Origin of the sequence: Paenibacillus sp. 32O-W (assembly GCF_007679495.1) — a bacterium.
Lineage (GTDB): Bacteria > Bacillota > Bacilli > Paenibacillales > NBRC-103111 > Paenibacillus_L > Paenibacillus_L residui.
The window spans coordinates 1-57,671 of record NZ_VEGP01000029.1 but is presented as its reverse complement, the minus strand read 5'-3'; the positions used below and the strand labels follow the sequence as shown (position 1 = coordinate 57,671).

At 46.9% G+C, this 57,671-nt stretch carries 54 protein-coding genes, 1 tRNA gene and 1 pseudogene (1 of these 56 running past the window's edge); 43 read left to right on the top strand and 13 right to left on the bottom strand.

Annotated elements, in window-relative coordinates:
* From gyrB to dnaA, 6 genes are all read right to left on the bottom strand, one after another.
* Window positions 1-1,126, bottom strand: partial view of a DNA topoisomerase (ATP-hydrolyzing) subunit B gene (gene gyrB, locus FS806_RS13295; protein WP_144937141.1) — the 5' portion only. The gene continues 791 nt to the left of window position 1, outside the view; 1,126 of the gene's 1,917 nt are visible here — the first part of the coding sequence; it begins with the start codon at window positions 1,124-1,126; its stop codon lies beyond the left edge, outside the window.
* A gap of 39 nt (window positions 1,127-1,165) precedes the next feature.
* A complete protein-coding gene (gene remB, locus FS806_RS13290) occupies window positions 1,166-1,414 on the bottom strand; it encodes an extracellular matrix regulator RemB (RefSeq protein ID WP_144937138.1) in 249 nt (82 codons plus the stop codon).
* A gap of 41 nt (window positions 1,415-1,455) precedes the next feature.
* The gene (gene recF, locus FS806_RS13285) at window positions 1,456-2,571 is read right to left on the bottom strand and encodes a DNA replication/repair protein RecF (RefSeq protein WP_144937135.1); all 1,116 of its coding nucleotides are present in this window, start codon (window positions 2,569-2,571) and stop codon (window positions 1,456-1,458) included.
* Between the two features lie 188 nt (window positions 2,572-2,759).
* Window positions 2,760-2,975, bottom strand: a complete 216-nt coding sequence (gene yaaA / locus FS806_RS13280; protein WP_144937132.1) for a S4 domain-containing protein YaaA — start codon at window positions 2,973-2,975, stop codon at window positions 2,760-2,762.
* A gap of 17 nt (window positions 2,976-2,992) precedes the next feature.
* Window positions 2,993-4,135, bottom strand: a complete 1,143-nt coding sequence (dnaN, locus tag FS806_RS13275) for a DNA polymerase III subunit beta (RefSeq protein ID WP_144937128.1) — start codon at window positions 4,133-4,135, stop codon at window positions 2,993-2,995.
* A 311-nt stretch (window positions 4,136-4,446) separates the two neighbouring features.
* Window positions 4,447-5,805 carry a chromosomal replication initiator protein DnaA gene (gene dnaA / locus FS806_RS13270; protein WP_144937124.1) on the bottom strand — a complete coding sequence of 453 codons (1,359 nt, stop codon included), beginning with the start codon at window positions 5,803-5,805 and terminating at the stop codon, window positions 4,447-4,449.
* 478 nt (window positions 5,806-6,283) lie between these two features.
* On the opposite strand from dnaA, the gene rpmH reads away from it, so the two are divergent.
* The 12 genes from rpmH to FS806_RS13210 all read left to right on the top strand — a co-directional run bounded on the left by rpmH (window position 6,284) and on the right by FS806_RS13210 (window position 18,214).
* Window positions 6,284-6,418 carry a 50S ribosomal protein L34 gene (gene rpmH / locus FS806_RS13265; RefSeq protein ID WP_144937121.1) on the top strand — a complete coding sequence of 45 codons (135 nt, stop codon included), beginning with the start codon at window positions 6,284-6,286 and terminating at the stop codon, window positions 6,416-6,418.
* A 378-nt stretch (window positions 6,419-6,796) separates the two neighbouring features.
* The gene (gene rnpA, locus FS806_RS13260) at window positions 6,797-7,141 is read left to right on the top strand and encodes a ribonuclease P protein component (protein ID WP_144937118.1); all 345 of its coding nucleotides are present in this window, start codon (window positions 6,797-6,799) and stop codon (window positions 7,139-7,141) included.
* Window positions 7,142-7,603: 462 nt separating this feature from the next.
* The gene (locus FS806_RS13255) at window positions 7,604-8,326 is read left to right on the top strand and encodes a YidC/Oxa1 family membrane protein insertase (RefSeq protein WP_144937115.1); all 723 of its coding nucleotides are present in this window, start codon (window positions 7,604-7,606) and stop codon (window positions 8,324-8,326) included.
* 15 nt (window positions 8,327-8,341) lie between these two features.
* A complete protein-coding gene (gene jag, locus FS806_RS13250) occupies window positions 8,342-8,959 on the top strand; it encodes an RNA-binding cell elongation regulator Jag/EloR (RefSeq protein WP_144937112.1) in 618 nt (205 codons plus the stop codon).
* 87 nt (window positions 8,960-9,046) lie between these two features.
* Complete coding sequence (gene mnmE / locus FS806_RS13245; RefSeq protein ID WP_144937109.1) at window positions 9,047-10,423, top strand: tRNA uridine-5-carboxymethylaminomethyl(34) synthesis GTPase MnmE; 1,377 nt, start codon at window positions 9,047-9,049, stop codon at window positions 10,421-10,423.
* 210 nt (window positions 10,424-10,633) lie between these two features.
* Window positions 10,634-12,526, top strand: coding sequence for a tRNA uridine-5-carboxymethylaminomethyl(34) synthesis enzyme MnmG (mnmG, locus tag FS806_RS13240; protein WP_144937152.1), 1,893 nt, complete (start codon window positions 10,634-10,636; stop codon window positions 12,524-12,526).
* On the top strand, window positions 12,523-13,257 hold the full coding sequence (rsmG, locus tag FS806_RS13235) for a 16S rRNA (guanine(527)-N(7))-methyltransferase RsmG (protein ID WP_144937106.1): 735 nt from the start codon (window positions 12,523-12,525) through the stop codon (window positions 13,255-13,257). Before mnmG ends, rsmG begins: the two co-directional genes overlap by 4 nt.
* 161 nt (window positions 13,258-13,418) lie before the next feature.
* Window positions 13,419-14,234, top strand: coding sequence for a nucleoid occlusion protein (gene noc / locus FS806_RS13230; RefSeq protein WP_144937103.1), 816 nt, complete (start codon window positions 13,419-13,421; stop codon window positions 14,232-14,234).
* Window positions 14,235-14,462: 228 nt separating this feature from the next.
* Window positions 14,463-15,224, top strand: a complete 762-nt coding sequence (locus FS806_RS13225) for a ParA family protein (RefSeq protein ID WP_144937100.1) — start codon at window positions 14,463-14,465, stop codon at window positions 15,222-15,224.
* Window positions 15,217-16,071, top strand: coding sequence for a ParB/RepB/Spo0J family partition protein (locus FS806_RS13220; protein WP_144937097.1), 855 nt, complete (start codon window positions 15,217-15,219; stop codon window positions 16,069-16,071). Before FS806_RS13225 ends, FS806_RS13220 begins: the two co-directional genes overlap by 8 nt.
* Window positions 16,072-16,416: 345 nt before the next feature.
* Complete coding sequence (locus FS806_RS13215) at window positions 16,417-17,595, top strand: aminotransferase class V-fold PLP-dependent enzyme (protein ID WP_144937094.1); 1,179 nt, start codon at window positions 16,417-16,419, stop codon at window positions 17,593-17,595.
* Window positions 17,596-17,692: 97 nt separating this feature from the next.
* Entirely contained in the window at window positions 17,693-18,214 is a 522-nt protein-coding gene (locus FS806_RS13210) for a DUF4446 family protein (protein ID WP_144937091.1), read from the top strand.
* Here the strand turns inward: FS806_RS13210 and yyaC are convergent.
* The gene (gene yyaC / locus FS806_RS13205; RefSeq protein ID WP_144937088.1) at window positions 18,153-18,773 is read right to left on the bottom strand and encodes a spore protease YyaC; all 621 of its coding nucleotides are present in this window, start codon (window positions 18,771-18,773) and stop codon (window positions 18,153-18,155) included. The two genes, FS806_RS13210 and yyaC, sit on opposite strands and share 62 nt — an antisense overlap.
* A 217-nt stretch (window positions 18,774-18,990) precedes the next feature.
* On the opposite strand from yyaC, the gene FS806_RS13200 reads away from it, so the two are divergent.
* The 4 genes from FS806_RS13200 (at window position 18,991) to FS806_RS13185 (ending at window position 20,530) form a co-directional block, all read left to right on the top strand.
* Window positions 18,991-19,251, top strand: coding sequence for a putative Se/S carrier protein (locus FS806_RS13200; protein ID WP_144937085.1), 261 nt, complete (start codon window positions 18,991-18,993; stop codon window positions 19,249-19,251).
* Window positions 19,252-19,271: 20 nt separating this feature from the next.
* Window positions 19,272-20,147: a mechanosensitive ion channel family protein gene (locus FS806_RS13195; RefSeq protein WP_260982075.1), complete on the top strand. Its 876-nt coding sequence runs from the start codon at window positions 19,272-19,274 to the stop codon at window positions 20,145-20,147.
* Window positions 20,148-20,172: 25 nt separating this feature from the next.
* Entirely contained in the window at window positions 20,173-20,397 is a 225-nt protein-coding gene (locus FS806_RS13190) for a DUF951 domain-containing protein (protein ID WP_144937083.1), read from the top strand.
* Between the two features lie 42 nt (window positions 20,398-20,439).
* Window positions 20,440-20,530: transfer RNA gene (locus FS806_RS13185), tRNA-Ser, on the top strand.
* Between the two features lie 503 nt (window positions 20,531-21,033).
* Here the strand turns inward: FS806_RS13185 and FS806_RS13180 are convergent.
* Window positions 21,034-21,279 (bottom strand): hypothetical protein, encoded by a 246-nt coding sequence (locus FS806_RS13180; RefSeq protein WP_144937080.1) that lies wholly within the window; start codon window positions 21,277-21,279, stop codon window positions 21,034-21,036.
* A gap of 13 nt (window positions 21,280-21,292) precedes the next feature.
* On the bottom strand, window positions 21,293-21,475 hold the full coding sequence (locus tag FS806_RS13175; RefSeq protein ID WP_144937078.1) for a YjzC family protein: 183 nt from the start codon (window positions 21,473-21,475) through the stop codon (window positions 21,293-21,295).
* Between the two features lie 268 nt (window positions 21,476-21,743).
* On the opposite strand from FS806_RS13175, the gene rpsF reads away from it, so the two are divergent.
* The 3 genes from rpsF to rpsR all read left to right on the top strand — a co-directional run bounded on the left by rpsF (window position 21,744) and on the right by rpsR (window position 22,858).
* Window positions 21,744-22,031, top strand: coding sequence for a 30S ribosomal protein S6 (gene rpsF / locus FS806_RS13170; protein WP_144937075.1), 288 nt, complete (start codon window positions 21,744-21,746; stop codon window positions 22,029-22,031).
* A 61-nt stretch (window positions 22,032-22,092) separates the two neighbouring features.
* Window positions 22,093-22,551 carry a single-stranded DNA-binding protein gene (gene ssb / locus FS806_RS13165; RefSeq protein ID WP_144937072.1) on the top strand — a complete coding sequence of 153 codons (459 nt, stop codon included), beginning with the start codon at window positions 22,093-22,095 and terminating at the stop codon, window positions 22,549-22,551.
* Window positions 22,552-22,573: 22 nt separating this feature from the next.
* Window positions 22,574-22,858 carry a 30S ribosomal protein S18 gene (rpsR, locus tag FS806_RS13160; RefSeq protein WP_144937069.1) on the top strand — a complete coding sequence of 95 codons (285 nt, stop codon included), beginning with the start codon at window positions 22,574-22,576 and terminating at the stop codon, window positions 22,856-22,858.
* A 286-nt stretch (window positions 22,859-23,144) separates the two neighbouring features.
* On the opposite strand, the gene FS806_RS13155 is transcribed toward rpsR, so the two are convergent.
* From FS806_RS13155 to FS806_RS13145, 3 genes are read right to left on the bottom strand one after another with little or no spacing between them, the layout of a single operon-like run.
* On the bottom strand, window positions 23,145-24,164 hold the full coding sequence (locus FS806_RS13155) for an ABC transporter ATP-binding protein (RefSeq protein ID WP_144937065.1): 1,020 nt from the start codon (window positions 24,162-24,164) through the stop codon (window positions 23,145-23,147).
* Window positions 24,164-24,964: an ABC transporter permease gene (locus FS806_RS13150; protein WP_186328347.1), complete on the bottom strand. Its 801-nt coding sequence runs from the start codon at window positions 24,962-24,964 to the stop codon at window positions 24,164-24,166. Before FS806_RS13150 ends, FS806_RS13155 begins: the two co-directional genes overlap by 1 nt.
* A 5-nt stretch (window positions 24,965-24,969) precedes the next feature.
* Complete coding sequence (locus FS806_RS13145; protein ID WP_144937059.1) at window positions 24,970-25,767, bottom strand: ABC transporter permease; 798 nt, start codon at window positions 25,765-25,767, stop codon at window positions 24,970-24,972.
* Between the two features lie 285 nt (window positions 25,768-26,052).
* Between FS806_RS13145 and FS806_RS13140 the strand changes: the two genes are divergently transcribed.
* From FS806_RS13140 to FS806_RS13070, 15 genes are all read left to right on the top strand, one after another.
* Window positions 26,053-26,682 (top strand): TetR/AcrR family transcriptional regulator, encoded by a 630-nt coding sequence (locus tag FS806_RS13140; RefSeq protein ID WP_144937056.1) that lies wholly within the window; start codon window positions 26,053-26,055, stop codon window positions 26,680-26,682.
* Window position 26,683: 1 nt separating this feature from the next.
* Window positions 26,684-27,346: an MBL fold metallo-hydrolase gene (locus tag FS806_RS13135; RefSeq protein ID WP_144937053.1), complete on the top strand. Its 663-nt coding sequence runs from the start codon at window positions 26,684-26,686 to the stop codon at window positions 27,344-27,346.
* A 101-nt stretch (window positions 27,347-27,447) separates the two neighbouring features.
* On the top strand, window positions 27,448-28,068 hold the full coding sequence (locus FS806_RS13130; protein ID WP_144937050.1) for a SurA N-terminal domain-containing protein: 621 nt from the start codon (window positions 27,448-27,450) through the stop codon (window positions 28,066-28,068).
* A 255-nt stretch (window positions 28,069-28,323) separates the two neighbouring features.
* Window positions 28,324-29,256: a DUF2232 domain-containing protein gene (locus FS806_RS13125; RefSeq protein ID WP_144937047.1), complete on the top strand. Its 933-nt coding sequence runs from the start codon at window positions 28,324-28,326 to the stop codon at window positions 29,254-29,256.
* Window positions 29,257-29,279: 23 nt separating this feature from the next.
* The gene (locus tag FS806_RS13120) at window positions 29,280-31,232 is read left to right on the top strand and encodes a DHH family phosphoesterase (protein ID WP_144937044.1); all 1,953 of its coding nucleotides are present in this window, start codon (window positions 29,280-29,282) and stop codon (window positions 31,230-31,232) included.
* Complete coding sequence (rplI, locus tag FS806_RS13115) at window positions 31,229-31,672, top strand: 50S ribosomal protein L9 (protein ID WP_144937041.1); 444 nt, start codon at window positions 31,229-31,231, stop codon at window positions 31,670-31,672. The genes FS806_RS13120 and rplI overlap by 4 nt, the downstream gene beginning before the upstream one ends.
* Window positions 31,673-31,675: 3 nt before the next feature.
* Window positions 31,676-33,052 (top strand): replicative DNA helicase, encoded by a 1,377-nt coding sequence (gene dnaB / locus FS806_RS13110; protein WP_144937039.1) that lies wholly within the window; start codon window positions 31,676-31,678, stop codon window positions 33,050-33,052.
* Window positions 33,053-33,211: 159 nt separating this feature from the next.
* Entirely contained in the window at window positions 33,212-34,498 is a 1,287-nt protein-coding gene (locus tag FS806_RS13105) for an adenylosuccinate synthase (protein WP_144937036.1), read from the top strand.
* A 763-nt stretch (window positions 34,499-35,261) separates the two neighbouring features.
* A complete protein-coding gene (locus tag FS806_RS13100; RefSeq protein ID WP_144937033.1) occupies window positions 35,262-35,864 on the top strand; it encodes a hypothetical protein in 603 nt (200 codons plus the stop codon).
* Between the two features lie 184 nt (window positions 35,865-36,048).
* On the top strand, window positions 36,049-37,695 hold the full coding sequence (locus tag FS806_RS13095; RefSeq protein ID WP_144937030.1) for a M23 family metallopeptidase: 1,647 nt from the start codon (window positions 36,049-36,051) through the stop codon (window positions 37,693-37,695).
* Window positions 37,696-37,954: 259 nt separating this feature from the next.
* Entirely contained in the window at window positions 37,955-38,671 is a 717-nt protein-coding gene (gene yycF, locus FS806_RS13090) for a response regulator YycF (RefSeq protein ID WP_144937027.1), read from the top strand.
* Entirely contained in the window at window positions 38,672-40,546 is a 1,875-nt protein-coding gene (gene walK, locus FS806_RS13085) for a cell wall metabolism sensor histidine kinase WalK (RefSeq protein ID WP_144937024.1), read from the top strand.
* Window positions 40,530-41,840, top strand: a complete 1,311-nt coding sequence (locus tag FS806_RS13080; protein WP_144937021.1) for a YycH family regulatory protein — start codon at window positions 40,530-40,532, stop codon at window positions 41,838-41,840. The genes walK and FS806_RS13080 overlap by 17 nt, the downstream gene beginning before the upstream one ends.
* A gap of 300 nt (window positions 41,841-42,140) precedes the next feature.
* Window positions 42,141-42,890 carry a two-component system regulatory protein YycI gene (gene yycI, locus FS806_RS13075; protein WP_144937019.1) on the top strand — a complete coding sequence of 250 codons (750 nt, stop codon included), beginning with the start codon at window positions 42,141-42,143 and terminating at the stop codon, window positions 42,888-42,890.
* Between the two features lie 227 nt (window positions 42,891-43,117).
* Window positions 43,118-43,924: an MBL fold metallo-hydrolase gene (locus FS806_RS13070; RefSeq protein ID WP_144937016.1), complete on the top strand. Its 807-nt coding sequence runs from the start codon at window positions 43,118-43,120 to the stop codon at window positions 43,922-43,924.
* On the opposite strand, the gene FS806_RS13065 is transcribed toward FS806_RS13070, so the two are convergent.
* Window positions 43,863-44,090, bottom strand: coding sequence for a hypothetical protein (locus tag FS806_RS13065; RefSeq protein WP_144937013.1), 228 nt, complete (start codon window positions 44,088-44,090; stop codon window positions 43,863-43,865). The genes FS806_RS13070 and FS806_RS13065 overlap by 62 nt on opposite strands.
* Window positions 44,091-44,218: 128 nt before the next feature.
* On the opposite strand from FS806_RS13065, the gene FS806_RS13060 reads away from it, so the two are divergent.
* The 9 genes and pseudogenes from FS806_RS13060 (at window position 44,219) to FS806_RS13025 (ending at window position 57,541) form a co-directional block, all read left to right on the top strand.
* Complete coding sequence (locus FS806_RS13060; RefSeq protein WP_144937011.1) at window positions 44,219-45,391, top strand: S1C family serine protease; 1,173 nt, start codon at window positions 44,219-44,221, stop codon at window positions 45,389-45,391.
* Window positions 45,392-45,424: 33 nt separating this feature from the next.
* Complete coding sequence (locus FS806_RS13055) at window positions 45,425-45,598, top strand: CxxH/CxxC protein (protein WP_144937008.1); 174 nt, start codon at window positions 45,425-45,427, stop codon at window positions 45,596-45,598.
* A gap of 675 nt (window positions 45,599-46,273) precedes the next feature.
* Window positions 46,274-46,753 (top strand): 23S rRNA (pseudouridine(1915)-N(3))-methyltransferase RlmH, encoded by a 480-nt coding sequence (rlmH, locus tag FS806_RS13050; protein WP_144937005.1) that lies wholly within the window; start codon window positions 46,274-46,276, stop codon window positions 46,751-46,753.
* A gap of 85 nt (window positions 46,754-46,838) precedes the next feature.
* Window positions 46,839-47,062: pseudogene (locus FS806_RS26180) on the top strand (hypothetical protein); the annotation flags it as partial.
* A 240-nt stretch (window positions 47,063-47,302) separates the two neighbouring features.
* Complete coding sequence (locus FS806_RS13045; RefSeq protein ID WP_144937002.1) at window positions 47,303-50,557, top strand: helicase-related protein; 3,255 nt, start codon at window positions 47,303-47,305, stop codon at window positions 50,555-50,557.
* Window positions 50,557-51,210 carry a DUF4391 domain-containing protein gene (locus FS806_RS13040; RefSeq protein ID WP_144936999.1) on the top strand — a complete coding sequence of 218 codons (654 nt, stop codon included), beginning with the start codon at window positions 50,557-50,559 and terminating at the stop codon, window positions 51,208-51,210. The genes FS806_RS13045 and FS806_RS13040 overlap by 1 nt, the downstream gene beginning before the upstream one ends.
* Before the next feature lie 19 nt (window positions 51,211-51,229).
* A complete protein-coding gene (locus FS806_RS13035; protein WP_144936996.1) occupies window positions 51,230-53,194 on the top strand; it encodes a site-specific DNA-methyltransferase in 1,965 nt (654 codons plus the stop codon).
* A gap of 15 nt (window positions 53,195-53,209) precedes the next feature.
* Window positions 53,210-56,260, top strand: a complete 3,051-nt coding sequence (locus FS806_RS13030) for a type III restriction-modification system endonuclease (protein ID WP_144936993.1) — start codon at window positions 53,210-53,212, stop codon at window positions 56,258-56,260.
* Window positions 56,261-56,389: 129 nt separating this feature from the next.
* Window positions 56,390-57,541 carry an ImmA/IrrE family metallo-endopeptidase gene (locus FS806_RS13025; protein ID WP_144936990.1) on the top strand — a complete coding sequence of 384 codons (1,152 nt, stop codon included), beginning with the start codon at window positions 56,390-56,392 and terminating at the stop codon, window positions 57,539-57,541.
* Window positions 57,542-57,671: the final 130 nt, after the last annotated feature.

Genomic DNA, 57,671 nt, shown 5'->3' with positions numbered 1-57,671 from the left:
TAATTTTCTTGGATACCGAAGGATGCTCCTCCAGAAATTCCTGCAGCTTCTCGGAGAAGAGGGACTCTACAATCCCGCGCACTTCACTGTTGCCCAGCTTCGTCTTGGTCTGCCCCTCGAATTGCGGTTCAGGAATCTTCACCGAAATAATTGCCGTCAGACCTTCACGGACATCATCTCCGGTAAGATTCGAATCGCTCTCCTTGATGGAATTCGATTTGCGCGCGTAATCGTTCAGAATTCTCGTTAACGCACTCTTGAAGCCGGACTCATGGGTTCCGCCTTCATGGGTGTTTATATTATTGGCGAATGAATAAATGTTTTCGGTATAGCTGTCGTTATACTGCAGAGCGATCTCTACCTGGATGTTATCCTTGGTTCCTTCGGTATAAATCGGCGGGTCATGCAGCACTTCCCGGTTCCGGTTCAAATATTCGACGAATGAAATAATTCCCCCGTCATACTTGAATGTATTGGAGGCATCTGTCCGCTCATCGAACAGATTGATCTCGATCCCTTTATTGAGAAAAGCCAGCTCCCGAAGTCGCGATTGTAATATTTCGTAATCATATTCGACGGTTTCCGTAAAAATTTCCGGATCGGGCAGGAAAGTAATCTTCGTTCCCGTTTCTTCCGTTTCTCCGATCACTTTGAGATCGTATTGAGGAACGCCGCGTTTATATTCCTGCAGATGAATTTTTCCTTTTGTTTTGACCTGAACCGTAAGATGAGTGGACAGGGCATTAACGACCGACACCCCGACTCCGTGCAATCCGCCAGATACTTTATATCCGGAATCTTCCCCGCCGAACTTACCGCCTGCGTGAAGCACCGTCAGCACAACCTCGACTGCGGGCTTCTTCATCTTGGCATGTTCCCCTACAGGAATTCCGCGTCCGTTGTCAGTTACTGAAATGCTGTTGTCTTTATGAACGGTAACATCAATTCGGGTACAGTAACCGGCCAGAGCTTCGTCAATGCTGTTATCGACGACTTCCCATACCAAATGGTGAAGACCTCTGCTGCTGGTGGAACCGATGTACATCCCTGGACGTTTTCTGACCGCCTCCAGACCTTCCAGTACCTGTATCTGATTCTCGTCATAAGTATTTGGATTCAATGACATTACCCTTCACCTACTTTTCAAATTTCCGGACAGATAAGGCTAATGAATTTGCAATTGACTTGCTCTTTTATTCAGTGTTGCAGATGAAATAGGGGAATAATAAACTTTATGGACTGTAACGACGATCGACTTGCTATCCTCTTCGCCTATCACTTCGATTTTTTTATTTTTTAACGCATGGGTAACAAATTGTTTGGAAATTTTCGAATTTTTTTCGATCGAGAGGTCAAATATAGCTACTAACTCGTTAGCGCGAATGATCTTTTCTCCTCCCAAATGAATGAACATAGGCTCAACCCCTATTCGGATAGAAATCGATGGAATAGCCGTCACTTATCCTGTACCGATCCGTTCTTAACGTGATATATAGCTGCATCCGACAGCTTATCCATATTGACACTGTCCAGGGCGGTCGTCGTGATAAAGGTTTGAACCTTGTCCTGAAAGGTCTCGATCAGCTGGGTTTGCCGATACGGGTCCAATTCGGACAAGACATCATCAAGCAAGAGAACAGGGTACTCTCCCAATTCTTCGTGAATCAGCTCGAGCTCGGCCAGCTTCAAGGAAAGTGCGGCCGTCCTCTGCTGGCCTTGGGACCCGTAAACCTGAACTTCTTTGTCATTGATAAAAAACATCATATCATCACGATGAGGCCCGACTAGTGTTGTACCGCGCCTTATTTCCTGATCTTTCATCTGTTTTAACTTTATCATAAATCGCTCAAATAGAATAGTTTCCTCTTCGGGATCACCGGTTTCTATGGAGGGACGGTACTCGACCCGGAGCTTTTCGAGGTCGTTCGTTATGCCCGAATGGATATACTCCGCCCATTTTTGCAGTTTTTTTATAAAGCTTTGCCTTTTTTTGATGATTTTAGAACCATACTGGGCCAACTGCTCGTCCCAAATTTCAAGCATCGGGTCCGTGGCGGCAGGAAAGCCGGGCAATTGCTTCAAGTAATTGTTCCGCTGGTTCAGCACCTTCTGATACTGGGTCATTTCATACAGATAGCCAGGGTGAACCTGGCCGATCTCCATATCAAGGAACCGCCGGCGGATTCCGGGAGCGCCCTTGACAATTTCCAAATCCTCCGGGGCAAACATGACTACATTTAGCGTTCCGATAAAATCACTAAGTTTTTTTTGCTCGAGGCCATTAATTTTAGCCTTTTTGCCCTGGGGAGTAACCGAGAGACTGAGCTTGCACAAGCCGTATTTCTTGTCCACTTCCGCATAGAGCTGGGCATAGGGTTCATTCCAGCGAATTAGCTGCTTATCATGATGCGTACGATGAGATTTGGACAGGGCAAGGACATAGATCGCTTCCAGTAAATTGGTTTTCCCTTGGGCATTAGGACCTATAAAAATGTTGACCTTATGGTCGGTATTCAACTCTATTTCATCATAGTTTCGGTAATTTTTAATAGCCAGCCTATTAAGAAACAAGTGATTTCCTCCTAAGAGCCCGCTTTAACGCAAAGCTCCGCTTCGCAAGGCAAGAGCAATGATTCCACACTTTCATCCATAATGAAAGAAAGGGGTCCTCTTTGTAACATACGACTCCAGTTATCTATTCTATGCGGCACTTTATTCTTTGGAGACAAGCTTGCCGTTTCAACTGCTCGGGCCTTCGTTTAAGAACGCCGGACTTGAAATTCCCCACAGCCGTCCACCTGAATAATATCGCCGGGAACAAGCTTTCGGCCCCGCCGGTTTTCCGGCTCCCCGTTAACGAGAACCTTCGTTTCCTGTAGAAATATTTTGGCGTGTCCGCCGGTGGACACACAGTCAGCCAGCTTGAGAAATTGCCCCAATGCAATATACTCCGTCGAAATTTCGATAGATTTCATTCTTCCTTACTCCTTTATTAGCTGGTAGTCCGGTAGGGAAGGATGAGCTGCAAAATTCTCGTGCCGTCCTCCGGCTGGATAACAATCGGGTTCATCGGTCCGGTAAATCCGATATGCACGAATTCGCTATCGATAACTTTTAAGGCATCGAGCATAAATTTGGAATTGAATGAGATCTGCAGAAGATTTCCGGAATGGCTGCTGACCGGAAGCACTTCTTTGACCTTGCCGAGATCGGATGAGCTGGACGAAATTTCGATCGTTTGATCGTCGTTCATAACCAATTTTACGATATTCGCCTTGTTCTCTCTGGTAAGCAAATAAGCCCGGTCAATCGCGTCCATTAACGATTTGGATTTTATAACCATTTCTGTCTGGAATTGCTGCGGGATCAATTTACTGGTATCCGGATATACGCCTTCCAGCACCCGAGTATAGAACAGAACATTGCTCAGCTTGAACAGCACGAGTGTTTCGGTAAAGACGATATCGATCAAGGAGTTATGATCCGGCAATATTTTGTTCAGCTCGCTTAAGGTTTTACCGGAAATGACGACGCTCTTGATTACCTGGTCTGGAGGGGTATCGATTTGAGATTCCCGGCTGGCCAGACGATGGCGGTCGCATCCGATCAGCTTGAGATTATTCTCTGTCAACGACCAGAGAACTCCAGTCAGAATCGGTGTCGTTTCGCTTGTGGATACAGCGAAGGAGGTCTGCTTGATCATTGCCTTCAGCAGATCGCTGGACATCGAGATGACTTTCTCCTCATCGACTTGGGGGAGAAGGGGGTATTCCTCCGAATCGAATCCGACTAATTGAAACTCGGCTGTTCCTGAACGGATGATCGTTTGATGATTTTCGCCGGCTTCGATTTCTATCTGTTCGGAAGGCAGCTTGCGCACCATTTCCATGAAAAATTTGGCGGGTAGCACGACGCTACCAGTTTGGACCAATTGCACATTTTCTATCCCATCATTCTCCAATGGAATAAAGGATTGGATGGAAATGTCCGTATCGCTTGCCGTTAACATAACTCCTTTAGGAGTAGCATCTATCTTTATTCCGCTAAGGATTGGAATGGTTGTGCGGCTGGAAATCGCTTTCGACACATGCTGGATCGATTCGCTCAGCTGGTCTTTTAAAATCGTCAGTTTCATAATTTCACTCCCGGGTTCTTAAAATAAGAAACGGCTCATAACCTGTATTATAGCAAACTCGAAAAAGCCGGCATAATGTATGCAGCTTGGGAAAAATGAGAAAAACTACTCTAATAGAATTTAAAGCTGAGCAGGACACAAAACTTCCATTGTGGAAAATGTGGCTTCGCTGAACGCTTTTCTATTTTAAATTATATCTTTTTTTTAGTAGTAATAGTAGTAGGCGGCCTGAATATGTGGATATGTGAATAAAAAAGACAAGAATCAAGCCTATCCACATGTGAATAGATTGTGCATAGGCTTCTTCGTTATCAACTGGGATTTTTAATTTTTTCGGTCAGATTCTGAATGATCTTGCCCAATTCCGGATCTTGCTTAAGCGTCATTGTAATTTTGTCGTGGGCATGAATAACGGTCGTATGATCTCTTCCTCCGAAGGCTTCTCCAATTTTGGGAAGGGAGTAGTCGGTGAGTTCACGAGACAGATACATCGCGACCTGCCTTGGAAAAGCGACGGCTTTCGTCCGTTTCCTCGCCTTGAAATCCTCCAGCTTCAACCCGTAAAATTCCCCGACCTTCTGTTGAATATCTTGAATGGTAATTACTTTGGGCCGGGAGGAAGGGATAATATCCTTCAACGCATCGGCCGCCAGGGAAACGGTAATGTCTTCGTTAATAAGAGAAGAATAAGCGACTACGCGAATCAGGGCGCCTTCCAGCTCGCGGATATTCGTATCAATATGATTGGCGATATAGACCATGGCTTCATTCGGAATTTCCAGATTCTCCGCTTTGGCCTTCTTGCGCAGGATGGCGATTCTGGTCTCCAGATCCGGAGGCTGAATATCTGTGATCAAGCCCCATTCGAACCGGGAGCGCAGCCTCTCCTCCAGGGTCGGGATTTCTTTCGGCTGCCTGTCGCTTGAAATAATAATTTGCTTACTTTCTTCGTGCAGAGCATTGAAAGTATGGAAGAATTCCTCCTGGGTCTGCTCTTTGCCGGCGAGAAACTGAATATCATCGATGAGCAGAACGTCGATGTTGCGGTACTTGTTCCGGAAGCTCTCGCCGCGGTTGTCACGGATCGCGTTAATAAATTCATTCGTAAATTTCTCGGAAGATATATAGAGAACCCGCGCATTGGGATTATGCTCGAGTACATAATGTCCGATGGCATGCATTAAATGGGTTTTGCCAAGTCCCACTCCACCATATAAAAATAGCGGATTATACGATTTCGCAGGCGCTTCGGCCACAGCTAAAGAAGCCGCATGGGCAAACCGGTTCCCGGCGCCGATAACGAACGTATCGAACGTATATTTGGGGTTCATCATACTGGCGTAAGACCATTCTTCCTGAACGGCGGTCTCGGGTTGAACCGGTGCTGCGGTTTGTATGGATGGAGGCTGGGCAGGGGAGCCGTCCTCAATGACGACCTCTACAGTCACATCCTTGCCTAAACATTCGTAAACCGTCGCCTTGATCATCTTGGCATACCGGGTTTCCAGCCATTCGCGTGCAAAATTGTTAGGAGCGCATATGACAAGGAGGGTATCGGTAAATACCTTTGCTTGGGTAGATTTAAGCCACGTATCAAAACTGGGCTTGCTTAGCTTGGTTTGAATTTCTGAAAGTACTTGTTGCCATAAGTTATTGACATGGCTTTCCACAAACAGTCACTCCTTTAAAAAACGTGGCGACAGCCATTGAATATATTGTCATATCAAGGAACAACATGTCAATTATCCACATTATCAAGGGAATTAGAAGGGTTATTGGGAAGGAAAAGTTCAAATTGTTCACAATATTATCCACAACATGTTGATAATTTCTATGTATTTGATAAATATCCACAGGCGAAAACAATTTAAATATATCAAAAAGAGGGAGAGGATTCAATGGAATTCGATAAATTATCCACAATTTCGCCAACTTGTGAATAGATTCGATGCACATACCTGTCCAGTGTTTATAAATTGTTGATATTTCGACAGAGTTCTGCTAAATTTGCCACAAAATTATTCACAGCCTTCCGTGGATGAAAATAGCGCGGGCTCCAGAGTGAAGTCCGGTTGACTTTTGGCCTGCGAGATGATTTAATTATTAGAGGTATTTTTGGGATGTAATTCCTCGGGGAGGTGCTATATAATGAAACCGACTTTCCAACCGAACGTAAGAAAGCGTAAAAAAGTACACGGTTTCCGTAAGCGCATGAGTACGAAGAATGGCCGCAAGGTAATTCAAGCTCGTCGCCAAAAGGGCAGAAAAGTACTGACTGCTTAATTTTTTTGAGACCACTTGCGAGTGGTCTTTTTTCCTGTTTGGTGCCCGGTGTCTCCTTGCCTGGCTTACAGGGACTGAATTTATACCAGGATTCGGTTCTCGGAATATGAAGGTTCGGAAGGAGGAAGCCCCGAAGGATCAAGCTGGCATAACAGCCGGCAGCGCAAGTTTTAAATAAGGCAAAAATGTTAAACCTAGAACTAAATAGATTGCTGTAATCAAGATCCGGCCGTTCATGGAGTGCGTTACCTTATACTTGCTGTCCGAAAGGCCTGTCCCAATAGAAAGGGCGGAGCATGTGGATGGAGGCTTATAAACCACATTCTCTTTCGGAGCAAGGGAAGGTTAAAGTTTTCTTGACAAATTGGGGAGTTCGCAGTGCATAAACAGAATCGTTTGGCCAAAAGAGAAGATTTTAGTAAAGTGTACCGCTGGGGCAAGTCGACTGCGAATCATCAGTTTGTGCTTTACCGGAAGGAAAAGAACGCCTCTCAGCCATTGAGGGTAGGGGTATCGGTGAGCAAGAAGGTAGGCAATGCAGTCGTCCGTAATCGGATCCGCAGAGTGGTCAAGGAAATTATCCGCTTGAATATAGACCGTATTGAAGGGAATGCGGATCTTATTTTCATTGCCCGAAAACCGGCCGCCGATATGTCTTATCATGAAATGGAGAAAAGCTTGTTCCATGTCCTGAAAAAAGCGGGCTTGTTCAAAAAGAAATAATCGATAAATATTTATTTGTTACAGTAGTTATGATATATTGTTTTTTGATGTATGATTTGCTCTATTGAGCATTATTGGAAGGTTGAGTAAGCGGCTGTTAACGATTTCTGCCTTCTTTCTATTTAGTAGAACGGGAGATATTATGCCGCATTTGCTGCAATAGAAGGAAGAAGCCCGTTTACCGAGCGCTCTCTTTCCATTCTATTTGGCAATAGAACGTCCTTTAAACGCGGTCGCTCATCCATGAAATACTCCGATAGGAGTTTTTCTCATAATATAAGAAAGTATAAGTTTCGCCTTATACCTGTTCTTATATTCATCGGTAAACGCGCCTGTCCAGAGGACGGCGATAGCCGTTTATCCTTATATAATATAGAAAGTTTTGGATTGGAGAACGAACGAATGGCAGACGTCTAGGAAGCCGGGTTGGTTATCCCACAAAACTTCCGGGAGGATTTGATATTGATTCGTCGCTTCTATAAGTTAATACCGCTGGGATTGTTGGTGCTGCTGTTATCTGCCTGTAGTCCGACGCAATTCAGTCCCATTGATCCGAACAACGGAATTTGGGACAAGTATTTCGTTTATCCGCTTTCCAGTGTACTGAACTGGTTCGCCGATATGCTGTGGGGCCAATACGGATTATCCATCCTGATCGTTACAGTGATTATCCGATTCCTCGTTTTGCCGCTTACGCTGAAGCAATACCGCAGCTCGAAGCAAATGCAAGCGATTCAACCCGAATTGATGAAAATTAAAGAGAAGTACAAGGACAATCCGCAAAAGCAGCAAGAAGAAACCATGAAGCTGTTTCAAAAGCATAACGTCAACCCGTTAGCGGGATGCTTGCCTTTACTTGTTCAGATGCCGATTCTGATTGCACTGTATAATGCGATTATGCGTAATGGGGAAATCGCTAACCATTCTTTCTTGTGGATGGAGCTGGGTAAGCCCGATCCGTTCTATGTACTGCCGGTGCTGGCCGCTTTGACGACTTATTTGCAGCAGAAGGTCATGTCGACCCAAGTGAGCAATTCGCCCATGCAGGCCCTGTTATTTATTTTCCCGGTGCTTATCTTCGTAATGGCTATGAATTTTCCGGCTGCGCTGCCTTTGTACTGGGTATACAGCAACATCTTCACAATCATACAATCCTATATTCTTTATAGACCATCTAAAAAATAGGGGTGGCCATTTCTAATGAAGAAGATTGTGGTTTCTGGAAAAACGGTTGAAGATGCCGTAAAGCAAGGGTTAGGAAAGTGGGAAGTAACGGAAGACCGAGTTAAAGTAAACATTCTTGAACAGCCCTCGAGAGGGCTGTTTGGACTAATTGGTGCCAAGGATGCGAAGGTAGAGCTCGAATTAATTCCTGATCCGATTGAGGAAGCTGTGGCATTTCTTAAAGATATTTTTCGGACGATGAATTTGCGTACGGATATCGATGTTCAGGCCGGAAGGGATTTGACGACGTTCGACTTGAACGGGGAAGAGTTAGGGATATTAATCGGAAGAAGAGGGCAAACTTTAGATGCTCTCCAATATTTAGTAAATATTGTAGCTAACCGTTATTCCAATACCCATGTTAAAATAGTGCTGGATGCCGAAGATTTCCGGAGCCGCAGAAGAAAAACATTAGAAGATCTCGCCATGCGATTGGCTTCCAGGGTTATCAAGAGTAAGAAGGAAGTCATTCTGGAACCGATGTCTTCCCTTGAACGCAAAATTATCCATTCCAAACTACAGGATCACCCTTCGGTGAAAACATACAGTAAAGGGGAAGAGCCGAATCGCAGAGTGGTGATCGCCTTAAAGTAGGAACGGTGCAATGACTTCTTGCCGAAGAGGGAGTCATTGCTTTTTTTCTTTCCATACCGATTAAGCTGCTCAGGAGGTGGTAATAGAATGATTCATGATACGATTGCGGCTATTGCAACACCGCTGGGAGAGGGAAGTATTGCGGTTATTCGGGTCAGCGGGCAGGATGCCATTCCTAATGTAGAACAGGTGTTTAAATCTAGAACAAGACTGACCGAAGCGGCCACCCATACGGTGCACTACGGGTTTATTCAAGATCCGGAGTCACTGGAGAAGGTCGACGAGGTGCTGGTTACGGTGATGAGAGCCCCACGCTCGTTTACGATGGAGGATGTTGTCGAAATAGGCTGCCATGGGGGATTGGTGTCGGTTAAGAAAGTGCTGGATCTTCTGTTGAGCAAAGGCATTCGGCTGGCTGAACCGGGGGAGTTCACGAAGAGGGCTTTCTTGAATGGACGGATTGACCTTTCCCAGGCCGAGGCGGTAATTGATTTGATTCGCTCCAAATCGGACCGTGCTTATAAAATAGCCATGAAGCAGGCGGAAGGGTCACTTTCCCAACAAATTAAGCAGTTGAGGCAGCAGTTGGTGGAGCTTATGGCCCATATAGAGGTGAATATCGATTATCCAGAGCATGATGTCGAGGAAATGACCAGTGCATTCATTGTCGACAAAAGCAGGGAAGCGATCGCCAAAATAGATGAATTATTGAAAACGGCGGAGCAAGGAAAAATAATACGCGAGGGAATCGTAACGGCTATAGTGGGCCGTCCGAATGTAGGGAAATCTTCTCTGCTGAATGCCCTTGCCCAAGAAAACCGGGCGATCGTAACGGATATTCCCGGGACCACTAGAGACGTTATTGAAGAGTATGTTACGATTAACGGGATTCCGTTGAAGCTGTTGGATACAGCGGGAATTCGCGAAACGTCGGATGTTGTCGAGCAGATCGGTGTCGAGAAATCGCGAAGCGCATTGTCGGATGCGGATCTGATCCTGCTTGTCCTTAATGCGGGCGAGGAGCTGAATGACGATGAGCTGCAATTGCTTGAGCAGCTTAAAGACCGACAAGTAATTGTTATCGTCAACAAAATCGATTTGCCCCGGAAGCTGGATATCGGAAGATTGTCCTCTTTCCTGGATGAAGAGCGTATTGTAATGATGTCGGTCCAGGAGAACAGGGGGATGGAGGAGCTGGAGAAGGCCATCTCCGCCATATTCTTCAGCGGGCGGCTGGAGTCGAATGATGCGACTTATGTCAGCAATGTCCGCCACATTCATCTGCTTAAGGAAGCTAAGGCTTCCCTTCGGGAGGCCATGATGGCGGCGGAGCAATTCGTGCCCATCGATATGATTCAAATAGATGTACGCAACAGTTGGGAGCAGTTGGGAGAAATTATAGGGGATTCCGTTGGAGAATCACTGATCGACCAAATTTTCTCACAGTTTTGTTTAGGGAAGTAAAAAGGTAAAATAGGATCCGGGTGAGGATAATATCCTTTAAAATCGGGCGCTTATTTAGGAACGAAAGATAGGATTTTTCGTCGGATTCCAAGCCTTATAACTATATATAAGATACTAGGAAGGAGCACGTTGATGTCGAAACTCGGCGCAAAGTGTTCCCAAAACCGTTTAACTTTTCATATAAGAAAAAGGATAAGGAAGGTGAAAATGATGGGATATGATGCAGGTCATTTTGATGTCATCGTCATCGGGGCGGGGCATGCCGGTTGTGAGGCGGCTCTAGCCGCTGCGAGAATGGGCTGTCAAACATTGTTGCTGACCATCAATTTGGATATGATCGCCTTTATGCCGTGCAATCCTTCGATTGGCGGGCCGGCCAAAGGGCATGTCGTCCGTGAAGTGGATGCCTTGGGCGGGGAGATGGGACGGAATATCGACAAGACCTATATTCAGATGAGGATGTTGAATACGGGGAAGGGACCGGCCGTTCACGCCTTGCGGGCTCAAGCGGATAAGTTTCTGTATCAGCAAACGATGAAGGAAACCATCGAAAAGCAGGAGCGCCTTAGCCTGCGCCAAGGAATGGTGGAGGATCTGATTGTCGAGGACGGAGTATGCAAGGGAGTCGTCACGAAGACAGGGGCTCAATATTTTGGCAAGGCGGTTGTTCTCACAACAGGAACCTATTTAAGAGGAAAAGTAATTATGGGAGAGCTCATGTATGAGAGCGGTCCGAATAACCAGCAGCCATCGGTGAAGCTGTCCGAATGCTTGAAGGCTCTGGGCTTCGAGCTGGTCCGCTTCAAAACAGGCACTCCTCCGCGGATTAATAAGGAAACGATCGATTTCACGAAGATGGAAATTCAGCCCGGGGACGAGAATCCCAGCCATTTTTCCTATGAAACGACAGAGAGCATCAAGGACCAGCTGCCATGCTGGTTGACTTATACATCGCCGGAGACGCACGACATTATAAGTAACAATTTGCACCGGGCGCCGATGTTTTCGGGTGCGATCGAAGGGGTCGGAACCCGTTATTGTCCTTCTATTGAGGATAAAATCGTGCGTTTCGCCGATAAGCCGAAGCATCAAATTTTTCTGGAGCCGGAGGGAAGGCATACTTCGGAGTATTATATACAAGGTCTCTCCACCAGCATGCCGGAAGAAATCCAGATTCGCATGATTCGGTCTGTGCCGGGCCTGGAAAAAGCGGAGATGATGAGAACCGGTTATGCCATTGAATATGATGTGATTGTCCCTAACCAATTGTGGCCCACATTGGAAACGAAGCGAATTCGTTCGCTGTTTACGGCAGGACAGCTTAACGGAACATCCGGGTATGAGGAAGCCGCTGCCCAAGGTATTATGGCAGGCATAAATGCGGCCCGCCAGGTCAAGGGGGAGGAGCCGGTTATTCTCGATCGATCTCAGGGATATATCGGAGTTCTGATCGATGACCTGGTGACGAAAGGAACTAACGAGCCTTATCGTTTGCTCACTTCCCGCGCCGAATACCGGTTGCTGCTGCGTCATGACAACGCCGATCTGAGGCTGACCCAGATAGGTTACGATATCGGACTGATTCCAGAGGAACGCTACAGAAAATTCGTTCAGAAGAAAGAGATGATTGAACAGGAATTGGAACGGCTGAAGCAAACGAAAGTCAGACCGGAGCCGAACGTTCAACAAATCTTGAGGGAAGCCGGAACGGTTGAACTGAATAATGCGGTTGAATTGGGCTCTCTTCTGCGCAGGCCGGAAGTGACTTATGCCCACATTGAGGCGATTTCCCCATCGCCGGTTGAATTGCCGGAGGACGTTAAGGAACAGGTGGAAATTCAATTCAAATATTCCGGTTATATCGAGAAGCAGCTGCAGCAGGTAGAAAGGTTGAAAAAGATGGAGAAGAAGAAGATTCCGGAGGATATCGTCTATGACGACATTCATGGAATTGCGATCGAGGCCCGGCAGAAGCTATCCAAAATCCGTCCGCTGTCGATTGGCCAGGCTTCACGTATTTCCGGGGTTTCACCGGCGGATATTTCCATCCTCCTTGTTTATTTGGAACACTATAATCAAGTAACGGCGGCCAGATCACAATGAGCAGCGAATCGGTAGCGGCATCGTTTGCGGGTCGGCTCAAGCAGGAAGGGATCGAGCTGATCCCGGTTCAGTTGGAGCAGTTTGCAACGTACTACAGAGAATTGGTAACATGGAATGAGAAGATGAACCTGACGGGGATTACGGAAGAGGAGCAAGTGTATATCAAGCATTTTTACGACTCCCTCTCTCTGTCCTTCTTCCTTGACCTTCAAGAGATCAGAACCTTGGCTGATATCGGATCAGGGGCCGGATTTCCCAGCATCCCTTTGAAAATTGCGTTCCCGCATCTTCGGGTAACCATTATCGACTCATTGAAGAAGAGAATAGGTTTTCTTGAGCATCTTGTTCAACAGCTATCTCTTTCGGAAGTCGAATTAATTCATGGAAGAGCGGAAGATTGGGGCAGACAAAGCGGATACCGGGATCACTTCGATATGGTAACCGCCAGAGCCGTCGCCAGACAAAGTGTGTTGAACGAGTTTTGTTTGCCCTTTGTCCGTAAGGGCGGTTGGTTCGCTGCAATGAAAGGCACCAATCCTCACGAAGAAGTGGAGGAATCCTCATTCAGTATGATAGAACTGAAAGCCAAGCTGGTGCAGATCTATCGCATGGAATTGCCGATCGAGCAAGCGGAAAGACATATCGTTGTGCTGCAAAAAACGGGGGAGACCCCGCGCAAGTATCCGCGGCCGGCAGGAACTCCGCTTAAGAAGCCGCTGGTTAGAACATAAACTCAAACACCTCACCAGCTATATGCGAAATTTTGTGACAAAAACAAAAATGTTTCACGTGAAACAATAAATTCATGTCTGTCAGGCAGGATATTTCTTGTCTGTGGAGAATTTATTATTACGGATATTTATTGTGAAAGAGTTAGGTGGGTAAAGACAGGATGAGGGAACAAATATCTAAGCTCTTTGGTTTCACGGAAAGAACGCCTTCGGACGAAGTGAAGCAAATACCCGTTCAGGATATTCTACCGAGTCCTTATCAACCAAGGACCGTATTTGATGAAGAAAGAATAGATGAGCTGCTCCAGACGATTAAGACTCATGGCGTTATTCAACCAATTGTAGTCCGGGTCCGCGAAGGAAAGTTTGAGATTATTGCGGGCGAACGGCGCTGGAGAGCTGTTAAGAAGCTTGGACTGGAAACAGTCCCGGCCATTATACGGGAATTTAACGATGCTCAGGCAGCCTCCATTGCCCTCATCGAAAACCTTCAGAGGGAAGGACTAACGGCTATTGAAGAAGCGGTTGCTTATCAGAAGCTAATGGAGCTGCATCAGCTGACTCAGGAAAGTCTGGCCCAAAGACTGGGGAAAAGCCAATCGACGATTGCCAATAAAATCAGGCTTCTGCAGCTAAGCGAGCCTGTTAAGCAAGCGCTTATGGAACGGAAAATTTCGGAGCGTCATGCCCGGGCTCTGTTATCTTTGGACAATGAAGAGCTTCAGTTGAAGCTTCTGGACGAGATCATTACTAAAGATTTGAATGTAAAACAGACGGAAGCCAGGGTTAACTTCTACAATGAGGCGAGCAAGCCCAAGAGGAAGAAGAGAATTACTTTCTCTAAAGATGTGAGGCTGGCAGTCAATACAATCAGACAGTCCGTGGACATGATTTCGAGTTCGGGTATGAACATTAGTACAGATGAGAAAGACTTCGAAGATCATTACGAAATCATCATATCGATTCCTAAACAATAAAGCGTATGTTTCGAACAAGGATAAACGGCTATCGCCGTCCTTAGGACGGGCGCGTTTACCAATGAAATATAAGAACAGGTATAGATGAAAACTTATACTTTCTTATATTTTAAAAAACTGCGGCGATGGCCGCTTTTTTTGTCGAGCAATCGTGCCGTTGGCAGGGTCCGGCCTACGGTTCATTGGTTAATTCGGTTGATGTGAATAACGATATTGAGGTGAACCAATGTGTCAAAGATTATTGCCATTACTAATCAAAAAGGAGGAGTTGGCAAAACAACCACCTCAGTAAACCTCGGCGCATCCTTATCCGCGTTAGGAAAAAAGGTGTTGTTGGTCGATATAGACCCCCAGGGGAATACGACTAGCGGAATAGGTGTGAACAAAGCGGATGTCGTTTACTGTATCTACGACATTATTATTAACGATGTTCATCCTAAAGAAGCTATTTTAGATACAAATCTGCCAAATTTGAAGGTGATTCCGGCAACGATCCAGCTAGCCGGCGCCGAAATCGAATTAGTGCCTACGATTTCCAGAGAGGTTCGCCTGAAGAAATCTCTGCAGCTTGTAAAGCACATATTCGACTATATATTGATTGATTGTCCTCCTTCCCTCGGCATGCTGACTCTTAATTCTTTAACGGCGGCCGATTCTGTCATTATACCTATCCAATGTGAATATTATGCTCTGGAAGGATTAAGTCAATTATTAAATACTGTACGGCTAGTGCAGAAGCATTTGAATACCTCGTTGCAGATTGAAGGAGTTCTTCTAACGATGTTTGACGCTAGAACGAATCTCGGTATTCAGGTCATAGAGGAAGTAAAGAAATACTTCCAGCAGAAAGTATACCGGACCATTATTCCGCGCAACGTTCGTTTGAGCGAAGCGCCCAGTCACGGTCAGTCCATAATAACCTATGATCCACGCTCCAAAGGGGCAGAAGTGTATATGGAATTAGCGAAGGAAGTGATTGAACTTGAATAAAAGACTGGGTAGAGGATTAGACGCTCTAATTCCTTCTTTAAATATTAGCGATGACGATAAAGTAATTGAAATTCCCCTTTCACAGCTCCGGCCTAATCCATATCAGCCTCGAAAAACATTTGATGAAGAAAGCATTCAAGAGCTTGCCGCATCGATTAAAGAGCATGGCGTTATTCAACCGATTATTGTAAGGACAGTTCTCAAAGGGTATGAAATTATTGCAGGAGAGAGACGGTTCAGGGCCTCTCAGCTATCAGGACAAGCTACGATTCCGGCTGTCGTTAAGAAGTTTTCAGATCAGCAAGTGATGGAGATTGCTCTAATCGAGAATATTCAGAGAGAAGATTTGAATGCGATAGAGCTTGCTCAAGCGTATCAATCATTGGCGGAACAGTTTTCTCTTACTCAAGAGGAGCTTGCGATGAAGGTAGGGAAGAGCCGGTCCCACGTAGCGAACTTCTTGAGATTGCTGCAATTGCCGGAGGAAATCAAAAAATATGTTTCACGTGGAACATTATCCATGGGACATGCCCGGGCGATTGTCGGAGTAAAGAACGACAAGCTGAAGAAGGAGTTTGCAGAGCTGACGATTCGTGAACAGTGGAGTGTACGTGAGCTGGAAGAAGCGATTCAGAAGCACGAAGAAAAGTCGAAGAATGAGCCTAAAACGAAGCCGAATAGAAAGAGAGATCCATATATTCATCAAGTAGAGGAAACATTAAGAGATTTCTACCAGACAACTGTAAAGATCAAGCATTCCAACAACAAAGGGAAGATTGAGCTGCTATATTATTCTAAAGAAGATTTGGAAAGGCTGCTTGAGCTGCTGCAGGGAAAAACATCTTAAGGGTAAAAGGTAAGATTGCTTGTAGAGTTGGAGAAATCATTGTCACCCCGGTTTCTTGGAGAGATAAGAACGTTTGTTGTAGGAATATATAAGCATACCGAGGTTTTCCGAGAGTAAACCGACAAGGTATGCTTTTCTTGACCAAACTAGAGAGTTTAAGTGTATAAATTGCATTAAAAGTAGAACAACTTCTCATTGGCATAAAAAGTTTCCGCTAAAGATGGATTCGATTTCTTCGAAAAGGCTTCATTTTTCTCGCTAAAAAGCTGCAGTGAAGTTGATGGATAGTCGGGAATTAGAGTGAATGATTATAAAGGTGGAAATTTGACGGAAGGAGGGGGGAGGGTGCCTCATATATATTTTGATAATGCCGCTTCCTCTTGGCCGAAGCCTCCTGAAGTTGCAGAAGCTATGATTGCATGTATGGAAGAAGCGGGGGCTAATCCGGGAAGAGGAAGCCACAGCATGGCGGTGAGGGCAAGCCGGATTGTATTTGAAGCACGCACTCTGGCGGCCAAGCTGTTTGGAATTCGCAATCCGAATGATATCGTCTTTACGTCCAATGCGACCGCAGCTCTGAATTTAGCCATTAAAGGCTTTGTGCGCCAAGGAGACCACCACGTCATCTGTACCTCGATGGAACATAACTCGGTAAGACGGCCTTTGGAATATTTGCGAAGGACCAGAGGGGTTCAAATTACTTATTTGCAGGCTGATAAACAGGGGAAAATAAGTGTGGATGAAGCGGCTGCAGCCTTTCGGCCGGAAACTACGCTATTTGTTTGCAGCCATAGCTCTAATTTGCTGGGTACGATACAGCCAATAGCCGAGTTTGCGGAGCTGTGCCGACATAACGGCGTCAAGCTGCTGGTTGATGCGGCTCAGACGGCAGGGACGGTGCCGATAAATGTTGCTGAGGAAGGCATCGATATGCTGGCCTTTCCCGGGCATAAGGGTTTGCTCGGCCCACAGGGTACCGGGGGGCTATATATATCCCCTGAGATCGATTTGGAGCCGATTCTTCATGGAGGAACGGGAAGTCAATCGGAGGAGGTGGATCAGCCTTCCGTTCGCCCGGATCGATATGAAGCCGGGACGCCGAATACGGTTGGGATTGCCGGATTAGCAGCAGGGATCAAGTTTATCATGAAAGAAACGGTGGAACAGATCCATAGGAAGGAATGGGAATTGACGCAGTTAATGATGGAGGGGCTGCGGAACATTTCCGGCTTACGAATACTCGGTCCGGATTTAGGGGAAGACAAGACAGGAATTGTCTCTTTTGTGGTGGAGAATGCGGATGCTTCGGAAATCGCTTTTCAATTGGACCGCGAATATCGGATTGCCGTCCGTGCCGGTTTTCACTGCACGCCTCTCGGTCATGAAACGGCAGGGACAACAGCTACAGGGGCCGTTAGAGCCAGTGTCGGTTATTATTCGACTGTGGAGCAGGTGGAATGCTTAATTAAGGCGATGGAAGAAATTTGCCGAGGATATAAGAAGCAGGGGAAAGAGAAAAACTAATAAAGAATTTTCATTAGAAGAGATCAAAATTTGAAAAATAGGAGCCGAGGGTTGCAAGCCTATCCTCTTATATTTAGAAAAAAAGGGTGGCACATGTATGGAATTAATATTCGGATTGGAGCCCGAAATGTGGGAAGCTGTGCAAGTGCTGGTTATCGGGTTCATGTTCCTTCTCATTATCGTGCTCTGGATCAAGCTGGCCAGGATGAATAAGAAATACAAAAGAATGATGCGCGGGGGCACGGAAAATCTGGAACAGATGCTTATACAAATGCAAGAAAGCTACCGGCAAGCAGCGGCAGCGAATCAGAATTATATGGAATCTGTCCAACACCTGGAGAAGGAAATGAAAAAAATGAAGGGCCATGTAGAGGTAATCCGGTATAATGCCTTTCCCGATCAGGGGAGTGATATGAGCTTCTCCATCGCTTTTCTGGACGAAGAAAGAGACGGGGTTGTATTAACAGGCATTCATGGCCGAAACGAAAGTTATTTGTATGCGAAACCGATCAAACAAGGCGTGTCCTCCTACAGTTTATCCCCGGAGGAAAAACAAGTTATTGATTTGATAATGGAAAAGGCGGGAAAGCCGCAGAGGCTGTCCTCTGGGAATGATTAAGGGACAGATGAATCGACTTGGCAATCGTATCCGCCAGCATCGTAACCAGATGCAATCGGGTGTTCTGGAGAACAAAATACTCCATGAAGCCTCCGACATTCACGATTCCAGTGATGTGAATATGGCCGACGGGCGGTAAATCCTTGTTGACGCCGGCTCCCGGCTTCAGAGGGCCGGAGCCTACCTTAATGGACCCCACGCTGGAGAGCTGGCCCAGACAAGCATCTATTCCTACGATGAAAGGATCTCTATAGGTTTGTTCGATGGCCGATAAGGTTTCGGCCAGATTTAGGGCATGGACGGGCTCTTCCAGGGTTCCATAAACAGGAAAGTCGACCAGATTGTAAGCGAGCAAGCGGGTGCCCACTAATGGCCCGAGTGCATCGCCGGTAGAACGGTCGGTTCCGATACAGACGAAGATAATCGGTTGGGCAACCGGAACCTCTTGAAAATAGAGGGAGAGCTTGGAAGCGATCATTTGCGCCGATTGAGAGTCGGTATAAGGAACGAGAATGGAACCGCTGGACGAATTCTTGTCCGCATTGAAAGAAAATTTCATGGTTTCCTCCATGTCCGTTATTTTTTGACCACATCGATATCTCCGAAAGGGCATCCATAGAGCTTTTCTACTAGTATACGGCTGGAAAATGCTGTTTATACATGCACCATTCAAAAACAAGAAAATAGAACTAGAATCATTTTATAGGAGATGCGGAGGCATCTATGCGTGAGATTTTGTTGTTGAGGAACAGAGAGACCAGAAAGGAATAAATGGCATGGAATCGTTAATGGTCATTGCTTTTGATTCTACACAGCAAGCTTTAAGGGCGGAGATGCTTCTGGAATATGCCGATATTGAAATAGATATCCGGCCTACGCCCAAGGAAATTACCGCCGGCTGTGCTTTGTCCATTGAATTTGATGCTGCGGAGTTGGAGAGGGTCCAGAACATCATACGGACGGAGCAGGTGGAAATCAGGGGGATTTATTTTCAAAAGAATGGGAAATATGTTACCATCGATATGCCAGAACGGTAACGGACAGGGAGGACAACCAAGTGCTGAGCAATATACTTGTTCAAGAAGCGCTTACAGAGAATACTAATGCAATTCATCATTTTTATTCCCAACTCGTTGAAACGTTCATGAGCCCGAAAACCTGGAATCAAATATTGATCGGTCTCATCAAAATATTACTGATTCTCCTCCTCGGTAAAATCGTCAAGGCAGTCACCAGACGTCTGGTGGACCGACTTGTGAGGGAACGTGAAAAGAATCCGTTAAGATTCAGTCAGCGGCGGGCCAAAACTTTAGGCAAGCTTGTAGGAAATGTCGTTAATTATACGGTTAATTTTATTCTGATATTGATGATTCTCAGTCAGCTTGGACTGCATTTAGGGCCGTTGCTGGCGGGAGCCGGAGTCGTCGGTCTGGCCATCGGTTTCGGAGCACAAAGCTTGGTGAAAGATGTGATCACCGGTTTTTTCATTATATTTGAAGATCAGTTTGCCGTAGGCGACACGGTCCAAATCGGCAGTTATAAAGGTACGGTAGAGGAAATCGGTTTAAGGGTGACGCGTATTGCCAGTTGGACAGGAGAGGTTTATATTATTCCTAACGGCTTAATTACGCAGGTAACGAATTATTCGATGCGGAATTCGCTTTCTGTTGTTGATATTGTTCTTTCCTATCATTCCGATGTCGATAAAGCAATATTCTATCTGAAAGAGGCGTTTGCAGAAATGGCCGACAATCAGCTCCTGGTAACCAGGCCGGAAGTGCTCGGCATGCAGACGATGGGGATGTCGGATTTAACCTTGAGGATTGTTGCCGAATGCAAGCCTAATCAGGAAGAACAAGTGAAGAGAGAAATATTGGCCCAAGTGAAGAAAACACTGGATCAGCATAAAATCGAAATTGCCATGCCGGCGTAAGTCAAGGAAGGGGGAAACAGGGGAGATGGAGCGTAAGCAGTATCAGCTTGGAGATGTTGTCCAGATGAAAAAGCCGCACCCATGCGGCACTAATGAAATGGAAATCATTCGTATGGGAATGGATATCCGGATCCGCTGCACCGGGTGCAAGCATAGTGTTCTGGTGCCGAGGGCGAAGTTTGAAAGCAAGCTTAAAAAAGTGCTGCGGTCCAATCCGGAATTTTCCGATCCCGGACAACAATTCAGTTGATTTTACCCTGCATCTTATGGTACAATCTTTCTTGTGCTAAACGGAAAGGTACCCAAGAGGTCCAAGGGGGCTGACTCGAAATCAGCTAGGCGTCGCAAGGCGTGCGTGGGTTCGAATCCCACCCTTTCCGCCATTTATCCAACCATGTGATTTATAGATTACAGGTTGTGAGGGTGGGTCGAGCAGGGTCTATACATAATTCCGTTAACTAACGCTTTCTTGCGAATTACGCAGGGGGGCGTTTTTTAAAATATAAGAAAGTATAAGTTTTTTTCATCTTCGAGATGCTCCGTTAGGAGCTTTTTTTACCACATAGGAATCTTTAAGTTTCGTTAATACGATGAAAATATAGATTCCTATTGGCATAAAAAGCTTCCTCTAATACCGGGTTATTCATCTTCGAGATGCTCCGTTAGGAGCTTTTTTTACCACATAGGAATCTTTAAATTCTTTACAGCATTAATACGATGAAAATATAGATTCCTATTGGCATAAAAAGCTTCCTCTAATACCGGGTTATTCATCTTCGAGATGCTCCGTTAAGAGCTTTTTTTATATTTCACCGGTAAACGCACCCGTCCTAAGGACGGCGATAGCCGTTTATCCATGTGATATAAGAGGGGAGGGCGAGAGAAATCAATCCCTGGCCCGGGCCCTAAACACATACCGATCGACAATATATCCAAGCAGCGCCCAGGACGCAATGGTCAAGGCGTATGCGAAAAACAGGTTAACATGGGCGATGTCCGTGAAAAAGGGGATGATCCAAAGAGGTATGCTTAAGGAGATCAGAATCATATTCTTCGGATCATAGCCAAGATAATGAATGAAGCAAATGGCTATGGCAATAACGGTAAAGATGATGGTCGCTGTTTTTCTCATGAGGGTTCCCTCTTTAATGTTTTTTTCGTTTCCATTTACGATTATGGTTGGACGGCTCCGGGAATCGCTCCCCTTTCTTCAAGGAGATGATCTTGGGATTGTTGATGCCCATATGGAAGTCGTTCTCGCCAATTTCGATATACTCTCCATCATTAGGAGCTTTGTCGCCGGTGTTGAATTCGGTTTGTTCTCCCATCCTTTTCACCTCCAAGTACTAACTATTATCGTCCGAATGAGGTGAGACCATGTAATTGGGGCGATTCCAATTATAGGGGGCCATACGAGCAAGTGTACGGCACATCTCTTGTAATTGGCGCCCGGATTTGGTATATTTATATGGTGCGAGTTTGAAATGGATTTCTTTCTTGCTCCTTGCTCCCGGCTTAATTCCTTCTGTTAAGAAGGAAGGCATCGCTTAAGGCGAATGCGTGGGGGCCGCTAAGTCCATAAGGAGGTGAATCGACATGCGCAAATATGAAGTAATGTACATTCTTCGTCCCGACATCGAACAAGAAGCGGTTGACGCCGCCATCTCTAAGTTCGAAGGCATCATTAACAATGGTGGAGAGATCACGAAGAGCGAAGTGATGGGTAAACGCCGTCTTGCGTATGAGATCGAAAAGTTCCGCGACGGAATTTACGTACTGGTAAATTTCAACGCTACTCCGGAAGTTGTAGCGGAACTTGACCGTGTAATGAAGATTTCGGATGAAATCATTCGTTACCTGATCGTTAATGACGTTGTAGCGTAATAACATTGCTTTGCTTAACAATTCGTGACAGTTATGCGGAAATGCGGGGGAGGGAACAAGATTGTTAAACCGTGTTATTCTAATCGGAAGGCTGACTCGGGATCCTGAACTGAGATATACCCCTACCGGCGTAGCGGTAACCCAGTTCACACTGGCAGTAGACCGGCCCTTTACTAACCAGAATAATGAACGAGAAGCCGACTTTATTAACATAGTGACCTGGAGGCAGCTCGCCGAAACCTGCGCCAACTACTTGCGCAAAGGAAGACTGACCGCAGTGGAAGGTCGCATTCAGGTAAGAAACTATGATAATAATGAAGGCCGCAGAGTTTATGTGACGGAAGTGGTGGCGGACAATGTCCGTTTTCTGGAATCGGCCAACCGGGATGCCGGGGGACAGAGCTCCGGAATGAGGGAAGAGATGCCCGGGAACAACCGATATAGCAGCCCGCGAGACAATCATGATCCATTCTCGGACGGGAAACCGATTGACATTTCCGACGATGATCTGCCATTCTAATGAGAAAGGACTGAAAACGTAGATGACGACTAAAAAAGAAAACAGCGGCGGCGAAGAGCGGACAGAGCGTCGTTTCTCCAGAGGCCGCGGAGGTCGTAACAAGCGCCGTAAAGTATGCTACTTTACTGTTAACAAAATTCAACACATTGACTATAAAGACATCGAGACGCTGAAGAAGTTCATCAGTGAGCGCGGCAAGATTCTTCCTCGCCGTGTTACCGGAACTTCCGCTAAATATCAACGTATGCTTACGATTGCTATAAAGCGCGCTCGTCAAGTAGCTTTGCTTCCTTACACAACTGAGTAAGAAGCGGCTATTAAAGAAGCAGCAGAGACGTAAATCCGTCCCTGCTGCTTCTTTTGTTAAAATATAAGGAAGTATAAGTTTTCATCTATTCCTGTTCTTACCACATTAGGAAGTTTAAGTTCATTAAAGTATTAAAATGGAACAAACTTTCTAATTGGCATAAAAAGCTACCTTTAAAACCGGGTTATTCGTCTTCGAAGAGGCTCCGTTAGGAGCTTTTTTTATATTTCATCGGTAAAAGCGCCCGTCCTAAGGACGGCGATAGCCGTTTATCCTTGTATGGCATTTACACAACGTTCTCGACCAGTTTAGTAGATTGTACACCGCCTGCATGGGTTCGCTTGTATAGTTCCTTCATAATGTCCTCGATCTTCGGCTCTCTGACCGTGAGGTTATAAATGGGGAGCAAGTCGCTCAACCGCCTGATCATGGGGGCGATTTCGGCGTCGTCCTCCACTCCGAACCAGAGCTCATTCGGCTCTATCTTATCAGGGACCGGACCTTTCCATCGTTCAGGCGACCATCCGTTGGATTCAACGACGACGTATTTTTTGTCCCCGAAGGTGCGGATCATCTCTAACGAGCTGCCGTCGAACAGAACTTTCCCATGATCGATAAAGATGACCCGGCGGCACAGCTTCTCAATATCATCCAGGTTATGTGTCGTCAGCAGAATGGTAATCTGCTTCTCACGGTTAATCGTTTGGAGGAAATCTTGAATTCTTTCCTTGGCCAGCAAATCCAGCCCGATCGTCGGCTCGTCCAGGAACAGAACCTGCGGGTCGTGAATCAGAGAAGCGGCTATATCGCCCCTCATTCTTTGCCCGAGACTAAGCTGCCGGACAGGAGTATGCAGGAAGGAACCGAGATCTAGAATATCGCAAAACAAGTCCAGATTTTCCTTGTAGCGCTGCTCGGGGATGTTATAGATTTTGCCAAGCAGGTAAAAAGAGTCTTTAAGCGGGAGATCCCACCACAGCTGAGTCCGCTGTCCGAAGACGACCCCGATATGCTTGGCATGCTCCTTGCGCTGCTTATGGGGCTCTAACCCCATCACTCGCACCGACCCCGATGTCGGAACGAGCACGCCGGACAGCATTTTGATGGTGGTCGATTTACCGGCGCCATTCGGTCCGATATACCCGATAAATTCCCCTTTTTGAATAGTAAAGCTTACTTCATCAACTACACGCTTGCGTTCTCCGCCTTGGGAAAACAACTTCTTGATCAAACGGAATGAGCCCCGGGCTTCTCCATGTACTTTAAATTCCCGGACCAGCTTCTCTACTTCGATAACATTTTTCATTAAGATCCGGCTCCTTTGTAATGATTGATCGCTTTGCGCCAAATCCAACCCGTCAAGAGCAGCATCAACAGGGCCATGACCGGGGTAAGGTAAATAAACAGCGGCGAGAAGGGCACCTGCTCTTTATTTTCAAAAAATAAAAAGGAAGGGTAGAAGTTAATAAAAGCGATCGGAACGATAAAGGTCAGAACAATCTGGATCACCCGGTTGTAGACTGTCAGCGGAAAGCGGGTAAATTGATCGAACAGCATCAGAATAATGCTTTGCAGACCGGAGCCTTGGAGTGTCCAGAAGGCCGTACATCCGATCAGTGTATAGATCGCCCATTCGATGACGACCCCGCTGGCCACGATCAGCAGCAAGGTAAGCAGCTTGGGAATAGTCCATTCGGTAATATGGGAAGCGGAATAGACTAATCCGACGATGGCGGCGATCAAATCGCCGATGCCCGCAATTTGGAACCGGGAGGCGAAGAACTGAAATAGCGGATTCAGCGGCCGAACCAGGTAACGGTCGAAAAATCCGTCCCGGATTAAATAATCGATGTTCCAAATTTGCTGGAAGGAAATGATGAACAAGGAATGCGGAAGCTTCCACAGGCTGAGCAGAAATACCAGTTCATATAGGTTGTAACCGACGATTAGAGGCACCTGCTGGGTAATCACCCACGTGAAGAAAATGGTAGCCAGTCCCATAAGGGTAACGCTGAATACCCCGATAAAAAAGTTGAAGGGGTAGGCCGATCGCGATTTGATATTGGCTGCCTGCAGCAAGCCGTACAGTTTAATATATCTCCACATGGGCATTAACCTCCTGTCGTCAGAAGCATGCGGTGAGCGGTCTTCATTCCCGCATATCCGATGATGAACAGGATGAAAGCCCAGGCAGCCTGGAACAGCAAATCGGGTACGATCTGGTGGACCGGCGTCCGCCCGATGAAGAGGGAGAGCGGAATGCTGTAGATGCCTTGAAACGGCAGCCAGCGAAGCACCTGCGCGAGCAGGTCCGGAAAGAACCATAGAGGAACGAAGGAACCCGAGCACAGCTGAATAACCGTATCCTTAATAAAATCGAAACCCCAGATTTCCGTAAAAATAAAGGCGAACAGGCCGACGATAAAATCAATGGCATACGCCAGGAGAAAAGCGAGAATAACACTCGGTACAAAGGCGACCGCATGCCATCCGCCGGGCCATTCAACAGGATAGAAGACGAAGATGGCCAGAGCCAAGGGAATAACGACGAAGCATAGGGAAAAAAGAAACAGCCCGGCCGCTTTGGATAAATGCATCCACTGAAAGCTCCAGGGCTTCTGCAGATCAAACACAATATTTCCCGTCCGCACCCGATCGGACACTTCCCATACTGTTCCGAAGGAGAGAAGCCTTCCCATAATAACGGAAATCATCGCGTAGGAAGCCATAGAGCGGGCGGATACTCCGGTGGACTGTTCCAGTCCGTCCCCTTCTCCGTAAATGACCAGCCAAATTTCCCGAAGCGCAATAACCATTAGGACGGATCCTATAACGCGGAACAAGACATCCATTTTGTAAACGCGGGTATTCTTGAAGGTAGTGAGTGCATACCAAGCATATTTGCTCATGAAATCTAAATTCCCCCAAATAAAGGAATATAAAGATAAAAAGATAGCTCTAATTCTATCAGGCTTGAAAAGGTTGTCAATGGATTAAATCGTTATAATCGAAACGGTTTCACGGAGATGTTTTGGAGTGCGGGAAAATAAATGTTGAAATCAAACTAACCAGTGGTTATAATGTAACCAATGGTTAGTTTGATTTCGGTCATTTTCACCGTCAGAGTATGTAAAACTCAACCTTCATAGGGGCGAAGATGGATATGACAAAGCAGAAGAGAAGGGGAGTCTATCATGTCGAATCGGCAGAGTAAAAGATCAGAAGAGACCAAACAAGCCATACTGGAAGCAGCGGGGAGCCTCTTCGCAGCCAAGGGCTTCGAATCGGTAACAATGCGGGAAATCGCCAAGGAAGCGGGATGCTCGCATACGACCATTTATTTATATTTTCAGGACAAGGAAGCTTTGCTTCATCATTTGGTGCTTCCTCCCTTGCAAAATTTGGAGGAGGAATTCAAGCTTCTGCAGCAGGAAGGGCATAAGGAGCCCCTGCGTACTCTTACTCAGCTTGGAGAGAAGTTTATATTATTCTGTTTGCGCCGGCGGAACATGGTTAATGTGTTGTTTATGCTGAAGGCAGAGAGGGTGGATGAGCCGGAACCGGGGCTTATGATCAACCGGATCCGCAATGAATTGTTTGCCGACCTGAAGCAGGGGATAGCGTGGAATTTTCCCGATGCTTCTGCCGAGGAACTGCTGTCCTATGCGCGTATCTACTATTATATGCTGCAAGGAATCGTGTCTACTTATATGTACAATGAAGAGCCGCTGGCTCAACTGCTTTCGAGAGTTATGCCCCTGGTAACGCAGGGCACCGAAATATTCGTGGCGGGTATTCAAGCGAAACGGGGAGGAAACCAATAACATGAAGATCACGCAAATTTCTCCAAATATTTGGAAGCTTGGAATATGGATGATTATTCCGGTCAATGTATGGTTGGTCCGCAGCGAAGATGGCCTCATTCTGATCGATGGCGGAATTCCGAAGATGGCGACAGGGATCTTGAAGCAAATTAAGGAGCTGAACTTGCCTTTAAAGAAGATTTTGTTGACGCACGGGCATTCCGATCATGTCGGTTCGGTTAAAGAAGTCGTTCGCCATACCTCGGCTCCGGTGTACATTCATAGAGAGGAGCTGCAATATGCGGAAGGGGATATGCCTTATCCCGGCCGGAAGAAGGCTCAGACAACTATTGATAAAGGGATGGCTTCCCCATTGCTCCAGGAATCCGAAGGAAGGCTGCAGCCGTTGGAAGGTCTCCTTCCCTTGTGGACACCGGGGCACTCCCCAGGGCATGTCGCTTATTATCATAAGGAAGATGGGGTTCTGATCGGCGGCGATTTGTTCACCACCCGGAGGAGCAGGCTAGCCCGGCCGATCCCCATGTTCACGGCGGACATGCAAACGGCGGTCCGCAGCGGAGCGGTTATTGAAGAGATGAAGCCAAAGCTGCTGACCGTCTGTCACGGGGAGGATATCAAAGAGCCTTATTCGCAATGGGAAGGATACCGGACGCGCTGGTCCTGACTTCTATATTTTTAGCAATTTCTCTTATATCGTGATAAAGTCCTTTATAAAGTTGTCTATAACAATAGAAGCGATTAAGGAAGCGAGGGGGTGGGAGCAAGATGGGAAGAATCAGTTGGATGGTGGTTTCTGCCCTAACACTTGCTGTCATAATTACCGGAAGCGTTCTGTATGCTAATAATGTGCCTTCTGTGGATGAAATGTTTGTCGACATCGACCATCAAGTGAAAGAGGCACCCGATAGGATTATCGCCCAGGGGCCTGATTTTGAAATCTATTCCAAAGACTTTGCCCTATTCAAAGCAAATCTTGCGTTTAGTGAAAAAATGAATAACGTAACCATTGATATGACCGATAAAGACATCATTCACGAAATGATCAAGGAAGCGCTGGTTGTCAACTTGGCGCGGGAAGAGGGGCTTTTCGTAAGCAAACAGGAAATAACGGATTACATTACCCATTTGAGAGAGCTTCTGGACGATCCTGAACATGATCCTGCAATGAAACAAATAAGAGATAATTTGGTCAAAATGTCGGGGTTATCAGAGGATGAATACTGGGAAAGTGAAGAATTAGCCCAAAAATATGAAAAAGCATTGTTAATCCAAAAATTCGTGAGAAAACTCGCGGAAGAAGGGCAAATCAGAGGAGACGAAGATTTTGCAAACTTTAAGGATAAACTGCTTCAGAAGGTTAAAACGGGAATCATCTACAATGTATAACGGATCAGCCCAATTCACCGGATTCTTGCAGGCAAAAAACCTCAAAACTACAATCCTTGTGGTTTATGGAGGTTTTTTCTCATGTAATAATGAAAACGAAAAAAGGTGCTTCTTGATACCTAATCTTAGAAGCAGAAAATGGGAATAATACGGATACGAGTCTGGATCACGGAAGGATAAAGGGACTATAAACCTGGGCGGTTTATGGTATAATCAAGCGTAAAGCCGCTTTATGAAGGAGTTGTATACTGTCCGGTGAACCGTACGAAAAGAAGCAAATGGCTGCCCGTCATATGGATGGTCATCTACCTAATCGTTCTATTTTCCATAGTGACGCCGCTTAATTTCATCACGATCAATCTCATTATGATCCCGGTGCTGGCTCTCTATATGTATCTGGATGTCAAACGTTTTGCACTGGCGTATGCGGTCAGTCTCGGCATTTTTTATTTACTCACCGGTGGCTTGGGCTTGGTCATCCTCTTTATCTCCTTGTTCTTTCTACCTCCTGTTATTCTGATGGGGCATTTCTATAAGAAGAAGGCTCTGGCCAGGACCGCAATCCTTGCCGGAACGTTAACCTTGATGGGGGAGCTGCTGCTGGGCCTGGTGGTCGGTCGGTTGTTCGGCTTTGACCCGGTCGCCCAATTCGGAGCCACTATAAGAGATTATTTGGGGGCTTTGCCAAGCAACGTTACGCAGCAGTTGAACATGGATCTGGTGGATTCGATGATTCGTTACATCACCCAGATGATTCCGTTCTTTATCGTTGCTTTTTCGGTCTTTTATGTCATTGTTACACATGGGCTTGGAAGATGGTTCATCAACAGGGGCGGCAGGGAAGACCTTGTTCCGGCTCTTCCGCCAGTACGGACGTGGAAGCTGCCGAAATCGCTGGTCTGGTATTTTCTCATCGTCATGATTCTTGATTTTACGATTCCGGCCAATCCGGATTCCTTCCTGGTCATGATCGTTATCAATTTGTTCCCGTTGTTGAACTTGGCTTTTGTCGTTCAAGCGATCTCGTTTCTTCTCTACTTCGTCCATGTCAAGAAAAAGGGCAAGGCTTGGCCGGCCCTTGCTATCGTTCTTATGATTGTCGTTCCAACCACCCAGTATATATTCAGTCTGTTGGGTTTGTTTGACGTCATGTTTCCCCTCAGGGAAAAGCTTGCCGACAAATCATAAGGAAGAAAGAGGAGCGAAATCACATGCCGAGGTTTTTAATCAAACGATGGCACGGGCTGCATATGGTGTGGACGTTCATCCTGGTTCTTATTCTCATTGTCGTGCTGTCGTTTTATCAATGGGTGGCAGGCCTGATCGCCCTTGTTCCTTTTGCCGTGCTGGTGTGGTATTCCTGGAAGGCGGAGAAGGCTTTCCGCAAGGACCTGTATGTATATCTGGCTACCTTGACCCATCGGATCAAGAAGGCGGGCAAGGAAGTAACCAACGACTTGCCGATCGGCATTATTCTGTACAATGAAGAGCAGAAGATCGAGTGGCACAATCCGTTCGTGTCCACCATGCTGGAGGAGGAGTCGGTGATCGGCGAATCGCTGACCGAACGGTTCCCGATGCTCAAGGATAAGGAAGGCAAGTTCGAGGTAGAGATTGGTTCGTCTACTTATAAGGTCACGATGAACCACGGCGACAGGATGATCTACCTGGAAGATGTAACGAATCAGCTGGAATTGGAGCAGAAGTATCAGGAAGAGAAAATTGCCATCGGAATTATTATGCTCGATAATCTGGAGGAAGCGACGCAGGGGATGGACGATCAGACCCGCAGCATCATCCTGGCGAAGATTACCGGGGAGATTAACGAGTGGTCCAACCGCAACGGTCTGTACCTGCGCAGAACCTCCTCCGACCGGTTCCTGATCATCATGAATCAGAAGTCGCTTCAGATGCTGGAGCAGGAGCGGTTCGATATTCTTGACGAGGTTCGTGATCTAAGTGCGGACAACAAAGTTCCGTTCACGCTGAGCATTGGTGTAGCATCGGGAGCCGAGAGTCTTATTGAGCTTGGCAATTGGGCCCAGGCGAGTTTGGATATGGCGCTTGGGCGGGGCGGCGATCAAGTCGCTGTGAAGAGCGGACAGCGGCTGTCGTTCTATGGCGGCCGAAGCAATGCCGTAGAGAAGCGCACCCGGGTCCGGGCGAGAGTTATCTCCCATGCGTTAAGAGACCTGATTAAAGATAGCGACAAGGTTCTCATTATGGGTCACAAGAATCCGGATATGGATGCGATAGGGGCGGCTATAGGCGTTCTTAAAGCCGTGCAGCTCAGCCAGAAGGAAGGATATATCGTGCTGGAAGGCATCAATCCGTCGATTGAACGGCTGATGGAGGCTCTTCAGGAGCACGAGAAAATCGCCAGGTGGTTTATCACGCCGGATCAGGCGCTGGAGATGACCACTCTGCGCACATTGGCGGTGGTCGTGGATACCCACCGGTTCTCTATGGTGGCGGAGCCGAAGCTGCTGTCTATGGCGCCGAGAACGGTCGTTGTCGATCATCACCGGCGCGGGGAAGATTTTATTGGCGATGCCGTCCTCGTATATATGGAGCCTTACGCTTCGTCCACCTGCGAGTTGGTTACGGAGCTGCTGCAGTATATCCATGAGAGAGTGACCATTAGCCCGATTGAAGCGACGGCCCTGCTGGCGGGAATTACCGTCGATACGAAAAGCTTCAGCATGAGAACCGGCGCCAGAACGTTCGAGGCTGCTTCATTCCTCAGAAGAAACGGGGCCGATTCGGCCATGATCCAGCGGCTTCTCAAGGAAGACCTGGGAGCGTATATTCAGAAGGCGGAAATTATCAAGCATGCTGAAATTTTATACGATCACGTAGCTCTGGCCGTAGCCGAAAGCGGACGTCCCTATTCACAATTGCTTATAGCACAGGTGGCCGATACTTTAATTACCATGACCGATATCAGAGCCTCCTTCGTCATCTCCGAGAGGCCGGACGGCCTGATCGGGATCAGCGCCCGTTCACTCGGACAGATGAATGTCCAGGTCGTGATGGAGCGGCTTGGCGGCGGCGGGCATTTAACCAACGCGGCCGTACAGCTGGAAGGAACGCTGGAGGAAGCGACCGCAAAGCTTAAGAAGGTACTAAGTGAAATTGAAGCGGAAGAGGGGTTATTCGAATGAAAGTGATTTTCCTGAAGGATGTCAAAGGGCAGGGGAAGAAAGGCCAGATTAAGGAAGTATCCGAAGGATACGCCAATAATTTTCTGATCAAACAAGGATTGGCCGCTCCGGCGACGTCTTCGAATATGAAGGTTCTGGAACAGCAGAAGCAATCCGAGCAGAAGAAGAAAGACGAGGAGAAGGCACAAGCTGAGCAGCTGGCTGCCCGTCTCAACGAAATGACGCTGCAGATGAAAGGGAAATCGGGAGAAGGCGGACGTCTGTTCGGATCGATTACGACGAAGCAGATTGCCGAGGAACTGGAGAAGCTAAACATCGTTATCGACAAGAGAAAAATGTCTCTGGACGATCCGATTCGCTCCTTGGGCGTCACCCAAGTGCCTATCAAGCTGTACCCCGGGGTATCGGCTACTTTAAAGGTACAAGTAACGGAGGAATAATGCATGGAAGGCGAAATGCTCTTTGATCGAATTCCACCGCAAAATTTAGAAGCCGAGCAGGCCGTGCTCGGCGCTATTTTGTTAGACAGCGATGCGCTGGTTACCGTCATGGAACGAATCATCAGCGAGGACTTCTACAGCACCAAGCATCAGAATATTTTCGATGCGATGGTGGAGCTGGCGGAGGCTAACGAGCCGGTCGATCTCGTCACTCTCACGGTACGGCTTCAGGACAAGCAGCAGCTGGAGCAGGTCGGCGGGGTTTCCTATTTAACCCAGCTTGCCAATGCGGTTCCGACAGCGGCCAACGTAGACTATTACGCGCAGATCATCGAGGAGAAATCGTTGACCCGCAGGCTGATTCGGGCCGCTACACAAATTGCCAGCACCGGATATTCCGGCTCGGAGGCCGTCGGCGATTTGCTGAGCGATGCCGAGCAGCGGATCATGGAAATTTCCCAGCGCCGTTCGAGCAGCGGTTTTATCTCTATCCGTGACGTATTGATGGAAGTGTTCGAACGGGTGGAGTTTCTATACCAGAACAAGGGCGGGACGACCGGAATCGCCTCCGGCTTCCGCGATCTGGACAAGATGACCTCGGGCTTCCAACGGTCCGATTTAATTATCGTGGCGGCTCGTCCGTCCGTAGGGAAGACGGCTTTCGCCCTGAATATCGCCCAGAATGTAGGCATTCGCGAGAAGGAGACCGTAGCCATCTTCAGTCTGGAGATGGGGGCGGCCCAGCTGGTGCAGAGGATGATCTGCGCCGAATCGAATGTGGATGCCGGGCGGTTAAGAACGGGCCATCTGGAGAACGACGACTGGGAGAAGCTGACGATGGCGATCGGCACGATGGCGGAAGCCAATATTTATATCGACGATTCTCCGGCGGTGACGGTTGCCGATATACGGGCCAAATGCCGTCGGCTGAAGAAGGAGAAGGGGCTCGGCATGATCCTGATCGACTACCTTCAGCTAATCCATGGGCGGGGACGGAGCGGGGACAACCGGCAGCAGGAAGTATCGGAAATCTCCCGTACGCTGAAGCAAATTGCGCGGGAGCTGGATGTGCCGGTAATCGCTCTGTCACAGCTCAGCCGGGGAGTTGAGCAGCGCCAGGATAAGCGTCCGATGATGTCCGACCTCCGGGAATCCGGATCGATTGAGCAGGATGCGGATATTGTCGCCTTCCTGTACCGGGACGATTACTATAATCAGGATACGGAGAAGAAAAATATCATTGAAATTATTATCGCCAAGCAGCGGAACGGTCCGGTAGGGACGGTCGAGCTTGCTTTCCTGAAGCATTACAACAAATTTGTCAGTCTGGATCGAACTCATCAGGAGCCGGTGCCTTCGGCCGCGGCGGTTCCGTTCTAAAGTGAACTTATGGTTGATATCCGAACATTTTATATAGGCAACCTCCTTAATGTTCGTGTATTTCATTGACTTTGGTATAGCGGATTGCTAAACTGGAGATGCTGCTAAGAGAAGCAGTAAATCAATGGGTACACAGTACCTTATGGAGGTTGTTTGGTTATGTCGACCGTTGTAGTTGTCGGAACCCAGTGGGGGGACGAAGGTAAAGGGAAAATAACCGACTTCCTGGCTGAATCGGCTGAAGTGGTGGCAAGATACCAGGGAGGTAACAATGCCGGCCACACGATTCTTATCAACGGAAAGAAGTATAAGCTGCACTTGATTCCTTCCGGAATTTTCTATAGTGATAAAGTCTGTGTGATCGGCAACGGAATGGTGATTAATCCGGCTGCATTGATTGAGGAAATTCAGTACATTCATGAGAATGGATTTACGACCAATAATTTGAAAATAAGCGACCGGGCTCATCTGATTATGCCTTATCATCTGCTGCTTGACGAATTAGAGGAAGAGCGCAAAGGGCCGAACAAAATCGGCACCACCCGCAAAGGAATTGGACCTTGCTATATGGATAAGGCCGGGAGGAACGGCATCCGGATTGCGGATCTGATGGATCGGCAGCAGTTCGAGACCAAGCTGCGCCGGCTGGTGAAGGAGAAGAACGATGTTATCGAGCGCGTGTACGGACGCCAAGGTCTGGACGCAGATTCGATTCTCAAGGAATATCTCGAGTATGCGGAAGTGATCAGACTTTATGTGGCGGATACTTCCGTTGTGCTGAACGACGCTATTGATTTGAACAAGAAGGTGCTTTTTGAAGGGGCGCAGGGGGTTATGCTGGACCTGGATCAAGGCACCTATCCTTTCGTGACATCGTCTAATCCGACGGCCGGCGGGGTGTGCATCGGCTCCGGTGTCGGCCCTACGAGAATCAACCAAGTCATTGGTGTGGCCAAGTCTTATACGACGCGGGTTGGAGACGGTCCGTTTCCGACGGAGCTCCACGATGCAATCGGGGATCAAATTCGCGAAACCGGCAATGAATACGGGACGACAACCGGCCGTCCGCGCCGCGTCGGCTGGTTCGACAGCGTTGTAGTGCGGCATGCGAGAAGGGTAAGCGGGCTTACCGGGCTGTCGCTCAATTCGCTGGACGTGCTGAGCGGGTTGGATACGGTAAAGATCTGTACCGCCTATAAGTACCGCGGGGAGCTTCTGGAGACTTATCCGGCGAATTTGAACATGCTGGCAGAGTGCGAGGCGGTCTACGAAGAGCTGCCGGGGTGGCAGGAAGACATTTCGCAGGCCCGTTCACTGGACGATCTTCCGGCCAATGCCAGAAGATATGCGGAGAGAATCTCGGAATTAACCGGAGTTCCGCTCGTTATTTTCTCGGTGGGACGCAATCGGGAGCAGACGAATTTGGTCCGTCCGATTTATAGATAGGGATATATGAAGGTATGGAAATTAAACTCCGAATGCATCGGCATTCGGGGTTTTTTAGTATAGGAGTTATAACTTCCGCAAAGTGAAAATCGGTCCGAAGGTTTGATGTTACTGGCGAAATATAAGGCTGGGCATAGATATTGCCGTGGAGAAACCATCGCTTTCTAGGAGGAAAGATGATTTAACTGTATTTTATGTAGGTAGACTCAAGCAAATGGCTGGATTTTCAAGGTAGAATAGAGTTGAATTGCATCAATAGTGTGAAATTTGAAAACTAAATGGATATCATACAGTTAGATTTCTATATTCGGAAGAAATATGGAAACTAACTGGAAAACCTACAGTTAGTTTGCGCCAGAACAGCCGTTTTGCCCAAAGTTGCCCATTTTAACTGTAGTTTATCCAGTTAGTTTGATCATTTTCGCCCATTCGCTTGAATCTACCTGTACAAAATCCAGTTAGACGTGCCGCTCCGCTTGCAACGATGCCTGCAGACGGTAAAATAGACGGATTTTCAAGATAGACGTTCAAGTAAAAGGCTCCGCTAGGAGCTTTTTTTACCACATAGGAATCTTTAAGTTCTTTACAGCGTTAATACGATGTAAAAAAGATTTCTATTGGCATAAAAAGCTACCTTAAATACCGGGTTATTCATCTTCGAGAAGGCTCCGTTAGGGGCTTTTTTTATAGTTTCGGGTTATATCCGTTTCCGTTCCGTCAATACTGGAAAGTAGGCACACCGGATGGATAGGAGGAACCAACCATGACCAAATTTATTGTTCATTTAAGCCGTACCCTGTTGATTGCGGCTATCGCTTCGGGATTTACGTTGTACTTTACTTGGACGATTGTTCATACTTATGTCGATAAGCTGATCTCTCACTTCAACATTCCCATAGAAGGCTCGTTCGTGACGTTTTCCGATTTGATCGGCAGTGTCGCGGGAGACTTCGAGTCTATGACACAAGGAGGAGACACCCGTAAGGAAGCTGGCCAGAAGCCGCCGGCAGAGGAAACGGAGGATTCCGATCTCTCAACTCCGGATTCCCAGGAGTCCTCAACGGACGCCGTGCCCGTATTCGGCCAAAGCGGGAGCGGGCTGGGACAGCAGTCGAACGCCGGCAAAAGCGAAGTCATCATCTCTCCCGATGATTTATCTTCGAAGAAGGATCAATTGAATGAGGAAGACAAGAAAAAGATTTTTGCCTATATGGCGAGCTTGCCCGCTGAGGACTTGCAGACCATATCGGCTATGATGGAAGGGGGAATTACGGAGGAGGAAATGTCGGAAATTAAAAAAATTGTCGAAAAAACATTAAAGCCGGAAGAATATAGTCAACTAATGGAGATATTACAGAAGTATTGACACCCTGCATATAAGAGGAAACGGGCATGATTTCGCTAATTCCGACACGTTCTGATCCAGCAGGTTGAAAAAAAGCAGCGACCTGTGGTACAGTGTAAAAGAACTATTTTCCTTTAACCTGGTACGTAAGGCTATTTGGTTACAAAATGGTTAAAGTTAATTCAGGACTTAAGAGGAGAGAATCATGACAGTTTCCAAGATGAAAAATTGGATCAAGGAGAAATGGGCCAACGTGCAACAGGTCGGCTCGAAGATCCGATTCAAGAGCTTGACTGGCAAGATCGATGCCATCTTGAGCAATAAGAAATCGAATTCCACAGCTGCGCTTGAGCCAGCTTCTCAAACTATAGCGAAATCATATCCGTCTTCTACAGAAAATACTGCGATGCAGCGGCCAGTCGGTCTTATGTCCCGCATACGGGATTATCGGATTCAAATTGCCAAGGGTGTTGGGGCTTTTGGACTATTGGCGGGAATCACCGTCGGGGGCAATTATTACGTTCAAATGAATACGCTGGACGTCTATGATGTCTATATGAAAGACGTTCAAGTCGGAACCGTGAGCGATCCTCAGCTAGTCGAGGATCTGAAGCTGGAGAAATACAAGAAACTGGAGCAGAATTCCCAGGATGTTCACATGGTTCTTAATACAAACGACATAACATTACGGCATGAAAGGGCTTTCAAGAAACCCTTTGACAACGAGGAAACTCTCCGCAAGCTGGATGAGCTGTTGGTTCCCGAAGCGGTAGGGGTTCAAGTGAAGGTAGATGGCGATCCGGTGGCGATCGTCAAGGATAAGGATACGGCGGAAGAGGTCCTTCAGCGAATTATGAGCAAGTATACGGGAGAGCAGAAGAAGGAATCCGGTGAAGTCACCGCTCTCTCTGCCGAACCGGAGGACAGCGACTTGGCTCCGGGGCAAAGCGAGCTTCAGGAGGCGTCCTTCCTGCAGAATGTTGATCTGGTTACGATGAAGGTCGAGCCGGAACAAGTGATGAACCCCGACGAAGTGCAGGCAACGTTAGAAACGGGCAATGCCACTCCGACGATGTATACAGTGGTCAAGGGAGATTGTGTCTCCTGTATTGCACACCGATTCAAGATTTCCCAGGATGTTATTTATGAGAATAACCCTTGGATTGTGAACGACCGGATAACGGAAGGCGACGTTCTTAATTTGACGGTTCTGGAGCCGAAGCTTTCGGTCAAGACCGTGGAGAAGCTGGTCGAGCAGCAAGAAGTACAGTATGATACCGAGGTTATTACCGATGATGAGATGAAGCTGGGAGAAGTCGAAACGATTACGCCCGGCGTTAACGGAATGAAGCTAGTCACCTTCAGCATTACGAAAGTCAACGGACAGATGCGGGAGGAAGAGATCATTAACGAAGAGATGATCAGTGAGCCGGTCAAGGCAGTGGTCAAGAAGGGAACCAAGGTTATTCTTGGGGAAGGCACCGGAAATTTTGCTTGGCCTGTTGTTTCTCCGAATGTGTCGAGCGGATTCGGCAAGCGTTGGGGTAAGCTACATAAAGGGATAGACATTACTTCCAGCAAGAAAAATATTCTCGCTGCAGATAACGGAACCGTCGAAGCTGCGGGCTACAAATACGATTACGGCAATTATGTGATTATTGATCATAAGAATGGGTACAAAACATTATACGGCCATATGAGCAAGATTGACGTATCGGCCGGCGATATCGTGGAGAAAGGCGAGAAGATAGGGTATATGGGCAGTACCGGCGACTCTACCGGGGTCCATCTGCATTTCGAAATTATTAATAACGGGACGGTAGAGAACCCGATCAAATATCTTAACCAATAATTACTAGGATAGGAATAGGCAGGCACGGACTAAACGAGTTCGCTGTTCTGCCTATTTTTTGTTAAAATATAAGAAAGTTGCTTACTCCGTTCTTATTTTCATCGAGTACCTGTACGTCCTTGAACGAGGGACGGCAACAGCCGATTACCTTGGAATAGGAGATAAAACAAGGAACAGGAGAAGGCTGCACCGGCAGCTTCTTCCGTCCCAAGATTCACCGGATTTCTAAATGTCGATAGAAAGTATGAGGTGAGTATCGTTGTTTGGAAAAATTTTGGTAGTGGATGACGAACAACCGATTGCCGATATACTGAAATTTAATTTGGAGAAGGAAGGCTACGAGGTAATCTGTGCCTATGACGGGGGAACCGCCGTAGAACTGGCTATGACAGAGAACCCGGATTTGATACTGCTCGATCTGATGCTGCCCGTTAAGGATGGCATGGACGTGTGCCGGGAAGTCCGCAACAGGAAGGACACCCCGATCATTATGCTGACAGCCAAGGACACGGAGCTGGATAAAGTGCTGGGGCTGGAGATGGGGGCGGACGATTATGTTACGAAGCCGTTCGGAACCCGGGAGCTTCTGGCCAGAGTCAAGGCTCACCTGCGGCGGCAGGCCAAGAATGAGCCGGAGAAGCAGGGAGCGTCCGATCAGGAAGGAATACGCATACACAGACTGTTAATCGATAACGACATGTATGTCGTGTATAAAGACGGTGTGCCGCTGGATTTGACCCATCGGGAATTCGAGCTGATTCAATATATGGCGCGGAATACGGGGAAGGTCATGACCCGCGAGCATTTGCTCCAGGCGGTGTGGGGGTATGACTACTATGGGGATGTCCGCACCGTGGATGTCACGATTCGCAGGCTGCGTGAGAAGATAGAAGACGAGCCCAGCCGTCCGGAATATATTACGACGAGAAGAGGATTAGGCTACGTAATGAGGAACCCTAAAGCAGGGGGACTGTAAATGATAGGAATCCGGTTCTTCCGAACGATTCAGATGAAGCTGATCATCATCTATGTACTGCTAATCTTATTCGCCATGCAGTTGATCGGCATCTATTTCATCAAGGCGATGGAAACCTCATTCATGAATAACTTCTCGGAATCTCTGAATTACCAGGCCATGCTGTTGTCCGATCTGGTAAAGCCCGTTCTGCTGGACAATCAGGAGAATGCCGATTCCGGAACGAAGCCGGAAGACGGTAAGACGATTAACGACCGGCTGAACCAAACGGTCAATAACTGGTACAAGGTAAGCAACGTGGAGATTCAGATCATCAACTCCAACGGAACCGTCATCAGCGCATCGGACCAGTATCCCCGTTCCATCATCGGGCAGAAGAATACCCAGCAGGTCGTCAGCCGCGCCCTGCAGAATATTAAGGACAAAGATAATGAGCGGATCCTGACGGATGTGGACGGGAAACGGAAGAAAGTGATCGCCATGCCCGTCAGCGAGGAAAACAAGGTCATCGGAGCGGTCTATATTGTCTCTTCCATGGAAGATATCTTCGACACGATCAACCGGATCAAGCAGATTTTCATGTCCGGTATTTTAATTGCGCTCGCCATGACGATTCTTCTCGGAATTATTCTGGCCCACACGATTACGAGCCCGATTAAAGAAATCACCCGGCAGGTGTCGTCCGTTGCCCGGGGGAACTTCGACCACCAGGTCAAAATATGGAGCCACGACGAGATCGGCCAGTTGAGCCGTGCCTTCAACGATATGACGAATCGTCTGAAGGAAGCGCTGTCCGTGAATGAAGAAGAGAAGGAGAAGCTGGCCTCCGTCTTGACGAGCATGAGTGACGGAGTCGTGGCTACAGACGAGCAGGACCGGGTGATCGTCATCAATCGCCGGGCGAGAGAAATGCTTCAGCTGAACAATCAGCCGGCGGACGGCAAGGATTTATACGAACTGCTGGGGCTTCCCAAGCAGCTGGCACTTCCCGGCGCGCGTGGCGAGGAGGTTACCCATCTGATCGAGATTCACCCTCAGGAGTCGGAAGAGAGCCGTAAGGTAAGAGCAACCTTCACTTCGGTTCACAGCCGGGAGAAGGGGACGACCGGAACGATTGTCGTGCTCCATGACGTGACGGAGCAGGAGGAGCTGGAGCAGTCCCGCCGGGAGTTCGTCGCCAACGTATCTCATGAGTTAAGGACGCCGCTGACCACGCTCAAGAGCTACCTGGAGGCTTTGGATGACGGGGCTATAGACGAACCGCAGTTGGCCAGGAAATTCGTAGGGGTGACCCGTAATGAAGCAGAGCGGATGATCCGGCTCGTTACGGATCTGCTTCACCTGTCCAGGCTCGATTCCAACCAGGCGATGCTCAAGAAGGAGCAGGTCCATGTGACGGAAATGCTGGATGAAGTGGCTGACCGGTTCTCGTTCCAGCTGCGGCAGCGCAGTATCGCCATCCAGATTATTATCGGTGATAATACGTCACCGATCTGGCTGGATCGGGACAAGATCGATCAGGTGCTGGATAACCTCGTCTCCAACGCGATTAAATATACGGGAGACGGCGGCCAAATTCGAATTATGGCCGAACGGCTGCCGAATGATATGCTCGAAATTAAAATTCAGGATACTGGAATAGGCATTCCGAAGAAGGATTTGTCGCGGATCTTCGAGCGTTTCTACCGGGTAGATAAAGCAAGATCGCGCAATATGGGAGGGACGGGCCTGGGGCTGTCCATTGCCCGGGAAATTATTAAAGCCCATGGCGGTGCGATTGCGATAGATTCGGAGTTTAATGTAGGAACGACGGTGTCTTTCACTCTTCCCTATATGGAGGAAGGAAGCGGGACTAATCATGATGGAAAAAGCTAAAACCGTTGCGCTGGTTGTTCTTGTCGCCGCTAGCCTGGTCCAAAGCTATTTGCTGGCCTACAGCTCACCGAATTACGAACCTATCAATCAGATGGAATATGTCGATTCGGGGCTGGATGGCCCGCCGGCCGCTTTGGCCGATCTCATTCTTCCCGAACAGATGATCATCCATTTTGGAAACAAGCAGCATACGGTACTTCCATACGGACATCAATTTTATAATATGGTGTACTCGGATTTGCTGAAACAGCGTTCTTTCGAAAACTTGCGCCGCACGAATCTTCCGGCTTCCTATCTGGACTGGGATTTGATTCGGGATACAAGGCCGGGTATCGAAATCCGCTTCAAGGAAGCCGTGCCGATTGGGACTTTGAAGAGCATTATGAAAATCAAGGAAGATTTTACGGTGGAGGATGTAGGTATATCCAAAATCTGGATATACGAATCTAAGGAAGAAGTAAAGACGTACTTTCTGAGTGATTCCCCCGAAATCGTCTACGAGGCGGTTCAATCGGACTTAACGGTCAAAGAGCTGGAAAATAAAATAGGCCTCGGGGCTCATCTTCCCGCTTACTATCCGGACAGCAGACATGACTATTATCTTCCGGCAGTCGATTTGCAGATGGTTCAATATAAGGTGCCCTTCAATATTTTCACAGAGGATCAGCTTAAACGCAGTCTGTTTCCCGACCCGGGAATGGCCCGCTTCCTCTTCGAGCGGGATGGGGCGCAGATTTATACAGACGGCAAGAGAGGGCTTCAGGTCCGCAATGGGGATCATTGGTTTAGTTATTCGGACCCGGTCTCGGTACCGGTAGAAAGCAGAGCGGAAACGAAAGAAAATTTGACGAACGCGGTGAAGTTCATTAACCGTCACGGGGGATGGAACAGCGACTATTTATTCAGCCGGGTAAGTCCGAATTATGCCTTCGGGCCGCAAACGTTCGAATTCAGACAGTATGTCGGGGGTTATCCGGTGATGAATACGGAGCAGAGCAGCTTCGGGTACATCAAGATCGTCATGCAAAAAGGGGTTATATCCAACTACGAACGGTCAATGATCAACATGGATATCAGATTGGCGGAGAAGAGCGCGTACCGTCTGCCTGGCGGAGATGCGTTGGCCACAATGCTGGAACAGAGCGGTCTAAATCCGGTGGCGGTCTACCCGGCTTACCAGGCCACTCTCGGAGATGAGAAGATCCATCTGGTCCCCCAGTGGGCCGTAGAGCTGCAGGACGGCACTTACCGGTTCCTCAAGGAGCCGATGAGCGAGGAACTGGCCGGGAGCTAGAGAAATGATCCGGTGAAATGCTCGGAGAAGCATTTTCAAGGGTGATGAAGTATGGGGAAAGCTCTCTGAAAGGTTGCTCAAGAGAAGGGTCCGCGCAGAGATTTGGCTATTGCAAGCTATAGGTTAAGCCAAGGGGCGGGACACTTCGGTTGGGCGGCCAAGGAATACCCTGAGCGGCAGGAATGGACATAAGAACAGCAATCGATGATAACAACGGTAATCAACAGAAGGACTGGGCGAGGACCGGGCACGGCCGGACGAGGCGGACTAAATTAGGCGTTGGACAAGGAGCGTGAGGCCATGGATTGGGGAAGGGCGAAAACGATTTTGATTCTATCTTTTCTCTTTCTGAACATTATGCTCGGATATCAACTGTGGACGACCCGCTGGGGTCAGACGGGCACCGAATCCGACACGGCTTTCATTATTGAGGAGACGAGCAAGCTTCTTGCCAGCAAAAATATTCAATTGAAGGTAGAGGAGGTCCCCAAGGATGCTCCCAAGCTGAAGAGCTTTACCGTCCAATTCGACGAAGCTTCCCGCAATGCCGAGAAGATTCCGCTAGACAGCCCGCTTAAATGGTCCAGTCCGTTCAGCAAGAACCTGGCCAGGGAATTAACCAGCCGATCGTCCGTAAGGTATGCCGATCAGTATGCTTTCGATCCGGTGCGCAGCGGCAACGGAGTGTATGTCTTTAATCAACTGGTGGATAAAATACCGTTGTTTGACGTGACTTTGCAATTATATGAGGAGAACGGGCAAATTACAGGTTACAAACAAGCCTATGTTGAAGTACAATCAGGAGGAGAGCAGCAAGAACAGAAGGTGATCTCGGCTTATACGGCGATTCGCAGCCTAGCGGAGAATTATCTTCCGGAAGGAACCGTTATTGTCGATGTGAAGCTGGGGTATCACGGGCCGAACTTCGATTCGGAGACCCAGTATATGCTTCCCTTCTGGAGGATTACTCCGGAGGAGGGCAACCCTTACTACGTTCAAGCATATAACGGGGAAGTAGAGGAAAGTCGGGATACTAAGAAAAGTCCCTAATGAAGCTATTTTCAAAGGATAAACCGGTATTAGAGGAAGCTTTGCATACCAGATTTATATTGATATTTCGGATTTCAAACGGGGTTGTTTTCACAAAAATTTGCGAGTAACAGCCCTGAAGTATAAGCTTGGCTAATTGCTAGGCTTATACATATATGATATATGCAACAGAACTGACGAAAGAATGAGCTTCACGTCGGATAACGGCAAGGAATAGGAGTTTTGACATGGGATTGCGTTTTAGTGTATTGGCAAGCGGTTCGACGGGGAATTCGATGGTCGTGACGAACGGGGAAACCAAGCTGCTGGTGGACGCGGGGCTAAGTGCCAAGAAAATTGAACAGCTGCTGGAAGAACGGAACGTGTCGGGCGAAGAGCTGGGTGCGATTCTTGTCACTCATGAGCACTCCGATCATATCAAAGGGCTGGGAGCACTGGCCCGGAAATATGATTTGCCCATATATGCGAATGAGAAAACATGGGAGGCTCTGAACAAGCAGATTGGGGAAATCGCTGAAGCCAATGTGAAGGTTATGGATACCGGAAGCATGATCGAGTTCGATTCCATTCAAGTGGAGTCCTACGCGATTTCCCATGACGCGGCGGAGCCGGTGGGCTACTGCTTCTATGAAGGAGACAAGAAGCTTAGTCTCGCCACCGATCTGGGATATATGAGCAGCAAGGTCAAGGAGCAGGTGCTGGATTCCGACGTGCTCATTCTGGAATCGAATCATGATGTCGAGATGCTGCGAATGGGCAAATACCCCTGGAATATCAAGAGGCGGATCTTAAGCGATATAGGCCACCTGTCGAATGAAGCCGCGGGCGATGCGCTCAGCGAGATTCTTGGGGGCAAGACGAAGAGGGTGTACCTGGCGCATCTGAGCCAGAATCATAATCTGATGGATCTGGCGCGAATGACGGTGGAGAATATTTTGGAACAGAATGACATAACTCTAAACGATGGGCGGCTTACTCTAAAGGATACTTACTTTGATCGTCCAACGGAATGGGATAGTCTGGATGAGGAATAACCGGGTCCAGCTTCCGGGCCATCGTCTCGATTTCTTCACGGGTGATCACTTTCTTATCAATCAGCAGCTCGATAATGGCGCTCAGCACAAGAGTTTGCCGATAGTGATCTTCCTTAAGGTCGGCGAGCTTGCCGATCAAATCGATTTCTTTAAAATGCAGATTCATAACCGGTACCACCTTTCTAGCAATCTATGATTTTGCTGCGGCTACTATTATTGTAGGCTTCAAAGTGCCGAAACATTCCACCCCAGTATAAAAATGATTCGGAAATTAAGCGGGAAAGAGGGGAAACGATGAGCTTGTTCAATGACGAATTCTATTCCACCAAGGTGTCAAGGTGGGCAAGGAAAGGCCCCGAACGCCGCCGTTGGTGGCACAACAGGACTGCCCTGCTGCTGGTTCTGTCCGCCATAGCGGGTTCACTCGTTACCTTCTTCCTGATGTCAATTATTTCACATGGGGAGGGGACCCCTGCGACCGCTTCGGTTCCTCTGGAGGTTATTGACGTCAGCCGGGTCAAGGCCGTAGATAAAGTCAGTCCGACCGTCGTCAGCATCATCAGCTCGATCAAGGATAAAGACGGAGGCAAGGTACGCGGGATTGGAATGGGTTCGGGAGTCATTTTCCGGAAGGATGGCGACCGGGCGCTAGTCGTAACGAATAATCATGTGCTGGAGGAAGCGACCTCGTTCGAGGTGGTGCTGCCTACCGGGGAGCATAAGCAGGCCACAGTGGTTGGTGCGGATTATTTGGCCGATCTGGCCGTCCTGGAAATCGACGCCAGCGGGATCAAGACGGTGGCGGAATTCGGGAATTCGGATAAATTGAAGTCGGGCCAAACGGCCATCGCCATCGGGAATCCCCTCGGCGGGCTGTCTCAGACAGTCACCGCAGGAATTATCAGTTGGCCGAAGAGGACGATCCCGGTCTATCCCGGGCATGATGGCGAGTATGAATGGGAGCTGGACATGATTCAGACGGATGCGGCTATTAATCAAGGGAACAGCGGCGGAGCTCTGGTTGATCTGGACGGGAAAGTGATCGGGATTAACAGCTTGAAGGTGGCGGATACCGGAGTGGAAGGACTCGGATTCGCGATTCCGATCAATGAGGTGAAGGCGGTGCTGGATGAACTGATCGAGCATGGCAAGGTGCTTCGTCCGTTCATAGGGGTATCTACGGTCAATCTGACTTCCTTCAAGAGCGGGCTGGAATTGCTGAAGCTGCCCGACGATGTGAAGACCGGCGCGATAATCTTGGAGGTTTACGGGCCAGCCGCGGAGGCAGGTTTGTCAACAAATGACGTTATAGTCCAATTGGATAACCAGCCTGTCCATGGTACTCTGTCTCTGCGCAAATATTTGTACCAGAACAAGAAAATTGGCGAGAAAATAACGATTACGTACTATCGGGACGGAAAGAAAGAGACCGTTACGCTAACGCTCGCAGAGAATGACGAGTCGTGACGAACTTGAGAGAATATAGGTGAGAACATAGCTATGTATGTCGTTTGTAAGGAGCATCTGGAAATCGCAATCGATCGATTCGTCGACGAATATGAAGAGGCGCCGGACCTATACGCGCTATCGGAAGTCAGCTTCAAAGAATGGGACCCTCCACATCTGTGCGAGGAGAAGGGCTGCAAGCACGAGGCTCTTTTCTTGGTGATTTAGTAGTTCGGACGACCAAACATGTAGTTTCGGCGCTCCAAGCGTGGAGGTTCGCCGGACGACAAATTTTGCAGCACAGAGAGAGGCTGAATCCGGTGTTTTATTTGAACTCCCTTTAACAACTGAGATGAAAATGTTGAATGGCCGCCGGGTTAGTCCTGGCGGTTTTGCTTACCACATTAGAAAGTGTTCATTAAAGCATTAAAATGGAACGACTTTCTAATTGGCATAAAAAGCTACCTTTAAAACCGGGTTATTCGTCTTCGAAGAGGCTTCGTTAGGAGCTTTTTTTACCACATTAGAAAGTGTTCATTAAAGCATTAAAATGGAACGACTTTCTAATTGGCATAAAAAGCTACCTTTAAAACCGGGTTATTCGTCTTCGAAGAGGCTTCGTTAGGAGCTTTTTTTACCACATTAGAAAGTTTAAGTTCATTAAAAGCATTAAACAAGGAACAAACTTTCTAATTGGCATAAAAAGCCACCTCTAATACCGGGTTATTCATCTTCGAAAAGGCTTCGTTTGGAGCTTTTTTTATCCTCCCGGACTGGAGTTTATTCCTGCGGAAGTTTCTGATAATACTAAATATTACTTAGTATTACTTTGGGAGGCTTGTTCATGGGCCTATTCACAGCTCAATCATACATAAAGAAATAACGAGGAAGGGGCGCAAGATTGTGCAAATTCAAATTATTGGCGTCGGCAAACTGAAGGAAAAGTATTTAACCCAAGGCATTGCGGAGTACTCCAAAAGGCTGGGGCCCTATGCCAAGCTGCAGATCACAGAATTGCCGGACGAGAAAGCACCGGAGTCGATGAGCGCAGCCGAGGAGGAGCAGGTCAAGGCGAAGGAGGGGGAGCGCATCCTGGCGCAAATCAAGCCGGATGCACATGTCATCGCCCTGGCCATTGAAGGGCAAATGTGGACATCCGAGGAGCTGTCCCGGCAGCTCGACCAATTGGCCACCTACGGCCGCAGCCAGGTCACCTTCATTATCGGCGGATCCAACGGCCTCTCCGATGCCGTCCTCAAGCGCGCCAATCAGCACCTCTCCTTCGGCCGCCTAACCTACCCTCACCAGCTCATACGCCTCATCCTGGTGGAGCAAATCTACCGCGCTTTTAAGATTATGCGGGGGGAACCGTACCATAAGTGAGGCGAAATTTGTATCAACCTGAATTTCAAAAGTATCGCTCCTTTGAAAATATGAAAAAGGCTCCAAATCTTTGGTAGAATGGTGTTTGTCCAGAACAACATCACCCAAAGAGAGGAACACCACAGCCATCAGCAAAATCAAGCCCGAATTCTTACTGCAAAACGCGACCAGCTTCGGAGGCGTCAAAATCTTCTCGGCCTTTTTATGCGTAGCCTCTCCGGTGGCAAAAGGCCCAACTTGTTCTTTCTCGTTCACCGTATCCTGTTCTATCTCGTCGTCGGCTGGATACTCGGCTGTGAGGAGAGCTACATGCCGTTTGATCCTGTCGCTGCCTCTCTTTTTCCACCTTGCCCTTCGTTTGCGGTCGGTATCATCTGAATCTAACCTTTCAAATGTTGGTTTTACGACTTTTGGCTTGGTTTTTCTCGATTTCAACCCCTAATCGAATTTCCCTAAAGTAGGAATTGCGAAAACTTGAAACAAGGAAATTCAACATGAGATGTCGAATAAGAAAAGTTACGTGGTTTTGGGCGGAACAAGAGGTGAACTATGGAAATCATCAATAATATCGACCATCTTCTCGGGGAAAATTTGAAACTTGAACTCTGTAAAGGCAGCAAAATATCGATTGCTGCATCATGCTTCTCCATTTATGCCTATGAAGCCTTAATGAAAGAACTGAATCAGGTGGAGGAAGTCCGCTTTATCTTCACTTCCCCCACATTCATTGCAGACAACATTCAAAAAGAAAAACGGGAATTTTACATCCCGAAACGGAACCGGGAAAAAAGCTTGTACGGCACCGAATTTGAAATCCGGCTCAAAAACGAATTGACACTCAAAGCGATTGCAAAAGAGTGCAGTGACTGGATTCGTAAAAAAGTCACGTTCAAATCGAACCGTACTTCAGGTTTAATGCAAGGCATGCTGAATGTGCAGACTGCAAACGAGCCGATCACCTATATGCCGATTGATGGCTTTACGACCGTTGATCTTGGTTATGAAAAGGGCAATGCTCTCTCCAAGATGGTGAACAAGTTCACAGAAGCTCCGTTTACCAAAATGTATTTCGATCTGTTCGATCAGGTATGGAATGACAAAAGCAAGCTTGAAGATGTCACGAACCAAGTTGTGGAGCATATTTCATCGGTGTATAAAGAGAACTCTCCGGAGTTCATTTACTATGTCATTTTGTACAATATTTTCAACGAGTTCCTATCGGACATCACAGAAGACATATTGCCCAACGAAGCAACTGGATTCAAAGAGACGGAAATCTGGAAACGTCTCTATCACTTCCAGAAAGATGCGGTTCTTGGTGCGATTAATAAACTGGAAAAATACAATGGATGCATCCTGGCAGACAGCGTCGGTCTGGGGAAAACATTCACGGCTCTTGGCATCATTAAATACTATGAACTTCGCAACAAGTCCGTATTGTTGTTATGTCCCAAGAAACTCGGCGACAACTGGCTTACCTATAAACAGAATGTAACCAACAATATTTTGTATGCTGACCGATTCCGCTATGATGTACTCTACCATACGGACATATCGCGGGAAAGAGGCAAATCAAACGATATCCCGCTTGACCGGTTGAATTGGGGCAATTACGATCTGCTCGTCATTGATGAGTCGCATAATTTCCGTAACAACGAAGCCAAGAAAGATAAAGAGACGCGGTATCAGAAGCTGATGCGGAAAGTGTTAAAAAGCGGCGTGAAAACGAAAGTGCTCATGCTCTCCGCTACTCCGGTGAACAACAAGTTCATGGATCTTCGCAACCAGCTTGCCTTGGCTTATGAAGGAAATCCAGAGGAAATCAACAGCAAGTTGGGCACGGAGCGGGGGATTAACGACATCTTCAAACGAGCCCAGTCCGCGTTTAACCAGTGGTCTAAGATGGATGTTGCTGAACGTACAACGGAGACGCTTCTTGGTATGCTCGACTTCGACTTTTTTGAGCTGCTGGACAGCTTGACGATCGCCCGGTCACGCAAGCATATCCAGAAGTATTACAAAGCGGAAGAAATCGGCGAGTTCCCCAGACGACTGCCGCCTCTCTCCAAGTTTTGCGATTTGACCGACAGAACGGATGTTATCGGGTATAATGAAATTTTTATAGAGTTGTCCAGAATCAATCTCGGCATTTATGCACCATTCAAATACATTCAGCCGAGCCGATTGCGTTTCTATGAAGAGTTGTATGACACCAGCGTAAGGGGCGGGAGCGGGAACTTCAGGCAGATGGATCGCGAAGGCAGCTTGCAACTCTTGATGCGGATCAACCTGCTGAAACGCCTGGAAAGTTCAGTGGAATCTTTCCGATTGACCCTTTCCAAGATTGTCTCCAAAATTGATCAGACGCTTCAGCAAATCGAAGCGTTCGAGCGAAGCGGGAAATCCGACGCTGTAGGTTATACCGATATTGAGGATGCCAATCTTGACGATGACGACTGGTTGGACGATGATTTCAGCATCGGGGATACAATCAAGATCAATTTGTCCGATATGGATGTTCTTCGCTGGAAAGAAGATTTGATGAATGATCACAACATTCTTTCCGCCTTGCTGTCTGAAATGCGGAAAGTAACGCCTGAACATGATGCGAAGCTAAACACATTAAAGCAGGTTATTGATCACAAAATCAATCATCCGATCAATCCCGGCAACCGCAAAGTCATCATTTTCAGTGCGTTCACGGATACCGCGGCGTACTTGTACACGCATTTATCTGCGTACATGAAGGCGAAGTACAATATCGACACGGCCAAAATCGTCGGCAGCGATGAGAACAAAAACACCGCTGGTTTGCGGAATGATATCAGCACATTGCTGACTTGCTTCTCGCCTCGATCCAAGGAGAAGAAGCTGACCATGCCGGATGTCAAAGGCGAGATTGATCTGCTCATTGCTTCCGATTGTATTTCTGAGGGGCAAAACTTGCAAGATTGCGACTATCTTATCAACTATGACATTCACTGGAATCCAGTGCGGATTATTCAACGATTTGGCCGAATAGACCGGATCGGTTCGCAGAACAAGGAAATTCAATTGGTGAACTTCTGGCCCAACATGACGCTGGATGAATACATTCAGTTAAAAGAACGGGTCGAAAATCGCATGGTCATCATGGATATGACGGCAACCGGCGATGATAACGTTCTGTTCAATCAATCCAGCGATCTGGAATATCGGAAGCAGCAACTTCATCGTTTGCAAAAGGAAGTCGTCGATCTGGATGATATGAACACAGGCGTCTCCATCACCGATTTGGGCCTGAACGATTTCCGCATGGACTTGGTGAACTATGTCAAGGAAAACGGAGAACTTGATACCGTTCCGAGCGGACTGCATGCGGTTGTGGCTGCTGATGAAGAGAAGGGAGCAAAGCCCGGCGTCATCTTTGTTCTTCGCAATGTCAATGAGGAACTGAACCCCGACAAGCAGAACCGGCTACATCCCTTTTACCTTGTCTATATGAGCGAAGATGGTGAAGTCATCACCAATCATATGGATGTCAAAAAGACACTTGATATCCTGCGATCTCTATGCAGAGGGCAATCCGAACCAATGATGGATGCTTGCCGCAGCTTCAATCAAGCGACGAAAGACGGCAAAAAGATGTACATGTATTCCATGTTGTTGGAAGAAACGATTCGCTCAATTGTTCAGGTGAAAGAAGAAAACGATCTGGACAGCTTGTTCAGTAGCGGCGGGACGACGGCACTAATCGACTCGATTAAAGGGATTGAGGACTTTGAACTCATCACCTTTGTCGTCATCAGGCAGGTGAATGCGTGATGTTTCAATTGCCGTCAAGTACACTCGTAAACCGCAAAATTCCGAAGAACAAATTTTATGAGAAGCTGCATGCAAACCAACATCTGAAGGAATTGTTTACTGAACAAGTCGAATCGATCATCTGGAAACACAAGTTATCCAAGGAGACGATTCGTCTCGATCCGAAAGACGACATTGAAGAAATTCAGATATTCGAGATTCATTTGAAGGAGCAAACCTACTCCCTTGACTTGCTGCGGAATATTGACAAGGCGATCCCTTATCCCATTTTGCATGTCTTAATGTATGATGGTCAGGCCAAGCTCGCTATCGCCTACAAAGAGCGAAATCAAACCGACGACAATCGGTCTGTAGTTCGTTCCTACCACGAGACGGACTGGCAACCGGCGGAGAGTATCGAGCTGGATATCCTCCAAGGACTCAATCTAAAGGTTGTTTATGAGAACATCATCCGTCAACTGCTTCCCATTAAGGTGAAGCCGGAAATCGAGCTTACAGCCGTTTTGGAGCGGCAAGCCCAAATTGACAAGTTGACGCAAGAATGCCACCGGCTAGAGTCCAAGATTCGGGCTGAAAAACAATTCAACCGCAAAGTCGAATTAAACATGGAACTACAACGCAAGAGAAAAGAACTGAATCAACTTCTTGATTAAGTAACTGGAGGTCAAACCAATGAACAAATTGACAATGAAATCGGTTGATTTGACTCAAGTCAATATCGACAAGATTGCAGAGTTGTTCCCCAACGTGATTACCGAAGCCAGAGATGAAAAAGGAAAAATCAAACGAGCGGTCGATTTTGATTTGTTGAAGCAGGAACTTTTCGATGTTCTGGTTGAAGGTGAAAAAGAACGGTATCAATTGACGTGGCCTGGGAAGAAACAGGCCATCCTTAACGCAAACACACCGATTGACAAAACGTTGCGTCCTGTCAAGGAAGACAGCGTGGATTGGGATAATACGCAGAACCTGTACATTGAAGGTGATAACCTTGAAGTTTTAAAGCTGCTTCAGGAATCGTATTTGAATAAAGTTAATCTGATTTATATTGATCCACCGTATAATACCGGGAAGGATTTCATCTATAAGGATGACTATAAGGAATCCACCAAAGAATATCTTGATGAATCCGGTCAGGTAGACGAGGAAGGAAACCGTTTATTTCTGAATACAGAGTCAAATGGTAGGTTTCATAGTGATTGGCTTACAATGATGTATTCGAGGCTTAAAATTGCAAGAAATTTAATGACTGACGATGGTGTAATACTCGTTAATATTGATGAGAATGAAGTTACTAATTTACAAAAACTTCTTAACGAGATATATGGTGAACAAAACGAACTTGGCACAATTATTTGGGACAAAAGAAACCCTAAAGGGGATGCAAGAGGAATTGCATATCAACACGAATATATTATTGCCTATGCAAAAAATATTGATAGCTGTCTCTTAAAGAATGACATTAGGCGTCTTAAAAAAAATGCAGAGAAAATACTCAAAAAAGCCCAACAAATATTTGCCAAGCTAAGTTCATCATTTACCCTTGACGATGTTAACAGGGAGTTCGTTAACTGGATCAATTCACAACAGGATTTAAGTGGTGGGGAAAAAGCATATAACAAGATTGATGAAAACGGAGATGTTTTTCGTCCCGTTTCAATGGCTTGGCCAAACAAGAAAAAGGCACCCGATGATTACTTTATTCCATTGGTTCATCCTATTACCAAAAAGCCTTGCCCAGTCCCAGCTAGAGGGTGGAGGAACCCATCTGCAACTATGAACAGATTGTTGGAGGAAGGAAGGATATTGTTTGGCGAAGATGAAACGACAATACCGAATAGAAAATATCTATTAAAAGAAAATATGCACGAAAACATTCCATCCCTCTTATATTTTGGTGGGAGTGATGAAGACTTACTAAATAAACTTGATATTCCATTTGACACTCCGAAAGTTGTAGAAATTAGTAAGGAACATATCATGTCTTTTGCTAATAAAGACGCATTAATTTTAGACTTCTTTTCCGGCTCGGCAACTACTGCCCACGCAGTCATGCAACTTAACGCTGAAGATGGAGGAAATCGAAAATACATTATGGTACAGCTTCCGGAAGAAACCGATGAGAGATCCGAAGCATATAAAGCCGGTTACAAAAACATCTGCGAAATCGGTAAAGAACGTATCCGCCGGGCAGCGAAGATGATTAAAGAAGAAACAGGTGCAGACATCGATTACGGCTTCCGGGTATTCCGCGTGGATTCATCGAACATGAAGGACGTTTACTACACACCGGACAAGCTAAAACAGGGTGACATGTTCGATCTTGCATCCAATATCAAAGAAGATCGTACCGGGGAAGATTTGCTAATCCAGGTCATGCTGGAACTCGGCCTTGAGCTTTCGTTGCCTATGGAAACGAAACAGATTGAAGGGAAGACCGTCCATTACGTCGCCGGAAACTCTTTAATTGCATGTTTTGATGACAACGTATCGGAATCCGTCATTATACAAATTGCAGCGGAAAAACCGCTTCGGGTTGTATTCCGCGATAGTTCCTTTGAAGATGATTCCGCTCGCATCAATGTAGAAGAATTGTTCAAGATGCTCTCTCCGGGCACAGAAATTCAAGTGCTGTAAGGTGGTGAGCTCAAATTGAAGATCAAATTCAAGCATCAGCAGTTTCAGTTGGACGCCGTAAAAAGTATCGTGGATTGCTTTGAGGGGCAACCGAATGAGTTGTCCCGATTTACCCTTGACCGCGGCAGAAGACAAAAGCCGGAACAAATGGTCATGGATGATCTCGCGAATGCCGAACAAGCGAATATTGGATTCAAGAACAACGCCATTCAATTGATTGATCAGGAAATCTTGAAAAACATCCAAACGGTGCAACGGAAGAACGGTCTGAAAATATCCGAGAAGCTTGAGAACAAATATAATCTGACGATCGAAATGGAAACCGGGACAGGCAAAACCTATACGTACATCCGTACCATGTTCGAACTGTACCAAAAGTACGGATGGAGCAAGTTTATTGTCGTTGTTCCTTCTATCGCCATTCGTGAAGGTGTGCTCAAGACGTTCCAGATCACGGAAGATCACTTCATGTCCGAATACGGCACGAAGGCACGATACTTTGTGTATAATTCGAAGCAATTGCATCATATTGAGAAATTTGCCAGCGACGCCGGGATCAATGTCATGATTATCAATTCGCAGGCCTTTAATGCGAGAGGGAAAGATGCAAGACGGATTTACATGGAACTGGATGACTTCAACAGCCGCAAACCGATAGACGTTCTGGCGAGCACGAATCCGATCATGATCATAGACGAGCCGCAATCCGTGGAAGGCAAGCAGACGAAAGAATCCCTAAAGGCTTTTAATCCGTTGTTCACCTTGCGATATTCGGCGACACATCGTGAAGATTACAACAAAGTGTACCGGCTCGATGCTTTGGATGCGTACAACAAAAAGCTGGTGAAAAAGATCAGCGTGAAGGGGATTACGGCCAAAGGAACAAGCGGCACGGACAGCTATCTGTATCTGGAAGGAATCGATGTGAGCACGAAGCATGCTCCGGTGGCCCGGCTGGAATTCGAAGTGAAGACAAAAACGGGTCTTGCCAGGAAGACGCATAAAATCAGACAAAATGACGATATATACCAATTATCCGGTGAGCTTGAGCAGTACAAGGGATATAAAGTGTCCGAAATTAATGGACAAAATAACAGCATTAGCTTTATAAACGGCGTAACTTTATACGCTGGAGATGTTCAGGGGGATGTTGGAGAACTGCATTTCCGCCGTATTCAGATTCGGGAAACGATCAAGTCCCATTTTGAAAAAGAACGTGCGTTGTTTCATCAAGGGATTAAAGTGCTTTCGCTCTTTTTCATCGACGAAGTGGCAAAATATCGGCAATATGATAAAGATGGTTCGGAATTAAATGGCGTCTACGCAGATATGTTTGAGGAAGAATACACGGCCTTGCTCAATGAGCAATTGTCGCTGTTTGCCGATGATCCATACATTCAGTATTTGAATCGGATACAGGTGAAAGAAACGCATAAGGGTTATTTCTCGATCGATAAGAAAAGCAAACGTTATGTCGATCCGAAGGTATCGGCAAGAGAGACGGACTCCGATGATGCGGATGCTTATGACCTGATTATGCGGGATAAAGAACGATTGCTAAGTTTCGCGGAACCAACCCGGTTTATCTTCTCCCACTCTGCTCTTAAGGAAGGTTGGGATAATCCGAATGTGTTCCAAATTTGCACGCTGAAATATAGCGATTCCACCATCAAAAAACGTCAGGAAGTCGGGCGGGGACTGCGGCTTTGTGTCAATCAGAATGGTGAACGGATGGATTCGAGTGTACCAGGTATCGACGTTCATGAAATCAATGTGTTGACCGTCATTGCCAGTGAGTCGTACGAGCAATTTGCGAAACAGCTGCAAAATGAAATCGCCGAAACGCTGTCCGATCGTCCACGCAAAGCAGATCGCGACTTCTTCCTGGATAAGGTGTTGAAGAATGCACGCGGCGAGCAATTGAAATTAGAAGATACCTTAGCAAGCAAGTTACTGTACACGTTTATTAAAAATGATTATGTGGATGATCAGTACAATTTGACGGATGTTTATTTTAACGCTGTAGAAAATCAGGGGCTCAAACTTCCTGAGGAATTGACGGACTTTCAGGAACCGTTGGTCGAATTGGTTAAGTCGATTTATGTAGAGGGCAAATCGAATCTGGCGGATAATGAACGGAACCGTAATATTGCTTCCGTTATGGTCAATAACAATTTTTATAAAAAGGAATTTCAAGAGCTTTGGAACCAAATTAATCGCAAATCCGTGTATACTGTCAAATTCGACTCCGAGGAACTTGTTAAGAAATGTGTATGGACTTTGGACAATCATTTACAAGTGCCTGCGATCCGATATGCAATCAGGCATGGCGAAATGAACCGAATTGAGTCCCAGCAACAGCTAAAGTCGGGGGAAGCCTTTCAGACGCGAGAAACCAAAACAGAGCTTGTGGAAGTGAAACCGGATTTTCGGGTGAAATACGATTTGGTCGGAAAGCTAATGGACGAAACGCGGCTGACGAGAAAGACGATCGTGGCAATTTTAACGGGGATCAAAGAAGCGACTTTCCTTCAATTCCGCAAAAACCCGGAAGAATTCATGATTCGTGCCGCCAAGCTGATCAACGAGCAGAAGGCGACGACGATCATTGAATCCATCACATATGATGTTCTCAATGATACGTTCGAAGCGGACGTATTTACGAAAAATACATTATCAGGGCAATTAGGGCAGAATGCGATCCCGGTTGAAAAACACATTTACGACTATGTTGTGACGGATTCCAAGATCGAGCGTGCTTTTGCTAGAGAGCTTGATGTCAGCAACGAAGTTCGAGTGTACGCCAAACTGCCGCGTGGATTTTTTATCCCAACGCCAATGGGAAATTACAATCCGGACTGGGCAATTGTATTCAAAGAAGGTGAAGTGAAGCACATTTACTTCATTGCAGAAACGAAAGGCTCCATGGAATCCTTGGAGCTCCGGGAAGTGGAGAAGGCGAAGATCGAATGTGCCCGAAAACACTTTGCTAAGTTGAATACAGGACAGCTGAAGTATGATGTCGTGAACAGTTATGAGAAATTGTTGGAGATTGTGAAGGCTTGAATTAAAATTGGGCATAATATTGCTGGAATTTGTTAATCGGTGATATTGGTTGAATGGCTACAGCTAAAAATTGTGATTCCAAATACCAATTGAATATCATAAAATGAACTTAAAAAGGAGGTGGCGGAAGTGGCAAGAGTTGCAGTGAACCCAGAAGTGATTCGGTGGGCTTTACAACGTGCAGATGTAGCTGAGACGATTGAAAAGAAGTTCCCGAAGTTAATTAGTTGGATGAAAAATGAAACACAACCAACATTAAGACAACTGGAACAGCTTGCTAAAGCCACTTCCACTCCACTCGGTTTTTTCTTTTTATCTAAACCACCGCAAATACAGTTGCCTATTCCACACTATAGAACAATTGATGATACTTATGCTTCTAAACCAAGTCCTGACTTGCTGGAAACTGTCCAAATGATGCAGCGAAGGCAAGCATGGATGCGTGAATATTTATTGGATATGGGGCAAGAACCGCTATCCTATGTTGGATCTTGCCAATTGACGGATAAACCCAAGGAAGTGGCCCAAAAAATTAGAAGGACTTTGGAAATTGAAAATGGTTGGGCAGCGGACTGTAAAAGTTGGCAGGAAGCTCTCCAAATGTTAATGATCAAAATCGAGAATACTGGTGTCTTGGTTGTTAGAAATGGAATAGTAGGGAACAACACACACAGGAAGCTGGATGTGAATGAATTCAGGGGTTTTGTTCTTGTGGATGAATATGCCCCGCTGATATTCATTAACGGAGCTGATGGTAAGGCTGCTCAGATGTTTACCATTGCTCACGAATTAGCTCACATCTGGTTTGGGGCAAGTGCGGCCTTTGATCTTTCTAACCTTCAACCTTCTAATAAAGGGATTGAGCAAGCTTGTAATCAAACAGCAGCAGAATTCCTCGTGCCAGAAGATGAGTTGAGATCGGTGTGGGGGAGTATCAATAATGACCCTGATCGGTTCAACCTTTTGGCAAAACATTTCAAGGTGAGCAGCATTGTAACAGCTCGAAGAGCTTTAGACTTGATGTTAATATCTAGAGATGAGTTTTTTGATTTTTATCATGCATGGGTTGAAATTGAGCGTAAACAAGCTCAAGATGGAGAAGGCGGGGGAAACTTCTACTCGAACCAACACTTCCGAATTGGCCGACGTTTTGCGGAAGCTGTGTTTACAAGTGCAAAGGAAGGGCGTTTGCAATATAACGAAGCATATAGACTGACAGGCCTTAAAGGAAATACCTTTTCGGAGTATGCGAAACACCTTGGAATTGAGGTGTATTCATGACAGAATCATTAAGATTTGTTTTAGATACTAATGTTCTATATAAATGGCACTAAAGGATTTTGGAAACAAATGTCTAATACCTATAGGTAAAACCTTGTTGCCTGTGGGAGGCGATCCGAGTGAAAAACCC

What these genes read in the sequence shown, in the direction of transcription:
- remB (WP_144937138.1), bottom strand. Translation starts at nt 1,414, where the DNA reads ATGTTCATTCATTTGGGAGGAGAAAAGATCATTCGCGCTAACGAGTTA.
- yaaA (WP_144937132.1), bottom strand. Translation starts at nt 2,975, where the DNA reads ATGAAATCTATCGAAATTTCGACGGAGTATATTGCATTGGGGCAATTT.
- dnaN (WP_144937128.1), bottom strand. Translation starts at nt 4,135, where the DNA reads ATGAAACTGACGATTTTAAAAGACCAGCTGAGCGAATCGATCCAGCAT.
- rpmH (WP_144937121.1), top strand. Translation starts at nt 6,284, where the DNA reads ATGAAACCGACTTTCCAACCGAACGTAAGAAAGCGTAAAAAAGTACAC.
- jag (WP_144937112.1), top strand. Translation starts at nt 8,342, where the DNA reads ATGAAGAAGATTGTGGTTTCTGGAAAAACGGTTGAAGATGCCGTAAAG.
- mnmE (WP_144937109.1), top strand. Translation starts at nt 9,047, where the DNA reads ATGATTCATGATACGATTGCGGCTATTGCAACACCGCTGGGAGAGGGA.
- mnmG (WP_144937152.1), top strand. Translation starts at nt 10,634, where the DNA reads ATGGGATATGATGCAGGTCATTTTGATGTCATCGTCATCGGGGCGGGG.
- rsmG (WP_144937106.1), top strand. Translation starts at nt 12,523, where the DNA reads ATGAGCAGCGAATCGGTAGCGGCATCGTTTGCGGGTCGGCTCAAGCAG.
- noc (WP_144937103.1), top strand. Translation starts at nt 13,419, where the DNA reads ATGAGGGAACAAATATCTAAGCTCTTTGGTTTCACGGAAAGAACGCCT.
- FS806_RS13210 (WP_144937091.1), top strand. Translation starts at nt 17,693, where the DNA reads ATGGAATTAATATTCGGATTGGAGCCCGAAATGTGGGAAGCTGTGCAA.
- yyaC (WP_144937088.1), bottom strand. Translation starts at nt 18,773, where the DNA reads ATGAAATTTTCTTTCAATGCGGACAAGAATTCGTCCAGCGGTTCCATT.
- FS806_RS13200 (WP_144937085.1), top strand. Translation starts at nt 18,991, where the DNA reads ATGGAATCGTTAATGGTCATTGCTTTTGATTCTACACAGCAAGCTTTA.
- FS806_RS13190 (WP_144937083.1), top strand. Translation starts at nt 20,173, where the DNA reads ATGGAGCGTAAGCAGTATCAGCTTGGAGATGTTGTCCAGATGAAAAAG.
- FS806_RS13180 (WP_144937080.1), bottom strand. Translation starts at nt 21,279, where the DNA reads ATGAGAAAAACAGCGACCATCATCTTTACCGTTATTGCCATAGCCATT.
- FS806_RS13175 (WP_144937078.1), bottom strand. Translation starts at nt 21,475, where the DNA reads ATGGGAGAACAAACCGAATTCAACACCGGCGACAAAGCTCCTAATGAT.
- rpsF (WP_144937075.1), top strand. Translation starts at nt 21,744, where the DNA reads ATGCGCAAATATGAAGTAATGTACATTCTTCGTCCCGACATCGAACAA.
- rpsR (WP_144937069.1), top strand. Translation starts at nt 22,574, where the DNA reads ATGACGACTAAAAAAGAAAACAGCGGCGGCGAAGAGCGGACAGAGCGT.
- FS806_RS13155 (WP_144937065.1), bottom strand. Translation starts at nt 24,164, where the DNA reads ATGAAAAATGTTATCGAAGTAGAGAAGCTGGTCCGGGAATTTAAAGTA.
- FS806_RS13150 (WP_186328347.1), bottom strand. Translation starts at nt 24,964, where the DNA reads ATGTGGAGATATATTAAACTGTACGGCTTGCTGCAGGCAGCCAATATC.
- FS806_RS13145 (WP_144937059.1), bottom strand. Translation starts at nt 25,767, where the DNA reads ATGAGCAAATATGCTTGGTATGCACTCACTACCTTCAAGAATACCCGC.
- FS806_RS13140 (WP_144937056.1), top strand. Translation starts at nt 26,053, where the DNA reads ATGTCGAATCGGCAGAGTAAAAGATCAGAAGAGACCAAACAAGCCATA.
- FS806_RS13135 (WP_144937053.1), top strand. Translation starts at nt 26,684, where the DNA reads ATGAAGATCACGCAAATTTCTCCAAATATTTGGAAGCTTGGAATATGG.
- FS806_RS13130 (WP_144937050.1), top strand. Translation starts at nt 27,448, where the DNA reads ATGGGAAGAATCAGTTGGATGGTGGTTTCTGCCCTAACACTTGCTGTC.
- FS806_RS13120 (WP_144937044.1), top strand. Translation starts at nt 29,280, where the DNA reads ATGCCGAGGTTTTTAATCAAACGATGGCACGGGCTGCATATGGTGTGG.
- rplI (WP_144937041.1), top strand. Translation starts at nt 31,229, where the DNA reads ATGAAAGTGATTTTCCTGAAGGATGTCAAAGGGCAGGGGAAGAAAGGC.
- dnaB (WP_144937039.1), top strand. Translation starts at nt 31,676, where the DNA reads ATGGAAGGCGAAATGCTCTTTGATCGAATTCCACCGCAAAATTTAGAA.
- FS806_RS13105 (WP_144937036.1), top strand. Translation starts at nt 33,212, where the DNA reads ATGTCGACCGTTGTAGTTGTCGGAACCCAGTGGGGGGACGAAGGTAAA.
- FS806_RS13100 (WP_144937033.1), top strand. Translation starts at nt 35,262, where the DNA reads ATGACCAAATTTATTGTTCATTTAAGCCGTACCCTGTTGATTGCGGCT.
- FS806_RS13095 (WP_144937030.1), top strand. Translation starts at nt 36,049, where the DNA reads ATGACAGTTTCCAAGATGAAAAATTGGATCAAGGAGAAATGGGCCAAC.
- walK (WP_144937024.1), top strand. Translation starts at nt 38,672, where the DNA reads ATGATAGGAATCCGGTTCTTCCGAACGATTCAGATGAAGCTGATCATC.
- FS806_RS13080 (WP_144937021.1), top strand. Translation starts at nt 40,530, where the DNA reads ATGATGGAAAAAGCTAAAACCGTTGCGCTGGTTGTTCTTGTCGCCGCT.
- yycI (WP_144937019.1), top strand. Translation starts at nt 42,141, where the DNA reads ATGGATTGGGGAAGGGCGAAAACGATTTTGATTCTATCTTTTCTCTTT.
- FS806_RS13070 (WP_144937016.1), top strand. Translation starts at nt 43,118, where the DNA reads ATGGGATTGCGTTTTAGTGTATTGGCAAGCGGTTCGACGGGGAATTCG.
- FS806_RS13065 (WP_144937013.1), bottom strand. Translation starts at nt 44,090, where the DNA reads ATGAATCTGCATTTTAAAGAAATCGATTTGATCGGCAAGCTCGCCGAC.
- FS806_RS13060 (WP_144937011.1), top strand. Translation starts at nt 44,219, where the DNA reads ATGAGCTTGTTCAATGACGAATTCTATTCCACCAAGGTGTCAAGGTGG.
- FS806_RS13055 (WP_144937008.1), top strand. Translation starts at nt 45,425, where the DNA reads ATGTATGTCGTTTGTAAGGAGCATCTGGAAATCGCAATCGATCGATTC.
- FS806_RS13045 (WP_144937002.1), top strand. Translation starts at nt 47,303, where the DNA reads ATGGAAATCATCAATAATATCGACCATCTTCTCGGGGAAAATTTGAAA.
- FS806_RS13040 (WP_144936999.1), top strand. Translation starts at nt 50,557, where the DNA reads ATGTTTCAATTGCCGTCAAGTACACTCGTAAACCGCAAAATTCCGAAG.
- FS806_RS13035 (WP_144936996.1), top strand. Translation starts at nt 51,230, where the DNA reads ATGAACAAATTGACAATGAAATCGGTTGATTTGACTCAAGTCAATATC.